Origin of the sequence: Mesorhizobium sp. M1307, assembly GCF_040318155.1 — a bacterium.
Lineage (GTDB): Bacteria > Pseudomonadota > Alphaproteobacteria > Rhizobiales > Rhizobiaceae > Mesorhizobium.
The window spans coordinates 1-48,115 of sequence record NZ_JAMYLR010000044.1 but is presented as its reverse complement, the minus strand read 5'-3'; the positions used below and the strand labels follow the sequence as shown (position 1 = coordinate 48,115).

Below are 48,115 nucleotides of genomic sequence, written 5' to 3'. Positions count from 1 at the left end.
TGGTCGGCGGTGATGATGCTGGAGCATCTCGGCGAGCCGGCTGCCGCGGGGGGGGGGGGGGGCGGCCAAGCGCGCCGGACCGCGCCCCCCGCCCATCCCACCCCCCCCCCCGGCGCGCCCCCCCCCCCCCGCTTCTCTGTCGGCGTGTGCGCAGCTTAGCGCATGATCATGCGCTGTTTCTCGCGATTTTGCGCATAGCTGGCCTTGTCATAGGGGGCCTGCGCCTCAAGCTGCTCCTTGGTGAAGTTCGTGTAGAGATAGCGCTTGCCGTTCTTGTCGGTCATGAATTTCAGGTTGTCCATGCCGACCGCCACCTCCTTCTCGCCGATGCCAAGGAAGCCGCCGACGTCGATGATGACTGCATCGACCTTCTTGTCGCCGCTCAGCACGATATCGCCGATCTCGCCGACATTGGCGTCGTTGGCGCCGTAGACAGTTGTTCCGACCAGATCCTCGGCCCGGATTTCGCCTATCGGCATTTCAGTCAGTGTCGACTTGTCGATCGACCCGGTCTTGGTCTGGTCTGCCGTCGTTGCGGGCGCTGGGGCATTTTGAGCCGTCTTGCCGGCCTGGTCAGTGTTGTTGGTCGTGGCAGTGTTGCTGGCCGTCACGGTAGGCGTGACGACGGCTGGCGCATTAGCCGCGGCATCGTTCGACGCTGTGGTCGCCGGGGCCGGATCATAGGGCTTGCGGTCGAAATCCGGCTGCGCCGTCAGCTCTTCCCTGGTGGTTTGGGCAACCAGCCAGCGATCGCCGTTCCTCTCGGCCCACTGCGCCTTGTCGAAATCATAGGCGACGTTCTTTTCACCTATGCCGAGGAAGCCGCCGACACCGATGACCAGCGATTGCGCCTTGGCTTCCTTGTTGATGACGATGTCGTTTACGTCGCCGATGTTCTGGGCGTCGTCGCCGGTACCGTTGTAGACGGTCTCGCCGATGATATTGGTGGCAAGATTGCCTTCCGCGCGCTTCACGACCGGAGCGGGGTTGTTACCGGTCGGCGCCGCCGGGGCGTTCTGCGCCGTATCGGTGGAGGTCGACGGAGCGGCAGGAGCCGTAGCCGTGGTGTCTGTCGCCGCAGGCGCCGGATCATAGGGCTTGCGGTCGAAATCCGGATGAGCCGTCAGCTCATCCTTCGTCGTTTGCGCTATCAGCCAGCGATCGCCATTTCTTTCGGCCCATTGCATCTTGCTGTAGTCGAAGGCGACGTTCTTGGTCCCAATGCCGAGGAACCCGCCGACGCCGATGACGACGGATTTTACCTGGCCGCGCTCGTCGAAGACGATATCGGTGACCTTGCCGATATTCTCTGCATTGTCGCCGGTGCCGTTATAAACCGACTCGCCGATGATATTGGTGACAAGGCTGCCCTCGGCGCGTTGCACCGGAGCGGCTGGAGCGGAATTCTCTACGGCGGGTGCTTGCGCCGGCGCCGGGGTCGTCGCCGATTGCGCAAATGCACCCGTCGCAATCAATGTTGCGACTGCTGTCGTGGTTAAAAGGGTGCGGATCATCTTAGTGTCTCCTCGTCGGTGATTTCGTGCACGCCGTGCCCGCATAACGTCGCTGCGGGCGCAGCGTCTTCTGCATGTTCACAACGTTGTGACCACACTGTTGTTCCGAAAAAAGCCGTGGCGCACCCGGTGCCATGTCGAAGGTTCTCGGATTCGCCACGCTGGTCGAAAGGAACATTTTCTCGGCCGCCCCGTTCCACTCCCGGCTGGGGCTCCGTCCCGGCCCGATAGGCGCTGGAAAATGGAACGGCCATGCAGTTTGCAGCGGTGCTGAACAAGGACGGGGGCACCCTGCGCACCATCGATCTTGAGGCCTTCGCCAGTCGGATGCGCAGCACGCTTGAGACTGCCGGCCACTCGATCGATATCGAAATCGTCGCCGGCAAGGATATCGTTGCCACGCTGGACGGCGTAGCTTCCAGGCGCGGCATCGACGTCGTGCTGGCTGGCGGCGGCGACGGAACCATTTCGGCCGCGGCAGCCCGTTTGATGAATGGGGAGAAGGCGCTGGCAATTCTGCCGGCTGGCACAATGAACCTTTTTGCGCGCGGCCTCGGTATTCCGCAGACCCTCGATGCGGCACTGAAATCGTTTGCCGACGGCGAGGTGATGGCGATTGACATTGCAACAGCCAACGGCCGGCCTTTCGTGCATCAATTCTCGATCGGCATGCACGCCAGGATGGTGCAACTGCGCCAGAAGATGGAATTCGGCTCGCGGTTCGGGAAGATGCGCGCCTCGGTGCGAGCCGCTTGGGCGACGATCAACAATCCACCGGCGATGAACGTAACGCTGACGATCGGCGAGGCCGAGATCAGAACGCGGATCACCGGTATCGGCATCACCAACAATCTGTTTGGCGAGGGCCACCTGCCCTATGCCGATAATCCGGCAGGCGGCGTGCTGGGCATCTATGTCACCGTGGCGCGGCGGCGCGGCGAATTGATCAGGTTCCTCTTTGACGTCGCCCGTGGGAAATGGCGCGGCAACGAGCATGTCGAAATCCATCAGGCAAACCGCGCCGTTTTGAAAATCCATTCGACGAACAGGAAAGTTCAGGCCGTCATGGACGGCGAACTGGTAAAGCTCGATCGCGAGATGACCGTCGAAATCCATCCGCGCGCGTTGAATGTTCTCGTCCCGGCGCGCGCCGCCGAGGCAAAGGTTGCCTGACGTGGGATGCGTGATGTGGGGTTGCGTGATGCAAACTGGCGCGAGCGATGGAGAGAACCTAGCCGCTGGGCGTGTTGCCCTGTTCGGTCTTCGGCGTCTCGATCATCCAGCCGTAGATTTCGGCGACGCCCCAGGCGATAAAAGCCAGCAACAGCGCGGCGATCAGGATACGAAGGACATGCCGACCCCGCCGCCCTTGACGGGCTTTGTTTTCAGGAATGGTTTTTGGCATTGTCTGGCTCCATATTTGGCGCCGGCAGGCGTAACTGGCGGGGCGTTGGCTGGTAACGGTCCCCCGCCGCGAAAGTTCCGGCTCTGCAAGGCGGCAGACGGGCCGGTTGGCCTGACCAATCAGCGGAGCCGGCCACCGGGGGCATAGTGGACGACAATAGCCAGAACACGCCGGGCCTGCCGGCCGATATTCGCCGTGTGGTGGGCGCCGCGGACCGTCTTGCCGTGCTGCACGGCCTCGACACGCTGGACGGGGCTGCCGACCCTGATTTCGATCGTATCGGCGGTCTTGCCGCTTCGGCGATGCAAACGCCTGTCGCACTGATCACGCTGGTCGATGCCGAGCGGCAGTGGTTCAAGTCCTGTATCGGCCTCGGCGAGACCGAAACCGCAACCGAGACATCGTTCTGCGCCTATACCATCGCAGCCGGCAACGTGCCGATGGTGGTGGCCGACGCGGCGGCGGATCCGCGGTTCAAAGCCAATCCGCTGGTCACCGGCGAGCATCATATCCGCTTTTACGCAGGCGTGCCCATCGTAATCGACGGCGCGCTGATCGGCACGCTGTGCGTGCTCGACCGGAAGCCGCACGCACGTCCCTCCTCTGTCCAGCTCGACCAGCTGTCGGCGCTGGCCGGCCTTGCCGCCAGCCTGTTCACGCTGAAGGATGCAACCCGCAGTGCGGCGATTGCCAAGGCAGCACTGGTTCGAGAGGAAAAGCGGCGCGCTATCGCGCTCGACGCGGCCTCGCTTGCCAGCTGGGCATGGGATATCCGCAGCGATATGATCGACTGCGATGTCCTGCTGCCCGAATTGTTCAACCTGCCGAAGTCGAACAGGCTGAGGGCGCGCGACATCCTGACCGCCATCGACCCGCGCGACGTTCACCAGACCGAAACACGCTTTCGCGACGCGCTGACTGGCAGCGACGATTATTTTGGCGAATACCGTGTCAAAGGCCTCGATCCGCCGCGATGGATCGCAACGCGCGGCCGCGTCATAGAGCGCGACGGCGAGGGCAAGCCAACGCTGATCTTCGGCGTCAACTACGACATTACCGAACGCAAACTTGGCGACGAACGTCAACGACTGTTGCTGCGCGAGCTCAATCACCGCGTCAAGAACACTTTGGCAACCGTACAGGCGCTGGCTACGCAGACCGTTCGCCATGCCCGCCAGCCAAGCGAATTCCTCGAAGCCTTCAGCGCCAGGCTGCAGGCACTGGGCGTTGCGCACAGCCTGCTGTCGGACCGCGAGTGGCGCGGTATCGGCATCCGCGAGCTGGTGGAGATCGAGCTAAAGCCGTTCCAAGCCGCCGGACAATCGCGCATGGCGATCTCCGGCGCCGATGTCCTGCTCTCACCCGACCAGGCAGTCGGGCTCGGGCTAATCCTGCATGAACTGGCAAGCAACGCACTGCAATACGGGTCGCTCTCGGTTTCCTCCGGAAAGGTCGATCTCGATTGGAGGGTACAAGGCAGGAAGGGCGCACGGCGTCTGTTGCTGGCCTGGCGTGAAAGCGGCGGCCCGCGGGTTGCGCCGCCCGAACGCCATGGCTTCGGCTCGATCCTGATCCGCCGCAGCCTGGCCAAGGTCATTTCCAGCGAGGTGACCCATGAATTCCGGCCGGAAGGCGTGGTCGCCGAAATATCGATTCCGCTCGAAGATTTGTGACGCCAGCATTTTGCGACCGGCGCCAGAATCGTTTGCCCCGAACTATCCCTCCGAACTATTCCCGTTTGCCGGTATCCGGATCATCGGAGCCGCGCTTCACGTTCTCGCGGTAGATAGCGTAGGCGGCGAGTGCTATCGCCGGGCCGAGAATCGCGCCCAGTCCGGCCTTCCCCGCGCCACCTTTGCCCTTGAGCAGCGCCGGCAGCACGGCGAGTACCGCAGTGATGCCGATAGCCTTCATGTCGGCGTTGCGTCGCTTCGCCCGGCGCCTGGCGCGCGAGCCGGCCGACATCCGGTAGACGAGCAGGATGAGACCGGCGATTGCCAGAAAGCCGATCCCGAAGCTCAGGGAAGCTGCCATCGGCCCATAGCGGGCCGCCGTCCAGATATAGGCCGCCGCGACGAGGAAGCCGAGGCCGCACAGCGCCGCGAGCGCTGCGATCGAATAGACAATCGCAGCGACGCGTGCGCGTTGCACCGCCGCAATGGTTTCGCCCGAGGCGAGGCCCGAGATCAGCGATGCAAGCATTCCCATACGTGCAGAACTAACGGCGCGCGAGAAGCGCGAAGAGGAATCCGACGCCTGCGGCGATCGCCAGCGAAGTCACCGGCTTTTCGCGCATATGCGCTATCATCTGCGCCTCGATGTCCCTGGCGTTGCTGCGCAGGCTGTCGAAGGCTGCCTCGCCCTGGGTTCGCAACTGCTCGACGCTTTCGGCCGCGGCTCGCCGTGCTGCCCCGTAGCCATGTTCGCCAGTTTTGGCCAACAGCTTGGTAAGTTGGTCGATGTCGGCCTTCAATTGTGCGATGTCGGCCTCAATATCGGAATTCGTGCGGGCTTCGTTCGCGGCCTTTCCTGCGGCAGTCGCCATTGCTTCACTCTCCATGCTTTTGCTCGGTCGAAACGCCCGACAGACCCCAAGGTTCCGGCACGAACCTCTTCTAACCCTATCTCCGGCAGCGCGCGTTGCAAATGCCTTGCATGGGCTGAGGCCGACGCATCCGCGCCGGCACGTCTTTTTTAAATGACAGCATGCCAAATAACGATCATGACTTCCCCCGTTTCACGATAGAGACGAATTTAAGGAGATATTGCTGCGTGCGCCCATCGCTTGACGGTTTGCGGATTCTTATCCTGGAAGATGAGTTCCTGATTGCCACGGATATCGAGCAGCTTTGCCGCGACTACGGCGCGCTCGATGTGGTCATTGCGCGTGATCTGACTGAGATCGAACAGCAAGACGTTGCCGCGCAATTCGATGTGGCCATCGTCGACCTCATGCTGAGCGGCGTTTCGACGCTCCAATTTGCTTCGTGGCTGCGTGAAGCGGGCATCCCGTTCGTCTTCGCCTCGGGCTATTCGGATACCGACGAGATCAAGAAATCCTTTCCCGGCGTCAGGCTGGTCACCAAGCCCTATTCGGGAGACGATCTCGTCGAGGCAGTGGTAACGGCCTGCAGGCGCACGCCTCTTCGCTGAGGCGCGGAGCGGTTCGAACACGCCGCGCTTCACGCAGCCGTCGACCCGGTTACCTGAGCCGAAATTGCGTCCGGGCCATACTCGTCTTCACCGGAGATCTTCAGGATTTCCTGCAGCCGTGTGCGGGCGCGGCTGACGCGGCTCTTGATCGTTCCGACGGCGCAGCCGCAGATCTCGGCCGCTTCCTCGTAGGAGAAGCCCGACGCGCCGATGAGGATAATGGCTTCGCGCTGGTCTTCTGGCAGCAACTCGAGCGCGCCGCGAAAGTCTTCGAGGTCAAGCTGGCCGTGCTGGGCCGGGTGAACGGCAAGCCTGGCCGTCATGACGCCATCGCTGTCCTGCACCTCGCGGCCGCGCTTGCGCATCTGCGAATAGAATTCGTTGCGCAAGATCGTGAACAGCCATGCCTTCAGATTGGTGCCGGGCTGGAAGCTTTCATGCTTGTCCCAGGCCTTGACCAATGTTTCCTGCACCAGGTCGTCGGCCTTGTCGGCGTTTTGCGTCAGCGACACGGCAAAAGCCCGCAGGCTCGGGATCGAGCCGAGCAAGTCGGTCTTGAAGCCCTGGGAGACGGCCGCCATGCCTCAGTCCTTCTTTTGTACAGGTTCGGCCTTTTCCAACTGGCTGAGCAGTTGGGCGAAGCGATCCGGCACATTGTCGGAGACCAGCTCGTCATAGTATTGTTTGAGTTTGCGGCCGATTTCCGAGTTCGGCCCAAGCGGGTCGCGGGAAGCGGCCCGGCGCCCGTTGCCAACGCCAGCCGTGGTAGCTTTCGTCATGTTCTTCATTTCGCCCTTCGTCCCAGCCTTAAGCCGCCCTTCAACACATAACGCAAGGCAAGCGGCAGCCTCGTCTGGTTGCCCAACCCGCCTTTAAACGCCAGCCTCACATATTAGTTCCGCACGATTGGAACCTTTTTCAAGGAGCCAGCGTTTCAATTGCTGGGCTTGCAAACCGTTTTTAGCTGTAACATGCAATCACGTCATATGAGGGAGACGTCCACTATGAGCCTATCAGCAACCATCGCTCCGCACCTGCCGTTCCTGCGCCGCTTCTCGCGCGCCGTATCCGGATCGCAAGAGAGCGGCGACGCGCTGGTCGCCGCAATGCTCGAGGCCATCATTGCCGATGTCGACATCTTTCCGGACGCATCGAACGACCGCATCGCGCTCTACAAGGTCTTTGCCAAGCTCTTCACCTCGGTGGCCATTCGCGTTCCGCAGGAGCATGCCCAGTCGGCATGGGAACAGCGCGCCGCGGCCAATCTGAATGCAATTGCGCCTCGTCCCCGCCAAGCCTTTCTGCTGGTTGCGGTCGAAGGCTTCAGCGAAGACGAGGCGGCGGAGATTCTCGACGTCGACGAACAGCAATTCTCCGAACTTCTCGCGCAGGCGAGCAACGAGATCTCCCGTCAGGTGGCAACCGACGTGCTGATCATCGAGGATGAGCCGCTGATCGCCATGGATATCGAGGAAATGGTCGAAAGCCTCGGCCACCGGGTCGTCGGAACGGCGCGCACCCACGCCGAGGCGGTGGCGATGTTCGGCAAGGCGCGGCCAAAGATGGTGCTTGCCGATATTCAGCTTGCCGACGGCAGTTCGGGCATTGCGGCCGTCAATGAGATCCTGTCGTCCACCTCGGTGCCGGTGATCTTCATCACCGCCTTTCCCGAGCGCCTGCTCACCGGCGAGCGGCCGGAACCGGCTTTCCTGGTTACCAAGCCGTTCAATCCGGACATGGTCAAGGCTCTTATCAGCCAGGCCCTGTTCTTTGACCGGCACGCGAAAGCCGCGGCATGAAACAGCGGACGGCCGAACTGCGGCCGCCGAGACAGCCGCTCCCTCGGATCAGATGGGCGTGACGCCGGCTCAATTCACTGGCAACCAACTGGGGCAACCAACTGGATCTTTCCACACACCGCGGCAATTCGGGCCCTGAAGATTTTCAGCATCGTCTTTTTCGGAAAATGGTGGAACAAACGGAGGCGAATCACGTTTTCACCGCAGCATTGGAAGGAGATCGATCATGCTTTACTGGGCGCTCGTATTTCTCGTCGTGGCGATAATCGCCGGTGCGCTTGGTTTCGGCGGCATCGCTGGCACCTCGGCCGGCATAGCGCAGATATTGTTCTTCATCTTTCTCGCCTTCCTGATCATATCGCTTATTGCCGGCCTGATCAGACGAGCGTGAATGCCAAGCGGCCATTCAAGCGAACACTGGAAGCCGCACCCCCCAAACGGTTTCCAGCCACCGCCGGGCAGTGTCCTCCAACGGGATGCCGCTCGGCGGACCGCTTTTTAAGGCTTGATACGAACCTCCTCCTTTTGGAACCCATTTTTCCGCGAACCGTTCAGCCCGACATGGGTTGAGCAAATTGACCGATGCGTTCCAGAGTCGGAAAAATGAAAGACCGCGGCCAGAGTGATGAGATCATCGCTTTGCATCCCGCCGAAAGCGGGATGCAGCTTGGCCGGGCCCTTCTCCATGCACTGCACAATGCCGGGATTTCCGTCCTGTACCAGGATCGCGAGATGAAGACGGTGTGGGCGCGCAACATGCGCGCGCCCTGGACTTCCGATGCCTCCGACAACAACGGCATCTTGCCGCCGGCGCAGGCAGAGCGTATCGGCGCCGCCAAGCACGACGTCATCGTATCCGGCAATCCTCAACATCTTGAACTCAGCGTGCCGGCCGATGACGGCGCCCGCTGGTTTCAGGTGTGGATAGACGCCGACCGCAGCGAGACCGGCGCGGTGCAGGGCGTCGTGACCACCATGGTCGAAACAACCGAGCAGAAACGCCGGGAGCAGACGTTGAAGGCGCTGCTGCGCGAAGTCAGTCATCGCTCCAAGAACCTCTTGGCCATCATCCAGAGCATCGCCACCCAGACGGGCCGTTATTCCGGCAGCATTGACGATTTCCTGACGCGCTTCCGGGGCCGATTGCAGTCGTTGGCCTCCTCGCAGGATTTGGTTACGTCATCCAACTGGCGGGGAGCGGCGCTGCGCGAGCTGGTTTCCGGTCAGGTCGGCAGGTACGGCGCGGACCCCTTGCACAGCCTGCGTTTCCGCGGCGCAAATCCATATCTCAACCCCAATGCCGCCTTGCACATCGGCTTGGCCATGCATGAGCTTGCCGTCAATTCGGTCAGCTATGGCGCACTGTCGCGCAGCGACGGTTTCGTCGAGGTGACGGCCGATCTGACGGCAGCTTCCGCTGGCGAGCCTGCGCTGTCGCTGACATGGGCCGAAGTGATCGGAGCCAACGACAATCAGCGCAGTGAGAAGCGTTTTGGCAGCGTCGCGCTCGAACGCGTCGTGCCCACTTCATTGAATGGAACGGCGACACTTGAGATCACCGGGAACCGCCTCGAATACCGCCTTGTCGTTCCTCACGGCAATTTCGAGACGGATTAACGAGCGGCGGTCGCCGCGCGAGGGCTTGCTGCGCATCGCCATCTTTAACCGACTGTTCACCATAAAGTCCGAACGTGCCGATCCACCGAATTGAGTTTGGCACAAAATGAAGGGAATGGGCCTTGACGGCTGCCGACTTGAACAGACTGGAACAGGCCGCTCGCGTCTCGATGGGCGGTTTTCAGGATCCCGACGCGTCCGCAGCGCCCGCGCCTCGTGCTTCGCCCCTCCGCTTCGCCGCCGTCGCGCTTATGGCCGCGATCGTCCTGACCGCCGCGTCCCAACTGATCTGAATGGAACTCGCCTCTGCTTGATCGATTTGAAACCACTGCCCGAGTGCTCGGCCGTGCCCGTTCGCGGTCACCGGCCTGCAGGGCCAGGCCCAACATGTCGTCGCCAGATGCCTTGCCGTCGATCCGGCGCTCGAGAACGACCATGACAGGATCGTCTGGAACGTGCGTCCCAACGGCACGCTCGATGCTTCCTTGGAGATTTCCGGGTTCGTGGTAGCATCGAACGGCGCACGCCCCGAAAAGGACTATCTTAATCAACAATGAAATCGTGCGGGCAAAGGCCGTACTTTCATGCTAAATGGCGGCTGGAGCTTATTAAAGTGAGGACAAAAGTGAGGATGACTCCATGCGGAAGATGATTATTGCCATGGTTGCCGTGGTTGCGGTCAGCGGCTGCACCACCACGGAAGAGAACGTGGGTATCGGCACTGTGGGCGGCGCGCTCATTGGTGGCGCTGTCGGCGGCGGCAAGGGCGCTTTGATCGGCGCCGGCGCTGGTGCGATTGGCGGTCTGCTCGTTCGCCGTCTGCAAAATGGCTACTGCCAATACAGAGATCGTCACGGCCGGATTTACACAGCTCGCTGCAACTAGTTTCGAACTCCAGGCGAACAGCAAACGCGGAGGCAGGCCACCTGTCTCCGCGTTTGCCCTTTCAGAGCGCTGTTGCGACGCGGCCCACGAGACGGCGTTTCAGGCCGGCAGCGGAACCTTGATTTCCACGTTCAAGCCACCTTCGCGAAAATCGCGCCTGATTGTGCCACGCAATTCGCGCGTGACGTTGAGATCGATCAGTCTGGTGCCAAAACCGCTCTTTGCCGGTGTCTCGAGCTTCTTCTGACCGGCCTCGCGCCAGTTGAGAGCCAATGTCCGGGTGCCGCTACGGGCTTCGAGCGACCAGTCGACCTTCAGCGCACCGACTGAATTGCCGGCTTCGCCATGCTTCAGCGCATTCGTCGCCAGTTCGTGAAAGACTAGGCCGAGTGCCTGCGTCGTCTTTTCATCGAGAAGAACCTGCGGTCCCGACAGCAGCCCTTCAGGAAGCTCACTGCCGAACACCTGGCCTAGCTCGATGCGCAGCAGGTCGCCGAGATCGGCTTTCTGCCAGCGTGAGCGCGTCAGCATGTCCTGAGAAGCCGCCATCGCCTGCAGCCGGGCCGAGAAGGAAGCCGAGAATTCCTGGACGTCGGTGGTGTGCGATGCTGTCTGGCGCGCGATTGCCAGCACCCGCGTGATCGAGTTCTTGATGCGATGCTTCATCTCCTGCAGCATCAGGTCTTTTTCCAGCAGGCTCTTTTCGGTCGTTTCGTGAAGCAGCGAAACCGCCTCATAGGCCCGCTCCTGATAGCGGGCCACCAGCGCGATGGCGCCCGCAAGCAGCAGTCCGAACAATCCGAGCATCACCGGGATGGCGCGCGAGGAAGGTTGCGAGAAAGCACTTGTCGGCCTGAACAGGACGACCCACGGCCGGCCGGCGACGGTGATCTTGCGGGTGACCAGCAGCCTGTCGCCGAGGCTCGAAACAGGCGGCGTTTCCGATTGGAACAGCAGGTTGTCGCTGTCCACCGTGCCGTCATAGATCTCGGTGTTGACCGGCAGCAATGGTGCCCGGCTGAGCGCAGCCTGGAACAGATCACGGGCGCGGAAGGCCGCATAAAGGAAGCCGGCAGTCGAGGATCTCGTCGCGTTCACGGCGTCCGGCGCGGTTTCGACATTGAGCCGGACGAAGACGAGGAACCCGGTAAAGGTCTGCGCGGCACCCGTATCCTTGCCGAACTGCACGAGCCCGCTGGCGTGCTGCTGGTCGTCGGCCATCGCCTTTTCGATCGCCTCGCGCCGCGCCGGCCCGGTGAACATGTCGTAGCCGATGCTGGATTTGTTGGACGGATCCAGCGGTTCGAACAGCACGATGGGCGTACGCCACGGTAAGTTCGTGTCGGGATAGATCGGATGGCTTGCGCCGTGATCGTGCAGGATGTCGCGCTCGACCGCCGCCTCGTTGCCAGTTTTCGCCAGGCGGAGGAAACCGATGCCGCGCAGGCCGGCGAAATTATTGTCGATGTCGAGCGCGTTGAAGAAAGCCTTGAACTCGCCCTGCGAGATACCGCCATTGCGTGCGTCGAACAGCGCCCGGGTCGAACGCAGCAGCGACAGGTCCAGGTCGATGCGGCTTTCGATCCGGTTAAGCGCGTCGTCTGCCGTCGCCTCGAATTTAATGCGGGCCGCCTCCTGGGTGGCAAAATAGGCAAAACCCGCCATCGTCAGGCTGATCAGCGCGACGGCGATAAAAGCGACGGTCGGAAAAAGCTTCTTCAAGTGCTGATACGTCCCGTGGACGGTTCGGCATCTTTATGGGCAAGTCCCGACGCCAACACAATGGCGAGGCCAAAGCATGGTGACGGCTGGCACATTTTGGCGGCTTGTGATTAGCCGGCTAATTCTCGTTCATGCGGCGATCTTCAGCGCGCCCGGCCCCGGAATGGCGCCGGGTGGGCACTTGCCGAGGATGATCATGCCGAGCACCTCGTCCTGGGTGACATCGGTTGTGCGCGCCGTTCCGACAACCCGACCGTTCTTCATGACGCAGACACGGTCGGCAAGCTCGAACACGTCGTGAATATCATGGCTGATCAGGAAGATGCCGATGCCGTCGGCCTTGAGCTGCCTGACCAGTTCGCCGACCTGCGCCGTCTCTTGCGGCCCGAGTGCCGCCGTCGGCTCGTCCATGATCAGGATGCGAGCATTGAACAGGATGGCGCGGGCGATCGCCACCGACTGCCGCTGGCCGCCCGAAAGCTTTACCACCGGCTCCTTGAAGCGTTGGAAACGCGGATTGAGCCTGCCCATCACCTTGCGCGCCTCGGCCTCCATGGCGACGTCGTCGAGCGTACCCCAGCCGGTCATCAGCTCGCGGCCGAGAAACAGGTTGGCGGCCGCATCGACATTGTCGGCCAGCGCCAGCGTCTGGTAGATCGTCTCGATGCCGTACTTCTTGGCGTCGCGGGGATTGGAGATCGAAGCCTCCTCGCCGTTGACGAAAATCTGGCCCGCATCGCGCTTGTAGGCGCCGGACAGGATTTTTATCAACGTCGATTTGCCGGCACCGTTGTGACCGAGCAAAGCCATCACCTCGCCCGGGAAAAGGTCGACAGAGGCATCGTCGACGGCGCGAATGCCGCCGAAAGCGATGGAGATGTTGCGCATGTCGATCAGCGGCGTGCCCGTGGGAGCGGTTTTGTCTGCCATGCTCGTCCTTCCTCCCTAGAGGTCCTGCTTGAGCACCAAGTTGTACGAAAACCGGTTTCCACCTTGCGGGATCATGCTCAGACCCGTTTGCGATAGACGGTATCGAGCCACACCGCGACCACCAGCACGGCTCCGACAACGATGCTCTGCAGCGGCGAATCGATGCCGAGCAGCACCATGCCGGACTGCAGCGACTGCATCAAAAGCGCGCCGAGCATGGCGCCGAGCACTGTGCCGGAGCCGCCGGCGAGCGACGTGCCGCCGATCACCGCCGCCGCGATGACCAGGAGCTCGTCCAGCGTGCCCAGCGCATTGGTCGACGAGTTCTGCCTGGCTGACGAGATCGCTGCGGCGATCGTCGCCAGCACGCCCATGATCATGAACACCTTCATGGTCACCCAGCGCGTGTTGATACCGGCAAGGTTGGCTGCTTCCGGATTGCCGCCGATGGCGAAGACATAGCGGCCGAAACGGGTACGCTTGGCGATGAAGGTCATGATCAGCCCTACGGCTACAGCCATCAGCACGGGTATGGCGATGCCATGGGCGATGAACAGCCCGCCTTCGGGAACGGTTATATTGTTGGCCGCCGCATATCTGTTCACGATGCCGACCGGCCAAGGATAGGAATTGGCAAGCCATATGGCGCCCATGATGACAAGGCAAGTGACGGCCCCGAGGAACGTCTCGGCCCAGATCGGGCGTAACGGGAAGCGGAACCGCTTGCGCTGCACCCGCCCGTTGAGCAGCATGAACACAACCGCCAGGCACGCGACAATTCCGACGATCCAGCTCCATCGCGCGCCGATCGAACCCGTCGGTCCGCCGCCCATCAGCTGGAAAGTGGCATCCAGCGGCGCAATCGTCTGCCCACTGACGACCCACCATGCGGCACCCCGCCAGACCAGAAGGCCGCCCAGCGTCACGATGAAGGCCGGCACCTCGAGATAAGCGATGATGTATCCCTGGAACGCTCCGATCAGAAGGCCAAGCGCCAGGCCGATGGCCAGTGCCAGGATCCAGATCCAGGGGTTGCCTAATTGCAGACCGACCATTCGCACCAGGAAATGCACCTGCGCAAAACCCATGACCACGCCGATCAGGCCTTCGGCGGAGCCGACCGACAGGTCGATATTGCGCATGACGATAACCAGCACCATTCCGGCGGCCATTATGGCCACGGCCGAAGTCTGCACCGACAGGTTCCAGAGATTGCGTGGCGTCAGGAAGGTCCGGCTGTCGAAGTCGAACGGATTGACGCCGAGCCGTACGCTAGAAATGACATGCAGGCCGACCCAGATGACCAGCAGCGCGCCGACCATGCCGAGCATGCGCGTGTCGAGTTCGGTTGCCTTGAGAAATCGGGCAACGATGCCGAGCTCGGATTCCCGTGCCCGGTCTGCCGTGTTGTCGACCGGCGTGTTGGACGTCGTGTCGGTCATGATGTTTCTCCCGCCGGGTTGCCGTCTGCCGCGGATGCCGGAAGCAGCCTAGAAGTTATCCGCCGGAAGCGGAAAAACAACTCTTGTTGAAAAAACGCCGCGGCGAGCGGCCGCGGCGTTCGGACTTCTCGGAAACGTCGGCTCAGTTGCAGACTGCAACAGTGCCAGCCGTCACGCCGGCGCAGACCTCTTCTTTCTTGATCCAGCCGGCGTCGATGACGACGTTGAGGTTGTCCTTGGTGATGGCGACCGGGGTCAGGAACAGCGACTTGACGGTATTGCCGCCGGGCGTGGTGAAATCCTTCACGCCGGCAATGTCGGTCATCTGCTTGCCGTCGGCCAGTTGCGAGGCGATCTCGGCGGCATTCTTGCCGAGCTCGCGCGCATCCTTCCACACCGACACGGTCTGTGTGCCGAGCGCGATGCGGTTCAGCGCGGCGTGGTCGCCGTCCTGGCCCGAAACCGGAACCGATCCGGCCAGCCCTTGCGCCGTCAGCGCGGCGACGACGCCGCCGGCAGTGCCGTCATTAGCGGCGACCACGGCATCGACCTTGTTGTCGTTGGCGGTCAGGAACTGTTCCATGTTCTTCTGAGCGTTGGCCGGCAGCCAGCCGTCGGTATAGGCCTCGCCGACATTCTTGATCTTGCCGCCGTCGATGGCCTCCTTCAGCACCTCCATCGAACCGGCAAACAGGAAATCGGCATTCGGATCGGAACCCGAACCCTTGATGAAGACGTAGTTGCCTTCCGGCTTCACCTTGAAGACTTCGCGGGCCTGCATGCGGCCGACTTCCTTGTTGTCGAAGGTCAGGTAAAAGACGTCCTTGTTCTCGATCAGCCGGTCGTAGCCGACAACCGGAATACCTTCGTCCAGCGCCTTTTGCACGGCCGGCCCGATGGCCGAGGCATCCTGCGCCAGGATGATCAGTGCGTTGGCGCCCTGCGAGATCAGGCTCTCGACGTCGGTGAGCTGCTTGCCGGGGTTGGACTGTGCGTCGGCGGAAATATACTTGTCGCCTGCGGCCTCGATGGCCGCCTTCATTGCGGCCTCGTCGGTCTTCCAGCGCTCTTCCTGGAAGTTCGACCAGGAAACGCCGATGACCTTGTCTTTAGCCTGCGCCACCGACGCCAGCGCCAGCGTCATGGCGACACCCGCCAGAATGGCGGTCGTGAATTTCTTCATCATATCCTCCCTGCGCCGCGTACGGCGTGATCAATTGGCTCAAAGACCAGCTTAGAAGCTCTAATTTTTTCGAGCCTCGAAAAAATACTGGCCCGATCTCCTGCTGCTGTCAACATCGATTCTGATGGATTTTGATGACTCTGCGAGTTTTTTCGAGCGTCGGAATAAACGATGACAGCGCCACCTGCATCTGACACTATTTGCCTGCATCCGACACTATTTGTCGGACATTACCGACGGCTTCCGGTTCATGAGCGGCCGCGGGCAACCGGGAGGAAAGCAAACCAATGTCGGTCGGAATCCGCCATGACGATTTGCGCCGGCGCAACCGGGCGATGGTGATCTCGGCGGTGCGCCGGGCCGGCCAGCCATCGCGTACTGAGATCGCAGCTACCACCGGCCTCAGTCATTCGACCATATCGGCGATCTCTTCCGACCTGATACGGGAAGGCATCCTCGCCGAGAGCAAGGCAAGTGAGCCCGTTTCGTTGAAACGCGGTCGTCCGCAGGTCGGCCTCGCCCTCAATCCGGAAGCGGCGGCGGTGCTGACCGTGGTGTTGTCGCTGAATTTCCTGTCGGCCGCCATTATCGACTATACGGGACAGGTGATCGCCGAGGAACAGCGCCGGCTGGACACGCTGACCATGCCGCGCGACGAGTTGATCCGTGAATGCATGGCCATCGTCCGGCGCCGGCTGCAGGATCCAGACCTTGACGTCCGCAGTGTCGCCCGCATCGCCCTGGCGATTCAGGGCATTACCGACTCCCCTGCACGCGCCATGCTGTGGTCGCCGATCACGCCGCAGACCGACATCGCCTTTGCCGACATGCTGGAGGACGAATTCGGCACCCCGGCAACGGTGGAGAACGACTGCAACATGATGGCGGTGGCTTTGCGCTGGCGCAATCTGGATCGCTATCGCGACGACTTCATCGCCATCCTGCTTTCGCATGGCATCGGCATGGGGCTGGTGCTGAAGGGCGAACTGTTCACCGGGACGCATTCCTCGGGCGGCGAATTTGGCCACATGATCCATCGTCCGGGCGGCGCGCTCTGCCGTTGCGGGCGGCGCGGCTGCATCGAGGCCTATGCCGGCAACTACGCCATCTGGCGCAACGCCAGGCAGATGAGCGAAGACAGCGAACCGGTCGCCGACGTCAGCGACGCCGACATGCGAGCACTGGCGGCCCGGGCGCGCGAGAAAGATGGGCCGGAACGCGAGGCCTACCGCAAGGCCGGCGAAGCGCTGGGTTTCGGTCTCGGCTCGCTGTTCGCGCTGATCGATCCGGCACCGGTCGCGATGGTCGGCGCCAGTGCCGCCGCCTTCGATCTGATCGAGCCGGCCTTGCGGAAGGCAATCGCCCAGACCGCCGGCGGCCAGCATTCAGGCTCGATCTCCTTCGATACAGAGCCGAACGAATTGCCGCTGATCCGCGAAGGCTGCGCGATGCGGGCGTTAAGCTTCGTCGACCAGGAGATTTTCGCGCCGGGCGCGCAAATGAGGCCCAGCGTCAGAAAGAACGTAGCCTGACCAGGCGGGTCAATCTTCCCTGATCGCATAGCCGGCACCGCGGATGGTGCGGATGACATCCGGCATCCGGCCGTTGTTGACGGCTTTGCGCAGCCGCCCGACATGCACGTCGACGGTGCGTTCGTCGATGTAGATTGTCTCGCCCCAGACATTATCGAGTAACTGGCTGCGCGAGAAGACACGGCCCGGATGCCGCATCATGAACTCGAGCAGCCGGAATTCGGTCGGCCCGAGCCTGATTTCGCTCTTCTTGCGATAGACCCTGTGCGATTCGCGATCGAGAACGATGTCGCCGACCTTCAGCACGCTGGACAGCACTTCCGGCTTGGCGCGCCGCAGCAGCGCCTTGACCCTGGCCATGAATTCCGGTGTCGAAAACGGTTTGACCAGATAGTCGTCGGCGCCGGTCGAAAGACCGCGCACCCGGTCGCTCTCCTCGCCGCGCGCGGTCAGCATGATGATCGGTAGCCGCTCGGTTTCGGGGCGCACCCGCAGCCGACGACAGAGCTCGATGCCGGAAACCGCTGGTATCATCCAGTCGAGCACCAAAAGGTCGGGCACATTCTCCTGCAAACGGATCTCGGCTTCGTCGCCGCGTGTCACCACCTCGACCTGGTAGCCTTCGGATTCGAGATTGTAGCGGAGCAGCACACCCAACGGCTCCTCGTCCTCCACCACCATTATGCGTGGTGCGATCATCGGCTGGGCACCCCCATCATGTCACCGGTGCGGACATTGTCGTTTCGTCCTGCTTCGGACGATTGACCGGCAATTGCTCGCCGGTCAGCACATAATACGCATTTTCGGCGATGTTGGTGACATGGTCGCCGATCCGCTCCAGATTCTTGGCGCAGAACAGCAGGTGCGTGCAAGCGGTGATGTTGCGCGGATCTTCCATCATGTAGGTCAACAGCTCGCGGAACACGGAGGTGTATTTGACGTCGATGCGCTCGTCGGCGGCACGCAGCTTGGCCAACGCGGCCGCATCGCCTGCAGCATATTCCTCGATGACACCCTGCACCTGGATGAGAACCAGCTGCGCCATCGCGTCGATGGAATGCGACAGGTCCCGCGGCGTGGCGCTGAGGCTGACCGCACTCACGCGCTTGGCGATATTCTTGGCAAGGTCGCCGATGCGTTCGAGGTCGCCCGCCATGCGGATCGCTCCGACCACATGGCGAAGATCGTGGGCCATCGGCTGGCGTTTGGCGATCAGGGTGATGGCGCGGTCGTCCAGTTCGCGTTGACGCGCATCCATGATGGCGTCGTCGGAAACGACGCGTTGCGCCAGCACGTTGTCGGAATTCAACAGGGCCTTGGTCGCCCCGCCGACCATCGAACCGGCGAGGTCGGCCATGTCGCGGATCAGCTTGCTGATCTGCTCGAGATCCTCGTCGAAAGAAGCGACTGTGTGTTCGCCCATGGTCCTGTCCTCATATGCATGATCGGAACGGCTCAGCCGAAGCGGCCAGTGATGTAGTCCTGCGTGCGCTTCTCGCGGGGTGACGTGAAGATCTTCTCGGTCCGGTCGAACTCGACCAGCTCACCCAGATACATGAAGGCGGTCTGGCGCGACACGCGCGCCGCTTGCTGCATGTTGTGGGTTACGATGACGATCGTGTAGTCGGCTTGCAACTCGTCGATCAGTTCCTCGATCTTGGCGGTCGACAACGGGTCGAGGGCCGAAGCCGGTTCGTCGAGCAGAATGACTTCCGGCTTCACGGCCACCGTGCGGGCGATACAGAGCCGCTGCTGCTGGCCGCCGGACAGGCTCAAGCCGCTGGCGTTGAGCTTGTCCTTGACCTCGCTCCACAGCGCGGCGCGCTTCAACGCCTGTTCGACGCGGCCGTCCATCTCGGACTTGCCGAGGTTCTCGTAGAGCCTGACGCCGAAGGCGATGTTCTCGTAGATCGACATCGGGAACGGCGTCGGCTTCTGGAACACCATGCCGATCTTGGTCCTGAGGAGGTTGAGATCCTGCGACCGGTCGAGAATGTTCTTGCCGTCGAGCAGCACCTGGCCCTCGGCCGTCTGTTTTGGGTAGAGCTCATAGATGCGGTTGAACACACGCAGCAGCGTCGATTTCCCGCAGCCGGAAGGGCCGATGAAGGCCGTGACACTGCGCTCAGGCAGCGACAGGCTGATGTCCTTCAGCGCCTTGCTCTGGCCGTAGTAGAAGTTGAGATTCTTGACCTCGATCTTCGTCTTCTCGGCGACCGTTTCGGCCATCGTCATGTCTGGGGACAACATCTGTGTCATCTGTCCTCTCTGCGTCCGGTAAGGCTGCGGGCGAGGATGCTCAAGCCCAGAACCGTCAGGGTGATTATGAGTGCGCCGGTCCACGCCAGTTGCTGCCATTCCTCGTAAGGGCTGAGAGCGAACTGGAAGATGGTCACCGGCAGGCTGGCCATCGGCGCGTTGATATTGCTGCTCCAGAACTGGTTGTTGAGCGCGGTGAAGAGCAGCGGCGCCGTCTCGCCGGAAATGCGTGCTATCGCCAGCAATATGCCGGTGACGATGCCGGACAATGCGGCGCGGTAGGCGACCGAACGGATCACCACCCAGCGTGGCGCGCCGATCGCGGCACCGGCTTCACGCAACGCGTTCGGCACCAGGTTGAGCATGTCTTCAGTGGTGCGCACGACCACCGGAATGACCAGGATGGCAAGCGCAACGGCGCCGGCAATGGCCGAGAAATGTCCCATTGGCCGCACCATCAGCTCATAGACAAACAAGCCGATGATGATCGACGGCGCCGACAACAGGATGTCGTTGATGAAGCGGACGACGGTGGTGATGCGCGAAAAGCGTCCATACTCGGCCATGTAGGTCCCCGCCAGCACGCCGATCGGCGTGCCGACGACAACGGCGATGATCGTCATCAGCAGGCTGCCCGCGATGGCATTGAGCAGGCCGCCGGCCTCGCCCGGTGGTGGCGTCATCTCGGTGAAGACCGCGAACGAAAGCCCGGCTGTGCCCTTATAGACCAGTGCGCCGAGGATGAGCGCCAGCCAGGCAAGCCCGATGCCGGCGGCGACGACGCAAAGCGCCATCATCACCGAATTCCTGGCTTTGCGGCGGCTGTGGAGCGATGAGGATGGCGACATCGGTCAGGCTCCCGTACGGGCGTCGATCCGCATCAGCATATAGCGGGCGGCGGCAAGGATCAGGAAGGTGATGACGAAGAGGATCAGGCCGAGCGAAACCAGCGAGGAGGTGTAGAGGTCGCCGTCGGCCTCGGTGAATTCATTGGCGATGGTCGCCGAGATCGTCGTGCCCGGCGCGAACAGGGAGGCACTGATGCGGTGGGCGTTGCCGATGACGAAGGTCACCGCCATGGTCTCGCCGAGCGCCCGGCCGAGGCCAAGCATGACGCCGCCCATGATGCCGATGCGGGTATAGGGAATGACCACGCGCCGGGTCACTTCCCAGGTCGTGCAACCGATGCCATAGGCCGATTCCTTCAGCACCGCCGGCACCGTATCGAAGACATCCTTGGTGATCGAGGTGATGAAGGGCAACACCATGATGGCGAGGATCAGCGCCGAGGTCAGAAGGCCGATGCCGTAAGGAGGGCCGGCGAAAAGGCTGGATAGTCCCGGCACGCCATGGAAGATGTTGATGATGAAGGGCTGTATCGTCGTCTGCAGGAATGGCGCGAACACGAACAGGCCCCAGATGCCGTAGATGATCGAAGGAATGCCGGCCAACAGCTCGACCGCTATGCCGATCGGGCGCCTGAGCGGGCGCGGGCAGAGCTCGGTGAGAAAGACTGCAATGCCGATGCCGATCGGAACCGCGATCAGGATGGCGATGGCCGCCGTGACCAGGGTGCCGTAGATCGGCGCCAGTGCGCCAAATTTTTCCGTGACCGGATTCCAGCTTTCAGTCGTCAGGAAGGAGAAACCGAAGGACGACAGCGCCTGCCACGAGCCGGCAAACAGCGAGATCGCGACACCGCCGAGGATGACCAGCACAAGAATTGCGGAAGCGCGGGTGAGTCCGCGGAATATGGCATCTGTGAGCGCGAAGCGCCGCACCGTAGCTTCCCTGGCCCGGGCTGCTGCAGATGATGGCATGGCATCGGAAGCGATGGTCATTGGGTCCTCGCGATTGAAGGCAACAGGGAGGGCGCCATCGACGCCCTCCCTGGAGGAGATTACATAGCCGAGTAGAGCGGCTTGCCGTCGTCGCCGACGACTTCCTTGGCCCACATGGCCTTGACGCTCTCAACCACCTTGTCGGGCATCGGAACGTAGTCCAGCTCGCCGGCCATCTCGTCGCCCTTGTCGTATGCCCAGGCGAAGAATTTGAGCGCTTCGCCGGTGGTCGCGGCATCATCCGGCTTCTTGTAGAGCAGGATCCACGTTGCCGCCGTCATCGGCCAGGACTCGGCGCCCGGCTCGTTGGCGAGGATGACGCCATAGCCCGGCTGCGAGCTCCAGTCGGCATTGGCCGCTGCCGCCGAGAACGCCGCCGCGGCGGGCTCGACCTTCTTGCCGTCCTTGTTGATCATATCGGTGTGGGTGAGCTTGTTCTGCTTGGCGTAGGCATATTCGACATAACCGATCGCGCCGCCGGTCTGGGAGACGTTGTTGGCAACGCCCTCGTTGCCCTTGGCGCCGATGCCGACCGGCCATTCCACGGCCTTGTCGACGCCGACCTTTTCTTTCCAGTCCGCGCTGACGTCGCCGAGGTAATAGGTGAAGTTGAACGTCGTGCCCGAACCATCGGAACGGTGAACGACCGCGATCGCCTGCGAAGGCAGCTTGACGTCCGGATTAAGCTTCTTGATCGCTTCGTCATCCCAGCTCGTGATCTTGCCGAGGAAGATGTCGGCCAGCGTCGGGCCGTCGAGAACCAACTCGCCGGGCTTGATGCCTTCGAGATTGACGACGGGAACGATGCCGCCCATCACCATCGGGAACTGAGCCAGTCCGGTCGCTTCAAGCTCGTCGCCCTTGAGCGGCGCATCCGAAGCGCCGAAGGTAACGGTCTTGGCTTTGATCTGCTTGATGCCGCCGCCGGAACCGATCGACTGGTAGTTAAGGCCAACGCCGGTGTCTTTCTTGTAGGTGTCGGCCCACTTCGCATAGATCGGGTAGGGGAAGGTGGCGCCGGCGCCGGAGATGTCCGCGGCGAGCGCGGCGGACAGGGTGAGGGTGGTCGTCGCCGCAGCCATTGCAATCGCAACGGCCGCCGAGCGGATGAAATGTCTCATGTGGCCTGCTCCTGTTCGGAATATGGTCTCTCGGCGCCATTCCTCCGGCGCCCGCTGAGGCCAATAGCCCCCGATTATTACAGTCGCATGACAGTTTCATGTCGCTCCGGTAACGGCGCCCAGCCGGGTTAAGAAGGAGCGGCCGCGGGCTTTGTCGGCATGGGCCGCGGTTTGCCGCTGGAATCAGCAGCTTGCGTGAATTCCGGCCGGCATCGTCTGCTCGGCGATCGTAGCCACCGGCTTTAAAAGAAAAAAGCCGGACGGGAGCGCGTTGCATGCAGCCAGAACGTGTCATGGCCGCGCCATCGCCGAAACAGGTCCGTTGGGGTAAATCTGACCCTGTTTCTTGCCGGCGGTCGCTGCTCCCGCCCGTAACTGGAGGAGCGGAACTTCGAATATCCCATTGTCGCCACTGAGCGCAGCTTTGGTATGGTGCGATCGCACCATGGCCTTACGCTGGAAGCGTTGACGAATCGCAAGGTTCTAACTCGCGCTGGACCTCCATCCGCGCCCGACCCGGCGCTCGATCTTCGAGCAACGCCTTCGACTGGAAGTGCGACGACTCTACTTCACGGTATCTACTCCCTTCGCCCTATTCCGCCGGTTGTCGGTTAGGCCGAAGCAGCGTTATAAGCTTGCAGGGGTATTGCTGATGTCTCGACGGATTCTGCCTGTCTTCCTGTGCCTGGCGCTGCCTCTGGGAAGCGGCTGCGCGCGCAGCTATGACGGCACCGTCATCATTCCCAAGCCGCTCGATGTTCGCCGTTTCTGGGACAGGCCTTCGCCGCAGGCGCAAGCCGAACAGTCGCAACTGGAGACCGACGTCTTTCCAGTGGCGCCGCAAACGCCGAAAAGGCCGGCGGTGCGCAGGAGCGCGGCTTCCGTTGCAACGCCTCGGAGGAGGATCACCAACAACCCGCCCATGCTGTCGCCGGAGCCGACGAAGCCGCTAACTTGCAAGAATGTCAGCGAGCCCGGCAAACGGGCCCGCATGGTCTGCGAATAACCAGCCGACGTCCGTCGATGCGTACGGCTCCAGGCCTTGAAGCGGCTATCCGGCCAGCCGTCTCGGAACATCGCCCGCCCTGGTCAGTCCGCCGGGAAAAAGGCCGGCCCGACCACTCTCACCGGCCGCGCGCCGATCGCTTTCTCGATCGACTGATGCTGGGCAATCCCTGGCACCTCGAAAACCGGCGTTTTTGCCCCTGCGAGAGCGGCACCGGCAGTTTCGATCCCGGATTCAGGAATTTCCGCGACGACGCCAAGATCCGGCTTTGCCGTCGGCAACGGAATGATGGCGTTGCTCATGTTGGCCGGTGTCACGGTTCGTGCCCTGAGCTCGGCGACGCGCCGGTAATAGCGCTTGACGTCGCAGGCCTTGAAGTTCGCGTCGTCGCGGTACCGGAACGCGGCAGGTAGCTCCACATAGGGTTTTCCCGACTCGAGCGCGACCATCTCCTCGGTCTCGCGAGTGGCGTCGCTCAGCGTATAGAGGTCGACGCCGGCATCGTCGCAGATGTAGCGACACTGATCGACCGTTTCCTTCAGATCGTCGCCCTTGGCGAACTGCGATTTTGGCGCGGGGAAGAAATATCCGTCCGACAAGCGAACGCAAAACAGCATCCGATTGCCGCCAATTGTTGTGCCTGCGGACTGGGCCTTGGGTGCCGTGCGTTGCTGCGCCGGCTGTTTCTTGGCAGCGGGGGCGGCGCAGCCCAGCGCGACAAACCTGGCCTTCAATCTGGACGTGTCCCTGCTCGAATTCGACAGTCTGGCGATCTGCCGTTGCACCTCCGCCTTGCTGCTGACCAGGTCGGCGCAGGGATTGAAGAAGAAGCCGGCCGTTTTCGCCGTGCATCTGCGTTGTCTCTCAAGCTTTTGAATCGCGGCGAGTTGCCGGCGCAGTTGGGCAAGCTCGGGGCTGGTCCCGCCGCTGCGCCCCGCCGAAAGCAATTGGCTCCTGATGGCACCGCAGCTATCCGCGTAGGAGAAGGATGTGCCGAGCGCAACGGCTATTGCCGACACCAGCATCAGAATCGTGAGGGGCCAGAAGCGTGTCACTGGAACGACCATTATCCTTGTTGCACCGAGAACAGGATTTCTTTGTCGACTACGGATAAGTACTATCTAAATCAGTTTTTCCTAATTGAAGTAGATCAAACCGCCACCAGAGACTTTAGCTCTAGTGTATTAGATCCACTCGTGTAAATTCAATATTACATTTTTATTTCAAGATTGAGACGAACCGGCAGCAACGCCGGCGGACGCCCGCCACGGCGAAGTTTGATACGCGCGGCGGGTTCGGCATCGCGATCAATCCGGCGTTACCGGCCGGCCGTTGCTGAAACCTTAGCCCTGGGATCGGCGTTGAGCGGCCAAAGGAGGAGACCGCAAATGTCGATCCACTTCACTGTCGCGGACCTGACCAGGAATCTGTTCCATTCACTTGGGTTGGACCATGAACGCGCACCGAGGCCACTCGACCACGAGCAGGGGCTTTTGCTGGAGTGCTATCTTGCCGGCCAGATACCGGAATCGGCCTGGAGCGACTATGTCTTCGAGATGCCGGAACTGGCGCGACATGTCGAGGCGAGACGAAGGCGCCACTAAAGCGCATCGCGGTCGACCGGGCCTCATGCGACGCGCTTAGGTTCTTGTCTAATGCATGTCGTTGTCGCAAAACCGCTGCACACTTTTGCGCGACATGCATTAGGTCCCGAAAAGTGGAATCCGGTTGTCGGAAAAGATCAAGGCGAAGCCTTCACTCGCGGTGCAACCTGTTCTTGTTTGGGCGAGTTGAATTGCAGAGTGAACACCTTGCCCGGGATGCCTTGAGCCAGCGCCGGTGAAAAGCTCAACGGCAGGCAATGGTCCACGGCCGCGACCGCCGCGTCGACAAAAGCTTGGCGCGTCTTCTCCTCGCCGGCGACGCGGATGGCGGTCGGCTTGGGCCGGCCGATCAGCGTGCCATCGCGCCTGAAGCTGAAGCTCAGGGTGACGGTGGAATTCCCGGCATTCGCCGGAGGGGTCCAGCACGCCTGGATGGCAGCCCCGACCTCGGGCATGGTGTTGAGCGTCGCTGCATTCGATTGACCGGTTGCGCCCACCAGCATGGCGCCTGCAATCACCATCATTCCAGCAATGCTTTTCATGGCAGGGCCTCTGTCCTTGAACCGCCCTCGAGGACGGGACGAACTTCGATGGTAGGGCCGACAGCGGCGATGACAAGATGGCGGCGACGCGTTTCATCAGCCATGCAGGCGTCGTGAAACGCCGTCTGGCGCAACTTCGACAGGGGCTGAAATAAGCAAAAGGCCGGCGCGCAGCCGACCTTTGCTTTCCATCCGCGCCAGTACATCCGTGGTCGCGGGCTGGAGGTGGATTCAGTAGAAAGGGTTTAGGTTAACGAAACCTTAAGCTCCCCACATCGTGCAAACAGGGGAGATTAAGAAAATCCCCAGTTCATTACCGGCTCCTGCAGACGTGCGGACGACCGCTATTGGCTTGTGCCTCAGGCGTTGGCCTGCGACCGCACATAGGCGATATAGCCGCGCACGTCGGCGGCCGGGTCGGCATAGGCCTTGCCGAGCTTCTTCTCGATCGCCGCCATATAGTCTTTTGCCCATTGGGGCAGCGCGTAGTCGATGACGGCGAGGAACTCGAGCGTCGCCGCCAAACGGATGTCGGCGATCGACGGGTTCTTGCCGCCGATGAACGGCTTGCCGTTCCTGAAGAAGCTGTGAAACACCTCCAGCGGCTCGGCTATCGCTTCTATAGCGGCCTTCTGGGCTTCCGACTTCTTGTCGGGATGAGCGTCGCTGTGGCCGACCTCGCCGGCATATTGCGGGAAATTCAGTACAGGATATGTGGCGCGCGCCACATAGGGGTAGAGCGTGCCGATCAGGTAGAACATGGCGCTGTCGATCATTGCCCGCTTGGCCGGCGCCTTGGGATATAATTTCTCCAGCCCGTGCTTGTTGGCGAGATACTGCATGATGGCGCAGCTTTCCCACAAGACACCTCTCGGCAGGCCCTTGTCCTCGATCATCGGCGTAAGATGGGCCGGGTTTCGCGCCATATATTCGGGCGAGCGCGTGAGGCCCCAAACGTCGGTTTCGGAATGATCGAGCCCGGCGGCGCGTGCAAACACCCGAACGCTCATATTGTTGACGCTGGGCTTCAGCATGCTGAGCGTGAGCGCCGGCTTTTTCGCAGGCTTCGCCTTGGCCTTCGCGGGCTTTTTGCCGGAGACCTTCGTCGCCGGCTTTGCCACTTTCGCCGCTGACTTGGCGGCGGCTTTGGCCGCCGGCTTCGCTCCTGGTTTGGCTGCCTTGGCGGCGGGCTTTTTCGCACTCTTCGTTGCTGTCTTTGCCATTATGTCCTCCCTTTGTTTGGCGTGTCGTCAGTATGGATTTTTCGGTGCGCGATCCTCCGACAAGGTTGCGCGCAAGTGCTCGACAAGCGCCTGGATCGCATCGGCAAGGTGCACTTCGGCGATGTTGTAATCGCCGCGCGCGACGCGGATCTTGTGCGCCTGCATCAGCACGTCGGCATGGGTGAAGCCCGCCGGCGGCTCGAAACGGTAGGAGGCGAGCTCGATTAGCAGGCCGAGCGGATCCTCGAAGTAGATCGAATCCATGAAACCGCGATCCTTGACGCCGCTGTGCTTGATTTCACGCTCGTTGAGCCGGGCGACCGCCTGCAAGAAGGTGACGCGCGACACCGCGAAAGCGATGTGATGGACGCAGCCCGTATCGGTCGGCGTGCGCCGCTTGACCGGCGTGCGGCTCTCGTCGGTGAAGACGGTGATCAGCCGGCCGTCGCCCGGATCGAAATAGAGATGGCTTTCGCTTGGCTTGTCGAGGTTGGGCTGCTCGAAGATGAAAGGCATGCCGAGCACGCCCTCCCAGAAATCGATCGAGGTCTGACGTCCGGCGCCGACCAGCGTGATGTGATGGACGCCTTGCGATTGTAGTTTTTGCATCTGACTCCTCCCGGCCACGCCGTCTTGCCGCCGAACGGAAGTTCGGATGCCCAGTCGCGCTTGGATCGGCGCCCGGCATGTGACCGCGCCCGGCCTCGCTCGCCTGCGCTCCGCATTCCGCATCCTGCAGGAGTGCGGCCGGAGCTTTGATGAACGGATGCTAATTCAATCCGAGACGTTGCGCCAGAAGCGCTGAGTTTCAAGAACTCCACGCAGGCGCCAAGAGCGGCACCGGGATCGCGGACGCCTTCGCCGAGCTCGCTGAAACGATCCGTCGCCGGCAGCTGTAATGGTGCGGCGGCCCGCAGGTCGCTGGGTTTCCCGAGCGGCCGGTTTGGCGACGGCAGGTCAAAGGGGCCTCGTTGACGCATGCCGCGCCTGGTTCGGATTACGGGCATCCGTGGCCCTTAGATGAAAATCACATATTCTTCATCGGCACATCGGGATCGACATGTCCCCCATCGGCAGTGATCTTCAGCCTTGAGAGGTAGTGCTCCCATCCCCTTCGGTGGCTGTCACGCTCCTTTGCGTTCGGCAGTCCGCTGTGCGTGAAGCGGATCAGTGTCCCCGCATCCCTCGCGATCAGGTCGATCTCGACATGGCTGGAGCCGGGCGGCACTGTCTCGTTGTCTTCCCAGCCAAAACTGTAGGCAAGACGGTGGACCGGGATCACCTCGGTGAACTCACCGCGCGCCATATGGCGACCACCGACATTGACGAGGAACAGACCGCCCGGCGATGCATCCAAATTCGCTTCGGTCCCGATCCATCGCACGATCTGGTCCGGATCCGTCAAAAGCGCGAACACGGTCGCTTGTGGCGCGGCGACCTCAATTTCTGTGTAAACCGATTCCGCCATCGCTCACTCCAGGTCACATCCGCATCGAATGCCGTGCATGATTGAAGCGAATATGGGGAGTTGCAAGAAGATGTTCGAGGCGTAAGCATAAGCCGGAGCCGAGTGACCTTCTACCGATGCTTCTCGCAAAGTCGCTTTCATTCCTTCTGGACGACGCCGCGCATATTGGCGACGGTGGGCGACTTCTATTGCAGCTCTCAACGCATTTGCTGGAAGACGGCTTGCCGATCATCGCCGGCGCGCTGGCGCAGGATGCTCCCGACCCAATCATTTCACGCCGTATCTGGCTCTGGCGAGCGTCTGGGGGTGAAGTGGTCGAGGGTTTGGGGATAGGCGCCGACCGCCAGAATGCCGATCCCCGGCTCGTGCTGCGGGAGTGGCTTGGCACAACGCGGGCGATCGTGTTCGACGAGCGAGCGGGCGGTGTCGCACCGACTTTGGTGTGGGCGTTCGATCATACTCCGGATGAGGCGCAGTCAGAGCTGCTGCGGCAAATCTCCCGGTTTGCTGCGGCTCCGATGACCGCACTCGCAGAACGGTCCGCGAAACGCGCATTGCTCGAAGCATATTTGGGAAAGCGCAGTGCAGCACATGTGCTCAACGGTCATTCTCGTCGATTAAAGGGAGAGACGATACGGGCTGCGCTTCTGTGCGCGGACCTTCGAGGTTTCACCGATCTATCCGAGGTTCATGATGCAGACGAGATCGTATTGGTACTTGATGCCTGGTTCGATTGCGTCGCCGGCGCGGTGCACGCATTTGGTGGTGAGGTTCTCAAGTTTATAGGTGATGGCGTCCTCGCGATTTTCCCGATTGGCGAGCGCGATGCAAATGCCGCATGTGACGCTGCGGTACGCGCCGTGAAGGCCACGCGCGCCGGGATAGATCATCTCAACCAAACTCGGCGCCGCAATGGCGGCCCTGAGCTCGGATATGGCATTGGCCTGCATGTCGGCGAGATACTCTGGGGGAATATCGGCACTGCCGGCAGGTTGGACTTCACCGCGATCGGCAAGGCTGTAAATCTTGTCAGCCGCATCGAAGGGCTGTGCAAGCCGTTGGGACGGACGGTGCTCGCGTCGACAGTGTTCGAGGCAGAAACTACCGAGCGGATGATCGCCATGGGCAGTCATCCGCTCGGAGGAATAGCAGGCGCGCAAACACTTTTCGGCTTGCCGGAATAGATCGAATGGTTGAGCCCCGCCGTGGATGTGTCGTTCGCAGCATATCTTGGTATCGTGCGAAGCCATGACCGAGAGAAATTCGAACGGCAAAGAAGCTACGATACTGCAACTAAAGTATGGCGCGTTTAGAGCCCAGCCATGCGCGTCGCGCGCAGCTTCGCTGGCCGGTGCTAAGGGCCTTCCCGGCATCCACCCTTCGAGGGAGAGGCGCCTTCGCCGAGCTCGCCAAAACGATCCGCCGCCGGCAGCTGTAGCTCAGGTCGGCTCCAGGCAGTGCCGACCAGCGTGATGGACGCCTTGCGATTGTAGTTTCTGTATCTGGCTCCTCCCCGCGTGGCATCGACTGCCCTGTTCAGCGCGACGTTCTGCGCGCCGCTAACGCTGTGCCTCAAGACCCACGATGCAATGCTAATGCAATCGGCTCCGCTGCGCCAGAAGCGGCAATGAGCCAAACCCGCCGCGACTCAAGGCGATGGATCGGATTGATGGTTTGCCGAGAGCTTGGAGAGACTTGGTACGCCCAAGGGGAATCGAACCCCTGTTCCCGCCGTGAGAGGGCGGTGTCCTGACCGCTAGACGATGGGCGCGTTCAAGAACCGGCGATATAGGCTGACGGCTGGGAAAAAGCAACTAGGCTTACGGCTGCCGATCGCGCCGGTGAAATATCCGCTGCAAGCCTAGCGTTTTGGCTCGATCAGGTCCCAGAGATTTCCATAGAGATCGGCGAAAACCGCCACAGTGCCATAGGTCTCGTGCCGGGGCGCCTCGCGGAATTCGACGCCCTTTTCGAGCATCAACGCATGGTCACGGGCAAAATCGTCGGTTTCGAGGAACAAAAAGACCCGCCCGCCGGTCTGGTTGCCGACGGCGTGCTTTTGCGCATCGCCGGATGCCTCGGCGAGAAGCAGCCGCGCGCCCTGCCCGTTGCCCGGCGTGATCGTGACCCAGCGTTTGCCGCCGCCGAGATCGACATCTTCGGTGAGGACAAAACCCAGCCGGTCGACATACCACGAGATCGCCTCGTCATAATTTGCGACGACAAGCGCGACCGTGGCAATGCTGCGGTGTTCGGCAAAACCGGTCATTTGTTCCTGATCGAAAAACGCCCGACGATGCGGCGCTCGGTGATGTCATAAACGAAGATGGCGCGGCTGCCGTCGGGCAGCTCGGCGTCGATCGACAGGTGATTGCCGGACAGCGATTGGCTGATCACCCTGGCGCCGACCGGCAGCACGATGTCGCCGTTGACCGTTTCGCCGATCGGCACCTGGATGTCGCTGCTTAGCGGAGGGGCGGCAGGCGGCGCGTTGCGCGCTTTGTAGACAAGTGCTGCTATCACCACCATAAGGGCGAGGAACAGCAGGCCGAGATTGATGGCGACGAAGCGGACGAGCTTCCTCCGCACCTTTTCGACCTCGGGGTCGAGCGGCTTTTCCTCGTCTTCGTCGGCAAGCGGCCGGGCCATGGCAGCAGATTCCGGAACTGTTTTCGATGAGCGCTCATAACGAAGAGGTCAGACAATTAATAGGGGCCGGACCGATCGTGCTGGAGGCGGGCGCCGATGCGGCCGGCCAGCGGCTCGACCAATGGCTGGCGGCTAGGCTCGGCCCCGACATGTCGCGCAGCCGGGTACAGATGCTGATAAAGCAGGGCGCGGTCAGGATCGGCGGCAGGCAGGTCGACGAAACGAAGCGCAAGATGGCACAAGGTGACAGCGTGTCGGTCGACGTGCCGGAGCCGGAACCGGCGGCGCCGCAAGGCGAAGATATTGCGCTGGACGTCCTCTACGAGGACAGCGAGTTGATCGTCATCAACAAGCCGGCCGGGCTGGTCGTGCATCCCGGCGCCGGCAACTGGACCGGCACGCTGGTCAACGCGCTGATCCATCATTGCGGCGACAGCCTGTCGGGCATCGGCGGGGTGAGACGGCCGGGCATCGTCCACCGCCTCGACAAGGAGACCAGTGGCGTCATGGTCGTCGCCAAGACCGATCGCGCCCACAAGGCGTTGTCGGAGGCCTTTGCCGACCACGGCCTGACCGGCGATCTCGAGCGCGCGTATCTGGCGTTGGTCTGGGGCATACCGGCAAGGCCGACCGGGACGGTCGACGCGCCGCTCGGCCGCGCCGCCGACCGGGTACGCCGCGCCGTGGTGCCGCAAGGCCGCGACGATGCGCGCCACGCCGTCACGCATTTCACCGTCGTTGAGCGCTTTGGCGAGCAGCAGCAGGAATTCGCCACGGCGAGCCTAGTCGAATGCCGGCTGGAAACCGGTCGCACTCACCAGATACGCGTCCACATGGCCCATATCGGCCATCCGGTGATTGGCGACCCCGAATACGGCCAGGCTTTCCGCACCAAGGCCAATCGGTTGCCCGAGCCGCTAAGAAGCAAGGTAAAAACGTTTCCGCGACAAGCTTTGCACGCCCGCCTCCTTGCATTTCGGCATCCGGATACCCATCTAACGATGAGGTTCGAAGCACCGATACCGTGGGACATGGAGGAACTCGTCGACGGCTTCCGCAAGCTCTGAACCAACCACCTGAAAACCTGACCGGCGCTGTTCACTTCAACGTGACACACTGTTTCGTGTTGAACAAATGCCTGTCTTTCTGGTTTTGTTCCTATATATGTCGGTTGGTGCGAATGTGCCTTTGGCATTCGCGCCACATGCCCGCCGCGTTTCGGGGGCATCACTCCAATAGAGAGGGGGCGCTATCATGGCCCAGTCATTACCCAGTATCGTTTCCGGCGAAGGCGGTCTCAGCCGCTACCTGGAAGAAATCCGCCGCTTTCCGATGCTTCAGCCGCAGGAAGAGTACATGCTCGCCAAGCGCTATGCCGAGCATGAGGACACCACGGCTGCGCACAAGCTCGTCACCAGCCACCTTCGGCTCGTCGCCAAGATCGCCATGGGCTATCGCGGCTATGGCCTGCCGATCGGTGAGGTGATCTCGGAAGGCAATGTCGGCCTGATGCAGGCCGTCAAGAAATTCGAACCGGAGCGCGGTTTCCGTCTCGCCACCTATGCGATGTGGTGGATCAAGGCCTCGATCCAGGAATACATCCTGCGCTCGTGGAGCCTGGTCAAGATGGGCACCACCGCCAACCAGAAGCGCCTGTTCTTCAACCTGCGCAAGGTGAAGGGCAAGATCCAGGCGCTCGACGAAGGCGATTTGAAGCCCGATCAGATCACCGAGATTGCCACCCGGCTGAACGTCTCGGAAGCGGAAGTCGTGTCGATGAACCGTCGTCTGTCGGGCGACGCCTCGCTCAATGCGCCCATCCGGGCCAGTGAAGGCGAGTCCGGCGAATGGCAGGACTGGCTGGTCGACGACCACGAAAGCCAGGAAGAGATGCTGATCGAGCAGGACGAGTTGGAAAACCGGCGCGGCATGCTGTCGGGCGCTCTTGCCGTGCTCAACGACCGCGAACGCCGCATCTTCGAGGCGCGCCGCCTCGCCGATGAGCCGTTGACGCTTGAAGAGCTGTCGGCCGAGTTCGATATCAGCCGCGAGCGCGTGCGCCAGATCGAGGTGCGCGCCTTCGAGAAGGTGCAGGACGCGGTCAAGGCCGCAGCCAAGCGCCAGACGCAGGCGCTGCGCACCATCGAGGCGCAGCCGGCGGCGTAAGGCCTTCCGGTAGAAACAAATAACGGCGGCGTCAGGTAACTGGCGCCGCCGTTTTTTTCTAAAGCGCGTCGCGTTCGGCCGGCCTTGTGCGACGCGCTTTAGAGTCTTGTTTTTATGCATGTCGTTATCGCAAAACCGCTGCACACTTTTGCGCGACATGCATTAGCGGGTTGCCGGTTCCGCGGCGCCTTCGCGGATGTCCGATCCGCCGCTATAACTGCTCAGTAGCCCCCAGACGATCGCATCGATAGCGGCATTACCGCAATTTTCCCCAAGCCCTGAAAACCGCAAGACTGCAAGCTGTGGCGGCAATGTTGCGGCGCCGACCGCGGCATTCCACAACCCGGCGCTCGCGGCAGGCGGCGCGACAACGAGCCGCCGGGGCTGCGCCGGGCAGTTGAGCTCGTTTATTGAAAACGAAAGGCAGTGTGACGATGACCATTTCTCCGTTTCTGGCCGCTCTCGGATCCGAAGGTCCGCCAGCCGACCGAGCGAAAGACATGGCCCTGTATGGATGGCTAATTGGAAGCTGGGAAATGGACTCGGTCCACTACCTCGACGACGGCACAATCCAGAAATGGGATGGCGAATGCCATTTTGGCTGGGTGCTCGAAGGCCGCGCGATTCAGGACGTTTGGATCAGGCCCAAGCGCCCTGCGCCGTCGACGATGTATGGTACGACCTTGCGCATCTTCGACCCTGGGATCGATGGCTGGCATATCATATGGAACGACCCGCTCAACCGGGATCACTCGCGCCAGATCGGGCGGGCCGAGGGTAAGGACATTGTCCAGCTCGGCAATGACTCGCGCGGTCTGCAAACTCGATGGCGTTTCACTGAGATCACTGCCACCAGCTTCCATTGGATCGGCGAGGAAAGATCTTCCGAGAGCGATCCTTGGCAAATCACGTATGAACATTTAGCCCGCCGAACAAAACCCTGACGCTGGACTGGCTGGCGTCTGCGCTGCTCCTCATCCGGCTGCCGCCACCGTCTTCCCGCATGGACCTCTCGGATTCAAACATCGCAAAAATCGAATCAGGATCAATAGCTTGGATGACCCTCGCGGAACGATGAGGGGGGCGCCGAGTCTGAATGGCATTGTAGTGCCAGCGACCCATCTCCTCACAGGCAATCGAGCGGAAATTTCAGATAGCGCCGCCCGTTGGATTCCGGTTCCGGCAGGCGTCCGCCATTCATGTTCACCTGCAGCGCGTGCAGGATCAGCCGCGGCATCGGCAACGTCCTGTCGCGGGCCTGGCGGAGCGCGACGAAGTCGGCTTCCGCCTTGCAGCCGGCAACATGGATGTTGCCGGCTTTCTGCTCCGCGACCGTGCTTTCCCACCGCGCTTCGCGACCGCCCGGCTGGTAGTCGTGACCGACGAACAGACGTGTCTCGTCCGGCAGCGCCAGGATGTCCTCGATCGAGTGCCAGAGCCGCTCGGCACTGCCGCCGGGAAAGTCCGTCCTGGCGGTGCCGCTGTCCGGTATGAACAGCGTGTCGTGGATGAAGGCGGCGTCGCCGATGACGTAAGTGATCGAAGCCAGCGTATGGCCCGGCGAGAACAGCACTCTTGCCGGAAGGCCGCCGACCGAAAAAGTTGCGCCGTCGGCGAACAGCCTGTCCCATTGCGAACCGTCGGCGGGGAATTCCGGCCAGTTGTAGATCACCTTCCACAATTTCTGGACGTCGATGACCTTTTCGCCGATTGCCGTCGGCGCTCCGGTTCTCCCCCTCAGATAATGGGCGGCGGAGAAATGATCGGCATGCGGATGCGTGTCGAGGATCCACTCGACCTCCAGCCCGCTTTCCCTGACGAAGTCGAGCAGGGCGTCGGCGTTTTTCGTTGCCGTTGTACCGGACCTTTCGTCGAAGTCGAGCACCGGATCGATGATGGCGCATTTGCGGGTCGCCATGTCGGCGACCACATACTGGACGGACCCGCTCGGCTTGTCATAGAAGCCGGTGACCTGCGACCTGGCCGATAATGCGTCCAATCCAGCCTCCTTCGCCCCTCACCACGGCAGGAAGGATTTTCTCTGCCACGGCAAATTAAAGGCATGGTTGTCCGTCAACCAGGCATCCTCAAGCACCCCATGCTCACACGGCCAGGAAAACCAAAACTCTCTGTGCCGCCTCTGCCTGCTCAGGCAGAAGGCTGCTTGGTTTTCCTGAGATATGGCAGGATCGTCTCAAAGGCGCCGAAGCGCTTGATGGCATCCTCATTCGAGACGGCAGCGGTGATGATGACGTCCTCGCCCTGCTTCCAGTTCGCCGGCGTCGCCACCTGGTGCTTGGCGGTCAGCTGCATGGAATCGATGGCGCGCAGGATTTCGTCGAAGTTGCGGCCGGTCGTCATCGGATAGGTGAGAACCAGCTTGATCTTCTTGTCGGGCCCGATGACGTAAACCGAACGCACCGTGGCATTGTCGGCGGGCGTGCGGCCTTCCGAGCTCTCGCCGGCACCCGCCGGCAGCATCTCGTAAAGCTTGGCGACCTTGAGATCCTTGTCGCCGATCAGCGGGTAGTTCACCGAATGGCCGGTCGCGGTCTTGATGTCGTTCTGCCACTTTCCATGGCTTTCGACAGGATCGACCGAGATGCCGATGATCTTGACGTTGCGCTTCCTGAACTCGCCTTCGAGCCCGGCCATCGTGCCGAGTTCGGTCGTGCAAACCGGCGTAAAGTTCTTCGGATGGCTGAACAATACTGCCCAGCCGTCGCCGATCCATTCATGGAAGCTGATCGGTCCTTGCGTGGTCTCAGCGGTGAAGTCCGGTGCGATATCGTTGATGCGAAGGCTCATGACGTGTCCCTTACCCTGTGCGTGCAGATCGCAGCCGGCGTTGCCCGGCGCTGCTTTTGCCTTTCTATCACTCCGGCGTCATCCTTCAAACGCCTGTTGCGCCGGCATCAAGGCCGGCGGCGAAATATTTTCATTGCTTCTCGGCAAATGCAGCAGGATTTTTCGCTGCGCTGGTTCAGGCCTTGTTCACTGCCAGCGTCGCCGCCAGGTCTTCCATGCGCTGGGCCAGTGCGCCGAGCGCCCCGGTCAGCACGGAATCGTTCTTGTCGGCCTTGGTCAGTGCGTCGTCGCGCGTCTTGCGCAGCGTCAGCACTTCGCTTTCCATGCCCTTGACCCGCTTTTGCAGTTCCGAAAGCTCGTCCATGACCATGATGCCGGCCATCACGGTCAGCCGCTGGTCGCCGATCTCGCCAAAGGAATCCTTCAGATGCGAGACATAGCGGTCGAAGCGCTCGGCAAGATCGATCAGATGCTCTTCCTGGCCCTCGTCGCAGGCCATCCGATACTGCTTGCCGTCGATGGAAACCGTGACTTGTGCCATTGGCCTACCTGTCCAGTACCGCGCGGATGGTTTCCATGGCTGTCACCAGCCTTCGCGACACTTCCTTGTTGGCATCTTCCAGCCGTTCGGCGCGGGCCTCGGAATTGTCGAGCTCCTGCGCCAGCCGCGAGCGGTCGGCGTTCATCCGCTGCACTTCGGCCTCGGCTTCCGAATAGTCCCGCTCGTGCTCGAGCTTGGCCGCGACGGCGTTTTCCAGCCCTTCGATGGCCTTACCCAGCCTGGCAATGACTTCTTTGAGGGTCGTTTCCCCGGTCATGGCTTTCGTCCTGCGCCCTGCCCATCACCGAATCATCCACGTTCAGAACGCGTTATCCCTGAAACATTACGCGTCGTGTGAACCGCACGTCAATAAAGCTGTCGCGACTGTCCCCTGCTAACGCTAATGTAAGTCGCGCATGGCCATCACAAGACCGGCAAAAGCACACCGATTTGTTGACTAAAAGGCCGCGCCTGCTATGTGTCGCGCACCCTTTTCAAGGGCTTTCCCAAGGCCCAAACCCCCATTTTGGAGGAAGCATGACCTCGCGCGAACAACATGACCGGATGGCCAATGCGATCCGTTTTCTCGCCATGGACGCTGTGGAGAAGGCAAACTCCGGCCATCCCGGATTGCCCATGGGCTGCGCCGACATCGCCACGGTGCTGTTCACCCGCTTTCTCAAATACGATCCGAAGAACCCGCATTGGCCGGACCGCGACCGCTTTATCCTGTCGGCCGGCCACGGCTCGATGCTGCTTTACTCGCTGCTCTATCTGACCGGCTACGAAGACATCACCATCGACCAGATCAAGCAGTTCCGCCAATTGGGGTCGAGGACCGCGGGCCACCCGGAATACGGCCATGCCGCCGGCATCGAGACGACGACCGGCCCACTCGGCCAGGGCCTCGCCAATTCGGTCGGCTTCGCGCTCGGCGAGCGCATCATGAATGCCGCTTTCGGCAACGACCTCGTCGACCACTACACCTATGTGCTGGCCGGTGACGGCTGCCTGATGGAAGGCGTGTCCCAGGAAGCCATCGCGCTTGCCGGACATCTGAAGCTGAACAAGCTGATCGTCTTCTGGGATAACAACAACATCTCGATCGATGGCCCGGTGTCGCTGGCCGACAACACCGACCAGGTCGCCCGCTTCCAGGCGTCCGGCTGGAACGCCAGCCATATCGACGGCCGGGATCCCGAAGCGATCGCCTATGCCATCGAAGCCGCCCGCCACTCCGACAAGCCGACGATGATCGCCTGTAAGACGACGATCGGCTTCGGCGCGCCGACCAAGGCCGGCACCAACAAGGCGCACGGCTCGCCGCTCGGCGCCGAGGAAATCGCCGGCGCCAGAAAATTCTTCGGCTGGGATTATCCTCCCTTCGAGCTTCCGGCCGATATCCTCGATGCATGGTGTACCGCCGGCCGGACCGGCGTAAAGGCGCGCACCGACTGGGAAGGCCGGCTTGCCAAGGCCGATGCTAACTTGCGCGCAGAGTTCGAACGCCGCATCGCTGGCACGCTGCCGGCCAACTTCGACGCTGTCATTGGCGATTACAAGAAGAAGCTCGCCGCCGACAAGCCGAAGGTCGCCACCCGCAAATCGTCGGAAATGGCGCTGGAGGTCATCAACGGCGCCTTGCCCGAAACCATCGGCGGCTCGGCCGATTTGACTGGCTCCAACAACACCAAGACCAGCCAGACCAAGAACATCACTGCCGACGATTACGGCCAGCGCTATGTCCACTACGGCGTTCGCGAGCACGGCATGGCGGCCGCGCTCAACGGGCTGACGCTGCATGGCGGCATTATCGCCTATGGCGGCACTTTCATGTGCTTTTCCGATTATGCCCGTCCGGCGATGCGGCTTGCTTCGCTGATGGGCATCCGCTCGATCTTCGTCATGACCCATGATTCCATCGGCCTTGGCGAAGACGGCCCGACCCATCAGCCGGTCGAGCATCTGGCAGCACTTCGCGCCATTCCGAACCACAATGTCTTCCGCCCGGCCGACGCGGTGGAAACCGCGGAATGCTGGCAGTTGGCCATTGAGTCGGAAAAGACGCCTTCGACATTGGCGCTGACCCGGCAGAACCTGCCGACGGTACGCAACGACTTCGTTGCGGAAAACCTCTCCAGCCGCGGCGCCTATGAACTTGCCGCCGCCAGTGGCGAGGCGGCGGTGACGATCTTCGCTTCGGGCTCCGAGGTCGAGATCGCGCTGGCTGCCCGCGAGGCCTTGGAAAAGCACGGCCACGCGACCCGCGTCGTCTCGGTGCCGTGTTTCGAATTGTTCGACAAGCAGAGCGCCGACTACCGCAGCAGGACGATCGGCAATGCGCCGCTCAAGATTGCCATCGAAGCCGGCATCCGTCAGGGCTGGGATCACTTCATCGGCACCGACGGCATCTTTGTCGGCATGACCGGCTTCGGCGCCTCCGGCACCATCGAACAGCTCTACCCGCATTTCGGCATCACAGCCGAGGCAACGGTGAAGGCGGCGGAAGCCCGTCTACATGGCAAATGAAAGTGAGCCCCGCCCGGCAAAGACTGGCATAGCGGTTTTGCCGGGCGGTGGAGCACTAATCGATTTAAATCCACGCCTCGGCGGCTGGATTCTTTGCCCGTCCGCCGTTATGAAGCTGCGGACTTGATCTTCGGCCTCCAACTCCCAGGGAGAGAACAATGACCGTCAGAGTTGCCATCAACGGATTCGGCCGCATCGGCCGCAACATCCTGCGCGCCATCCATGAATCCGGCCGCAAGGATATCGACGTCGTCGCGGTCAACGATCTCGGCCCGGTCGAGACCAACGCGCATCTGCTGCGCTTCGACAGCGTGCATGGCCGCTTTCCGCATGAGGTGACGGTTGACGGCGACCAGATCATCGTCGGCAAGGAAAAATTCAAGGTCACCGCGATCAAGGATCCGACGCAACTGCCCTGGAAGGAGCTTGGCATCGACATCGCGCTCGAATGCACCGGCATCTTCACCGCCCGCGACAAGGCCGTCGCCCATCTGACCGCCGGTGCCAAGCGCGTTCTCGTCTCCGCTCCGGCAGAGGGCGCCGATCTCACCGTCGTCTATGGCATCAATCACGACAAGCTGACCAAGGACCACATCGTCATCTCGAACGCCTCCTGCACCACCAACTGCCTGGCGCCGCTGGCGGCCGTGCTGAATGAGGCGGTCGGCATCGAGAAGGGCATGATGACGACGATCCATTCCTACACCGGCGACCAGCCGACGCTGGACACCATGCACAAGGACCTCTACCGCGCCCGCGCCGCCGCGCTGTCGCAGATTCCGACCTCGACCGGTGCTGCCAAGGCCATCGGCCTGGTACTGCCCGAACTCAAGGGCAAGCTCGACGGCATCTCCATCCGCGTGCCGACCCCGAACGTCTCGCTCGTCGATTTCAAGTTCATCGCCAAGCGGCCGACCACCGTCCAGGAGATCAATGACGCGGTGATCGCCGCCTCGAACGGCAAGCTGAAGGGCATCCTCGCCGTTACCCGTCACCCCAATGTTTCGATCGACTTCAACCATGATCCGCATTCCTCGATCGTGGCGCTCGACCAGACCAAGGTCATGGACGGCAACTTCGTTTCGGTGCTGTCGTGGTACGACAATGAGTGGGGCTTTTCCAACCGCATGGGCGATACCGCCGTCGCCTTCGGCAAGACCATCGCCTGATCGCAGAGCCAGCTTCTCGACCTGGAGACGCCCGGCTCAGTCCGGGCGTTTTCATTGCAGCACGAACCGCCGAGGCACGCTCCGCTGCTCGGGGGTGCCAAAACTTTCGACGATCGGCAGCGTGGGGCAAAAAGCCACGCTGCTGCCTTGCAGCGGCCATGTCTTCGCCCCACTCTCCCGTGATGCCGGAGCATATCGACTAGGGGCGACCAACGAATGGAGCATGGTATCTATCTTGTGACGCTCGTTGGCGCAGCACTTGTCGTTGCCGCCGCGTTTTCAAGCCTGATCGCCTTCCGTTTCGGCGCCCCTCTCCTGCTGCTGTTTCTCTGCATCGGCCTCGCCACCGGAACCGACGGTCTCGGCATCCATTTCGACAATGCCCGAGTTGCTTATTTTGCCGGCTCATTGGCGCTGGCGGTCATCCTTTTCGATTCCGGCTTCGGCACGCCGCTCAACGCCTTGCGGCAGGCGGCCGGGCCGGCGCTGTCGCTGGCCACATTCGGCGTCCTTTTGACCACCGGGCTCTTCGGCGCCGCCGCCTATTATCTGCTCGACCTGACCTGGCTGGAATCCTTCCTGCTCGGTGCCGCCGTCGCCTCGACCGACGCCGCGGCGGTGTTCTTCCTGCTGCGCGCCGGCGAGATTAATTTGCGCGAGCGCGTGCGGTCCACGCTCGAGGTGGAATCCGGCACAAATGACCCGATCGCCATCTTCCTGACCATCACGCTGGTCGAGGTCATCGCCGCCAATACCCACCCCGAGGCCAAGGTGCTGGTCACCGATCTTGCCGTCGGCTTCCTTGTCAATATGGGGCTCGGCGCGGTCATCGGCATTCTCGGCGGCATGGCCATCGTGCGCCTTGTCGATCGCCTCAATCTCGATCACGGCCTGCTGCCGATCTTCGTGCTGACGCTGTCGCTTATGGTGTTTGCTGCCGCCGGTGCCGTCGGCGGCTCCGGCTTCCTGGCGGTCTATCTCGCAGGCCTGATTGCCGGCAATTCCGATATCCGGGCCGTCACCATCCTCAAGCGCTTCCAGGACGGCATGTCGTGGCTGGCGCAGATCATCATGTTCCTGATCCTCGGCCTGTTCGCGACGCCTTCGCAATTTCCGGCGATCCTAGTGCCGGCAGTGCTGCTCGGCCTGTTCCTGGTATTTGTGGCACGGCCAATCGCCGTCTGGCTCTGCCTGGTGCCGTTCCGTCTGCCACGCCCGGAAGTCGCCTTCGTCTCGTGGGTTGGCCTGCGTGGTGCCGTGTCGATCCTGCTTGCCATCACGCCGCTGCTCGGCGGTCTTGAGAACGGCCGCCTCATCTTCAACACCGCCTTCATCATCGTGCTGGTCTCGCTGATCATCCAGGGATGGACCGTCGGGCCGCTGGCGCGCCGTCTCGGCCTTATCGTGCCGGCCCGCCTGGGACCGCTCGACAAGGTCGAATTGGAACTGCCGGGCTCCGCCCATCATGAGCTTCTCGCCTACCGCGTGGCACCTGGCAGCCCGGTGGCGCGCGGCGAACGCATTCCGCGCTGGGCGCGGCCGTCGCTGGTGCTGCGCGACGGACGCTCGATGCGCTTCCAGGATATGGGCCGGCTCGCGACCGGCGACCATGTCTACATCTTCGTGCCGGACCGCTATCCGCGCCTGCTCGACAAGCTGTTCGCCAGCCGTGCCGTGGTCGATCCCGAGGACGCGGATTTCTTCGGGGCCTTCGCCGTCGATCCGTCACGCCCCGCCGAGGAACTGGAGACCGCCTACGCGCCGGGCCTGACCGAAGCGGAACGCAAGCTCAGCATTGGCGACCTGGTCACTACCCGGCTCGGCGGCCACGCCGAATACGCCGACCGCGTGCTGCTCGGTCCGATCGAGCTGATCGTCCGCGACGTCGACGACAAGGGCAGGATCACCGGCCTTGGCCTGTCCTTTGAGCCGACCGCGCCGGTGGCGCGCGTTCCGGTGTTCCTCAGCGCCGGCGAAATCCGCGACCGCATCGCCGCCTTCATCCGCAACCGGCGCAAGCCGGCCGAGGCGCAGGCGGTCGAGGCGGCGGCCGAGATGGAACCGGTTCCGCAGCCCGTGGTGGAAAAGACAACTGGCGAAGGCTGACCGCTGTCCACCCGAGCCGCGGAACCCTGCCGCGAGGCTGAAGAATGGCTCGGCAACTGGTGTGGCGGGTCCATGTGGTCCGACATCGCCGGAAATGATCCCGATCGGCCGGTTGCGAGGGCGTCCGGCCGATCAGTCGCCAATTCTTCGGCGCGCCATAGGGGCGCGCTTAATTGTTGCGGGCCGCTACGAACTGCGCCGCTTGTTTCAGAAGCGCAGCTTGCTCGCCAAAAGGTTCGAGCAACGCATGAGCCTGGTCAACGAGGCCATGGAGCTGGCCCCGCGCCCAGTCCGGTCCGTGCAGCGCGACCAGCGTCGCCTTGCCGGCCGCGGCATCCTTGCCGGTCGCCTTGCCCATCTGATGCGCGTCGGCGGTCAGGTCGAGCAGATCGTCGGCAAGCTGAAAGGCAAGCCCGATCGCCGAGCCGAACTCGGCCAGCCGTTCGCGGTCGCCCGACGGCGCGCCGGCAAGGATAGCGCCCGCTTCGCAGGCAAAGCGGATCAGCGCACCGGTTTTCATCGCCTGAAGCCGGATGATGCCGGCCTCGTCCGGCCGGCTTTGTTCGGCTTCGAGATCGAGCATCTGGCCGCCGACCATGCTTCCCGCCCCGGCGGCGCGGGCCAGTGCCAGCACCAGCGTTGCCCTGCGCTCGGCCGGCAGCATTGTCGCCTCGTCGGCAAGGATGTCGAAGGCAAGTGTCAGCAAGGCGTCGCCCGCAAGAATGGCGGTTGCCTCATCGAAAGCCCTGTGCACGGTCGGCTGGCCGCGGCGCAAATCATCGTCGTCCATGGCCGGCAGATCGTCATGGATGAGCGAATAGCAGTGCACGCATTCGAGCGCCGCCGCGACGCGCAGCGCCGCCTCGCCGTCGGCTGAAAACAGTGCAGCACTTTCCATGACCAGGAAGGGACGCAGTCGTTTGCCGCCGTTCAGCACGCCATGTCGCATTGCCGCCATCAGGCGTTCGGGCCGCGCGACCTCGCCCGAAAGCGTCCGTCCGTCGAGCAACCGCCTCAGCAGCGCCTCGAGCGGAACTGCCCGGGCAATAAGTGCAGCTTCGAACGCCATTTGGTCGTCTTTCGTCATGGTCGGGAGCGGTAGCCGACACTCAGACGTTGCGCAAGAAGCCAAGCGCCATTATGCCGGGGGCAGGGAGTAGCGCGGACTGGGTGGCTTGGCGGAACCGATCGTCGATCACGAAACCGAAGGGTTGGACATGGCGAGACCGAGACGCGGCAGCCGCATCGGTCTTCAACGCTGGGTCCGGCGCGGCATCGCCGTCGCCGTCGTGCTGGCGCTGGTGCCGGTGGTGCTCACCTTCCTGTACCTGCCGACATTCGTGCATCCGGTGTCGACATTGATGCTGAAGGACCTGGCGACGTTTTCTGGCTACGATCGGCGCTGGGTTTCCATCGACGATGTGGCGCCGGTGCTGGCATATTCGGTCATCATGTCGGAGGACGGGCAGTTCTGTTTCCATCGCGGCGTCGATCTGGGCGAGTTGCGCGGCGTCGTCGACGATGCGCTCGCCGGCGAGATGACACGTGGCGCCTCGACCATCACCATGCAGACGGTAAAGAATCTTTATCTATGGTCGCGGCCGTTGGGCTCGGTCCGTAAGGTCGTGGAACTGCCGCTGGCCGTCTATTTCGATGCGGTGCTGTCGAAACGGCGGATCATGGAGATCTACCTCAACATCGCCGAATGGGGACCGGGCATCTACGGTATCGAGGCCGCCGCCCAGCATCATTTCGGCGTCTCGGCAAAACAGCTGTCGCGCCGGCAGGCAGCGCTGCTTGCCGTCACCTTGCCGAATCCGATCGTGCGCAATCCGGCGAAGCCCGGGCCGGGACTGAGGCGGCTTGCCGCGTTGATCGAACGGCGCGCCGGCCGCGCCGGCGCCTATGTCGGTTGCCTGCGATAGTGTCAAAAAAAAACACGGCGACGCTGGCCAAAACGCCGTCGGGCGTGTATAGGCACCCGACTTTCTCAGATTCCGGCCCCTGATGTGGCCCTTTCACGAGGGCCGCCGGGGCGTTTTGACCATGTAGTGGAGCATATCCATGGCCGTTCCGAAACGAAAAACCTCTCCGTCGAAGCGCGGCATGCGCCGTTCTGCCGACGCACTGAAGGCCCCGACCTATGTCGAGGACAAGAACTCCGGCGAGATGCGCCGTCCGCACCATATCGACCTGAAGACCGGCATGTATCGCGGTCGCCAGGTTCTGGAGCCGAAGGAAAGCTGAGAGAGCTTTCGACGGTTTATGGGTTGCGAAACGACCGGCCATTGGCCGGTCTTTTTGCGTTTGCGACAACTGATCGTATCAGCCGGGCCTGACATTGTTGTTTCACGCCGTCTTTGTCCTTGTTTATCGGCCGCACGAAAATTCTTGACGGCGAACGCCGGGCGCACTCTACAAAGATCAGTCCAACCGGAGCCGCCACATGTTCGGTGCCATCCCGCTGCTGATCGTGCCTTTCATCCTCTACAATCTCGGGCTTCTGGGAATATTCGGCAGCGGCGACGATCCGTGGGCCACCGAAGTGTTTTCGGTCCGGATGATGTCGGGTGGCGTGTTCTCGATGACCCTCGGCGACCTCATCGTGCTGATCGCACTGATCTTCTTGTTCGTCGAAGTGGTGAAGTCGACGCGCACGACAAATGCCTCGATCATGGACCATCTTTTGTCGACCTTCGTCTTTGTGGCCTATCTGGTCGAGTTCCTGCTGGTGAAGGGCGCCGCCCATTCCGTTTTCTTCACACTGATGGTCATAGCGCTGATCGACGTGCTGGCCGGCTTTTCGGTGTCGATGCGGTCGGCCACCCGCGACATCAATATGAGTTAAGGATCCCGACTCAGCCCGGGTCAGCGGAGAAGCCAGCCGCCTCGACACCGGCGATGGCTGCCGTTTCATCATTGTCGGACGTGTCGCCGGAAATACCGATGGCGCCGATGATCGTGCCGGCGTTGTCACGGATCAGCACGCCGCCGACGACCGGCAGGACGCGCCCGCCCGACACGTCGGAGACGCCGGCGATCAGATGCGGGCGCTCCTTGGCGAAAGCTTCCACCCGGCGCGAGCCCATTCCGATAGCGAGCGCGCCATAGGCCTTGCCGGCCGACATTTGCGGACGCAGGAACGAGGCGCCGTCCTGACGCTGGAACGCGACCAGATGGGCGCCGGCGTCGAGCACCGAGACGCCAAGCGGCCTGAGCTTGAGCTCGGCACCCTTGGCAAAGGCGGCGGCGATGATTTCAAGGGCTTTGTCGAGCGTCAGTGCGGTCATGGCCGTCTCCTAAACGCGCCAGTTATCAACCGGCAGAACAGACTCCGAGTGAACTGTTTCGCGTGCGAAAGGAAGCATGCATTCTGGAAGCGCCGGCCTATTTCTTCTTGGCGCGAGGCTTCTTCACCGGGGCCGGAGGCGCATTGGCCAGGTCTTCCGCTTCCTTGGCGAGGCGCAGCGCCCGCAGCTTGTTGGTCTTGGCTTGGCGAGCGTCGCTCTCGGCGACATATTCCGCCATCGCCTTCTGGCGAACCGTGGCTGCCTCTTCCTGTTTCTTGAAACGCAAATCGGCCCGCGCACGGGCAGTGTCCTTAGAGTTCTCGACCAAGAGCGTTATCCAATCCGTAAATTATCTTCAGTCCCTTGATAGCAGAGCCAGCCCGCAATTGGGAAAATAAGTTGGTCATGGCGCCGGATCGCAGCCAACTCGCTCCGCCTTGCGGGCGACTACCGCATCGTATCCGGCCTGCAAAGTCGCGCGGACGGTGGGTCCAGATGGGGCGGGAGACGCACCCAGATGCTCGTGGCGCAACTCGTTCATGAACTTATCCCACATCGGCGGGCCGCCTTTTTCCAGAAGCTCGGCACGGATAGAGAGCTCTTCGCTGACCGGCAGCCAGACGCGGCCCCAGGCGCCGAGATGCGCCAGGATCGGCACCAGCGTAATCGCCATTTCGGTCAGGCTGTAGATCGCCTTTTGTTTGTGGGAGGGATCGTCCGCCTTGGTCAGCATGCCGAGCTCCATCAGCCGCTTCAGCCGGTCGGCGAGGATGTTGGAGGCGATGCCCTCCATCGAGCCGTTGAGCAGTTCGCGAAAGTGGCGTCTGCCGCCGAAGATGATGTCGCGAAGGATGATCAGGCTCCACCGGTCACCGAACACTTCGAGCGACAGGTTGATGGGGCATCCGGACCGACGATCGATGTTCATGCGAATCTCCAAAAACCGGTTGCATTATCGTATCGGTTTTAATATCGTGCAACTGATTGCAAAATGCAATCGGATTGGAAGCCCAAGGAGGAAAGCCATGAAAAACGCCGAACACCCCGAAATCGCATCCCAGACGTTCGGCGATCCGGCCCATCCGGCGGTGTTGTTGATCATGGGCGCGATGGCTTCCATGCTTTGGTGGCCCGAAGCGTTTTGCCGGAAGCTGGCCGGCGAGGGTCGCTTCGTGATCCGCTATGACAATCGCGATACCGGCCGTTCGACCAAATACGCGCCGGGCGAGCCGCCTTATACATTCGACGACATGGTGGACGATGCCGTCCGCGTCCTTGACGACCAGGGAATCCGAAAGGCGCACGTGGTCGGCATGTCGATGGGCGGCATGATCGCGCAGCTCGTTGCGTTGAAATACCCGTCGCGTGTCACTTCGCTGACGGTGATCAGCAGCTCGCCCTTGGGCATCGATACGTCGCATTTTTCGTGGAACAGGACTACGACCGGTCCGGCGGCTTTCTCAGCGCGACCAATCACTTCATGCTCAAGGGCGGCGAAGATCGGAGCGGCGAGGACTGGACGGGGCGGCTGCACGAGATGAAGATTCCGCTCCTCGTTGTCCACGGCACCGACGATCCGATCTTTCCAGCCGAGCATGGCGCCGCTCTTGCCGACGCGGTCGCCGGTGCAAGACTGGTCCGGATCGAGGGCGGCGGCCACGAGCTGCATCCCGACGATTGGGCCGCGATCATCGATGCGATCGTCGCCCACAGCCGGGCCACGTAGCAGCGGGCCGAACCTTGACACCGGATGCCCGCGAGACGAAGCACCAAAGATAGGAGCAAAAATGTCCCTGACGATGCATCTTCATCCGCTGGCCTCCTTCTGCTGGAAACCGCTGATCGCGCTCTATGAGAACGGCACGCCATTCACATCGGTCGTTGTCGATCTCGGCAATGAACAGTCGCGCGCGGCGTTTCTGAAATTGTGGCCGCTCGGCAAGATGCCGGTGCTGCGCGATGAAGCGCTGGACCGGACCGTGCCGGAATCGACGATCGTCATCGAATATCTCAACGCGTATTATCCTGGGCCGGTCGAACTGATCCCCGCCGATCTCGATCTCGCTCGCCAGACCCGGCTTGCCGACCGCTTCTATGACTTCTATGTCCAGGAACCGATGCAGAAGATCGTTGGTGACCGGCTGCGGCCGGAGGGCAAGACCGATCCGTTCGGCGTCGAGCAGGCCCGCGCCCAGCTGCGCAGCTCCTACGCCATCATTGAACAGGACATGCAGTCGACGACATGGGCGGTGGGTGCGAGCTTCACCATGGCCGACTGCGCTGCCGCCCCCGCGCTGTTCTACGCCAACAAGGTCGAGCCGTTCGGAGACGAATATCCTGCGGTCAGGCGCTATCACGACCGGTTGCTGCAACGCCCCTCGGTTGCCCGTGTGATCGAGGAAGCGCAGCCGTATTTCAAGCTCTTCCCCTACAACAATGGCTAGAGTGGTTCATCGTTCACGGAAACGCCGAACCGCTCTATCTCTTTGTTTTTGCGCAATTCCGGACGGAAAACCGCTTCACACTTTTCCTGGAATTGCTTGTCTTATGACTTTCGCTGCCGAATGGGTCAGAAAGGAACGCTGAGAGAGGGTAGCCGCCCTCCCTCAGC

At 62.0% G+C, this 48,115-nt stretch carries 53 protein-coding genes, 1 tRNA gene and 1 pseudogene; 23 read left to right on the top strand and 32 right to left on the bottom strand.

The features are described from left to right. Positions 1-155 precede the first annotated feature (155 nt). Positions 156-1,514 carry a PRC-barrel domain-containing protein gene (locus tag NKH16_RS29355; protein WP_352747459.1) on the bottom strand — a complete coding sequence of 453 codons (1,359 nt, stop codon included), beginning with the start codon at positions 1,512-1,514 and terminating at the stop codon, positions 156-158. Between the two features lie 252 nt (positions 1,515-1,766). Here NKH16_RS29355 and NKH16_RS29350 point away from each other — a divergent pair, with 252 nt between their 5' ends. Further along, the gene (locus NKH16_RS29350; protein ID WP_352745287.1) at positions 1,767-2,687 is read left to right on the top strand and encodes a diacylglycerol/lipid kinase family protein; all 921 of its coding nucleotides are present in this window, start codon (positions 1,767-1,769) and stop codon (positions 2,685-2,687) included. A gap of 58 nt (positions 2,688-2,745) precedes the next feature. Here NKH16_RS29350 and NKH16_RS29345 read toward each other — a convergent pair whose 3' ends face one another. Continuing rightward, positions 2,746-2,919: a hypothetical protein gene (locus NKH16_RS29345; RefSeq protein ID WP_292659198.1), complete on the bottom strand. Its 174-nt coding sequence runs from the start codon at positions 2,917-2,919 to the stop codon at positions 2,746-2,748. A 146-nt stretch (positions 2,920-3,065) separates the two neighbouring features. Between NKH16_RS29345 and NKH16_RS29340 the strand changes: the two genes are divergently transcribed. Continuing rightward, positions 3,066-4,592 carry a sensor histidine kinase gene (locus tag NKH16_RS29340; RefSeq protein WP_352451154.1) on the top strand — a complete coding sequence of 509 codons (1,527 nt, stop codon included), beginning with the start codon at positions 3,066-3,068 and terminating at the stop codon, positions 4,590-4,592. 55 nt (positions 4,593-4,647) lie between these two features. Here the strand turns inward: NKH16_RS29340 and NKH16_RS29335 are convergent, their stop codons facing one another. Both NKH16_RS29335 and NKH16_RS29330 read right to left on the bottom strand, forming a co-directional pair. Continuing rightward, complete coding sequence (locus NKH16_RS29335; RefSeq protein WP_352451153.1) at positions 4,648-5,127, bottom strand: hypothetical protein; 480 nt, start codon at positions 5,125-5,127, stop codon at positions 4,648-4,650. 10 nt (positions 5,128-5,137) lie between these two features. Further along, on the bottom strand, positions 5,138-5,464 hold the full coding sequence (locus tag NKH16_RS29330; RefSeq protein WP_023678546.1) for an ElaB/YgaM/YqjD family protein: 327 nt from the start codon (positions 5,462-5,464) through the stop codon (positions 5,138-5,140). Positions 5,465-5,691: 227 nt separating this feature from the next. Between NKH16_RS29330 and NKH16_RS29325 the strand changes: the two genes are divergently transcribed. Next, positions 5,692-6,072, top strand: coding sequence for a response regulator (locus NKH16_RS29325; protein WP_352747462.1), 381 nt, complete (start codon positions 5,692-5,694; stop codon positions 6,070-6,072). 29 nt (positions 6,073-6,101) lie between these two features. On the opposite strand, the gene NKH16_RS29320 is transcribed toward NKH16_RS29325, so the two are convergent. Both NKH16_RS29320 and NKH16_RS29315 read right to left on the bottom strand, forming a co-directional pair. Then, positions 6,102-6,653: a sigma-70 family RNA polymerase sigma factor gene (locus NKH16_RS29320; protein ID WP_023678544.1), complete on the bottom strand. Its 552-nt coding sequence runs from the start codon at positions 6,651-6,653 to the stop codon at positions 6,102-6,104. Between the two features lie 3 nt (positions 6,654-6,656). Continuing rightward, positions 6,657-6,860: a NepR family anti-sigma factor gene (locus NKH16_RS29315; protein ID WP_023720919.1), complete on the bottom strand. Its 204-nt coding sequence runs from the start codon at positions 6,858-6,860 to the stop codon at positions 6,657-6,659. 216 nt (positions 6,861-7,076) lie between these two features. Between NKH16_RS29315 and NKH16_RS29310 the strand changes: the two genes are divergently transcribed. The 5 genes from NKH16_RS29310 (at position 7,077) to NKH16_RS29290 (ending at position 10,373) form a co-directional block, all read left to right on the top strand. Continuing rightward, entirely contained in the window at positions 7,077-7,871 is a 795-nt protein-coding gene (locus tag NKH16_RS29310) for a response regulator (protein ID WP_352451151.1), read from the top strand. Between the two features lie 226 nt (positions 7,872-8,097). Next, a complete protein-coding gene (locus tag NKH16_RS29305) occupies positions 8,098-8,262 on the top strand; it encodes a DUF1328 domain-containing protein (protein ID WP_023678541.1) in 165 nt (54 codons plus the stop codon). Positions 8,263-8,453: 191 nt separating this feature from the next. Then, positions 8,454-9,488 (top strand): sensor histidine kinase, encoded by a 1,035-nt coding sequence (locus NKH16_RS29300; RefSeq protein ID WP_352451150.1) that lies wholly within the window; start codon positions 8,454-8,456, stop codon positions 9,486-9,488. A 122-nt stretch (positions 9,489-9,610) separates the two neighbouring features. Beyond that, the gene (locus NKH16_RS29295) at positions 9,611-9,781 is read left to right on the top strand and encodes a hypothetical protein (protein ID WP_023678539.1); all 171 of its coding nucleotides are present in this window, start codon (positions 9,611-9,613) and stop codon (positions 9,779-9,781) included. Between the two features lie 346 nt (positions 9,782-10,127). Continuing rightward, positions 10,128-10,373: a YMGG-like glycine zipper-containing protein gene (locus tag NKH16_RS29290; RefSeq protein ID WP_006328050.1), complete on the top strand. Its 246-nt coding sequence runs from the start codon at positions 10,128-10,130 to the stop codon at positions 10,371-10,373. 99 nt (positions 10,374-10,472) lie between these two features. Here NKH16_RS29290 and NKH16_RS29285 read toward each other — a convergent pair whose 3' ends face one another. The 4 genes from NKH16_RS29285 to xylF form a co-directional block, all read right to left on the bottom strand. Further along, a complete protein-coding gene (locus NKH16_RS29285; protein ID WP_352747465.1) occupies positions 10,473-12,095 on the bottom strand; it encodes a CHASE domain-containing protein in 1,623 nt (540 codons plus the stop codon). Positions 12,096-12,224: 129 nt separating this feature from the next. After that, complete coding sequence (locus NKH16_RS29280; RefSeq protein ID WP_352471126.1) at positions 12,225-13,025, bottom strand: ATP-binding cassette domain-containing protein; 801 nt, start codon at positions 13,023-13,025, stop codon at positions 12,225-12,227. 77 nt (positions 13,026-13,102) lie between these two features. Beyond that, the gene (locus tag NKH16_RS29275) at positions 13,103-14,467 is read right to left on the bottom strand and encodes a sugar ABC transporter permease (protein ID WP_352745272.1); all 1,365 of its coding nucleotides are present in this window, start codon (positions 14,465-14,467) and stop codon (positions 13,103-13,105) included. Between the two features lie 142 nt (positions 14,468-14,609). Next, positions 14,610-15,650: a D-xylose ABC transporter substrate-binding protein gene (xylF, locus tag NKH16_RS29270; RefSeq protein WP_352747469.1), complete on the bottom strand. Its 1,041-nt coding sequence runs from the start codon at positions 15,648-15,650 to the stop codon at positions 14,610-14,612. 287 nt (positions 15,651-15,937) lie between these two features. On the opposite strand from xylF, the gene NKH16_RS29265 reads away from it, so the two are divergent. Continuing rightward, on the top strand, positions 15,938-17,182 hold the full coding sequence (locus NKH16_RS29265; protein ID WP_352903149.1) for an ROK family protein: 1,245 nt from the start codon (positions 15,938-15,940) through the stop codon (positions 17,180-17,182). Between the two features lie 9 nt (positions 17,183-17,191). Here NKH16_RS29265 and phoB read toward each other — a convergent pair whose 3' ends face one another. Genes phoB through pstS form a run of 6 tightly spaced genes read right to left on the bottom strand, consistent with a single transcriptional unit; the run spans position 17,192 to position 22,403 of the window. Next, a complete protein-coding gene (gene phoB, locus NKH16_RS29260; RefSeq protein ID WP_031212149.1) occupies positions 17,192-17,881 on the bottom strand; it encodes a phosphate regulon transcriptional regulator PhoB in 690 nt (229 codons plus the stop codon). A 16-nt stretch (positions 17,882-17,897) separates the two neighbouring features. Then, positions 17,898-18,605, bottom strand: a complete 708-nt coding sequence (gene phoU, locus NKH16_RS29255; protein ID WP_352451145.1) for a phosphate signaling complex protein PhoU — start codon at positions 18,603-18,605, stop codon at positions 17,898-17,900. Positions 18,606-18,637: 32 nt separating this feature from the next. Continuing rightward, positions 18,638-19,441 (bottom strand): phosphate ABC transporter ATP-binding protein PstB, encoded by an 804-nt coding sequence (pstB, locus tag NKH16_RS29250; RefSeq protein ID WP_352451144.1) that lies wholly within the window; start codon positions 19,439-19,441, stop codon positions 18,638-18,640. Further along, entirely contained in the window at positions 19,438-20,289 is an 852-nt protein-coding gene (gene pstA, locus NKH16_RS29245) for a phosphate ABC transporter permease PstA (protein ID WP_352451143.1), read from the bottom strand. Before pstA ends, pstB begins: the two co-directional genes overlap by 4 nt. Positions 20,290-20,292: 3 nt before the next feature. Then, positions 20,293-21,282, bottom strand: a complete 990-nt coding sequence (pstC, locus tag NKH16_RS29240; protein WP_352451142.1) for a phosphate ABC transporter permease subunit PstC — start codon at positions 21,280-21,282, stop codon at positions 20,293-20,295. Positions 21,283-21,341: 59 nt separating this feature from the next. Further along, positions 21,342-22,403: a phosphate ABC transporter substrate-binding protein PstS gene (pstS, locus tag NKH16_RS29235; protein ID WP_352451140.1), complete on the bottom strand. Its 1,062-nt coding sequence runs from the start codon at positions 22,401-22,403 to the stop codon at positions 21,342-21,344. 652 nt (positions 22,404-23,055) lie between these two features. Between pstS and NKH16_RS29230 the strand changes: the two genes are divergently transcribed. Beyond that, entirely contained in the window at positions 23,056-23,409 is a 354-nt protein-coding gene (locus NKH16_RS29230; RefSeq protein ID WP_023678529.1) for a hypothetical protein, read from the top strand. 83 nt (positions 23,410-23,492) lie between these two features. Here the strand turns inward: NKH16_RS29230 and NKH16_RS29225 are convergent, their stop codons facing one another. Beyond that, positions 23,493-24,464: a DUF2865 domain-containing protein gene (locus NKH16_RS29225; protein ID WP_352747475.1), complete on the bottom strand. Its 972-nt coding sequence runs from the start codon at positions 24,462-24,464 to the stop codon at positions 23,493-23,495. 333 nt (positions 24,465-24,797) lie between these two features. On the opposite strand from NKH16_RS29225, the gene NKH16_RS29220 reads away from it, so the two are divergent. Continuing rightward, on the top strand, positions 24,798-25,013 hold the full coding sequence (locus tag NKH16_RS29220) for a hypothetical protein (RefSeq protein WP_352451137.1): 216 nt from the start codon (positions 24,798-24,800) through the stop codon (positions 25,011-25,013). A 137-nt stretch (positions 25,014-25,150) separates the two neighbouring features. On the opposite strand, the gene tolA is transcribed toward NKH16_RS29220, so the two are convergent. The 4 genes from tolA to NKH16_RS29200 form a co-directional block, all read right to left on the bottom strand. After that, entirely contained in the window at positions 25,151-25,534 is a 384-nt protein-coding gene (gene tolA, locus NKH16_RS29215) for a cell envelope integrity protein TolA (RefSeq protein ID WP_352641851.1), read from the bottom strand. A 380-nt stretch (positions 25,535-25,914) separates the two neighbouring features. Further along, positions 25,915-26,778 carry a glutathione S-transferase family protein gene (locus NKH16_RS29210; protein WP_352451135.1) on the bottom strand — a complete coding sequence of 288 codons (864 nt, stop codon included), beginning with the start codon at positions 26,776-26,778 and terminating at the stop codon, positions 25,915-25,917. A gap of 27 nt (positions 26,779-26,805) precedes the next feature. Then, a complete protein-coding gene (locus tag NKH16_RS29205) occupies positions 26,806-27,387 on the bottom strand; it encodes a VOC family protein (protein ID WP_352619700.1) in 582 nt (193 codons plus the stop codon). Positions 27,388-27,805: 418 nt separating this feature from the next. Then, entirely contained in the window at positions 27,806-28,246 is a 441-nt protein-coding gene (locus NKH16_RS29200) for an SRPBCC family protein (RefSeq protein WP_023678521.1), read from the bottom strand. 116 nt (positions 28,247-28,362) lie between these two features. Here NKH16_RS29200 and NKH16_RS29195 point away from each other — a divergent pair, with 116 nt between their 5' ends. After that, positions 28,363-29,430, top strand: coding sequence for an adenylate/guanylate cyclase domain-containing protein (locus NKH16_RS29195; RefSeq protein WP_031212146.1), 1,068 nt, complete (start codon positions 28,363-28,365; stop codon positions 29,428-29,430). Positions 29,431-29,942: 512 nt separating this feature from the next. Here NKH16_RS29195 and NKH16_RS29190 read toward each other — a convergent pair. The 3 genes from NKH16_RS29190 to NKH16_RS29180 form a co-directional block, all read right to left on the bottom strand. Further along, positions 29,943-30,017 (bottom strand) — tRNA-Glu (locus NKH16_RS29190). Between the two features lie 90 nt (positions 30,018-30,107). Further along, entirely contained in the window at positions 30,108-30,515 is a 408-nt protein-coding gene (locus NKH16_RS29185) for a VOC family protein (RefSeq protein WP_023678517.1), read from the bottom strand. Further along, positions 30,512-30,895, bottom strand: a complete 384-nt coding sequence (locus NKH16_RS29180) for a hypothetical protein (protein ID WP_023678516.1) — start codon at positions 30,893-30,895, stop codon at positions 30,512-30,514. The genes NKH16_RS29185 and NKH16_RS29180 overlap by 4 nt, the downstream gene beginning before the upstream one ends. Before the next feature lie 26 nt (positions 30,896-30,921). Here NKH16_RS29180 and NKH16_RS29175 point away from each other — a divergent pair, with 26 nt between their 5' ends. From NKH16_RS29175 to NKH16_RS29165, 3 genes are all read left to right on the top strand, one after another. Next, positions 30,922-31,962, top strand: a complete 1,041-nt coding sequence (locus tag NKH16_RS29175) for an RluA family pseudouridine synthase (protein WP_352451133.1) — start codon at positions 30,922-30,924, stop codon at positions 31,960-31,962. A 187-nt stretch (positions 31,963-32,149) separates the two neighbouring features. Then, entirely contained in the window at positions 32,150-33,061 is a 912-nt protein-coding gene (rpoH, locus tag NKH16_RS29170; RefSeq protein WP_023678514.1) for an RNA polymerase sigma factor RpoH, read from the top strand. Positions 33,062-33,495: 434 nt separating this feature from the next. Beyond that, positions 33,496-34,005: a hypothetical protein gene (locus tag NKH16_RS29165; protein WP_031212145.1), complete on the top strand. Its 510-nt coding sequence runs from the start codon at positions 33,496-33,498 to the stop codon at positions 34,003-34,005. A gap of 182 nt (positions 34,006-34,187) precedes the next feature. Here the strand turns inward: NKH16_RS29165 and NKH16_RS29160 are convergent, their stop codons facing one another. From NKH16_RS29160 to NKH16_RS29145, 4 genes are all read right to left on the bottom strand, one after another. Beyond that, on the bottom strand, positions 34,188-35,060 hold the full coding sequence (locus tag NKH16_RS29160) for an MBL fold metallo-hydrolase (protein ID WP_352749307.1): 873 nt from the start codon (positions 35,058-35,060) through the stop codon (positions 34,188-34,190). Between the two features lie 149 nt (positions 35,061-35,209). Continuing rightward, the gene (locus NKH16_RS29155; RefSeq protein ID WP_352714312.1) at positions 35,210-35,869 is read right to left on the bottom strand and encodes a peroxiredoxin; all 660 of its coding nucleotides are present in this window, start codon (positions 35,867-35,869) and stop codon (positions 35,210-35,212) included. 175 nt (positions 35,870-36,044) lie between these two features. Next, on the bottom strand, positions 36,045-36,410 hold the full coding sequence (locus NKH16_RS29150; RefSeq protein ID WP_352749309.1) for a cell division protein ZapA: 366 nt from the start codon (positions 36,408-36,410) through the stop codon (positions 36,045-36,047). Positions 36,411-36,414: 4 nt separating this feature from the next. After that, on the bottom strand, positions 36,415-36,687 hold the full coding sequence (locus NKH16_RS29145; RefSeq protein ID WP_006200774.1) for a DUF4164 domain-containing protein: 273 nt from the start codon (positions 36,685-36,687) through the stop codon (positions 36,415-36,417). Between the two features lie 260 nt (positions 36,688-36,947). Here NKH16_RS29145 and tkt point away from each other — a divergent pair, with 260 nt between their 5' ends. From tkt to NKH16_RS29130, 3 genes are all read left to right on the top strand, one after another. After that, positions 36,948-38,939, top strand: coding sequence for a transketolase (tkt, locus tag NKH16_RS29140; protein WP_352749311.1), 1,992 nt, complete (start codon positions 36,948-36,950; stop codon positions 38,937-38,939). 158 nt (positions 38,940-39,097) lie between these two features. Next, positions 39,098-40,108: a type I glyceraldehyde-3-phosphate dehydrogenase gene (gene gap, locus NKH16_RS29135; protein ID WP_023678507.1), complete on the top strand. Its 1,011-nt coding sequence runs from the start codon at positions 39,098-39,100 to the stop codon at positions 40,106-40,108. A 216-nt stretch (positions 40,109-40,324) separates the two neighbouring features. Continuing rightward, on the top strand, positions 40,325-42,214 hold the full coding sequence (locus NKH16_RS29130; RefSeq protein WP_352613491.1) for a potassium/proton antiporter: 1,890 nt from the start codon (positions 40,325-40,327) through the stop codon (positions 42,212-42,214). Between the two features lie 169 nt (positions 42,215-42,383). Here the strand turns inward: NKH16_RS29130 and NKH16_RS29125 are convergent, their stop codons facing one another. After that, positions 42,384-43,301: a polyprenyl synthetase family protein gene (locus NKH16_RS29125; protein WP_352457948.1), complete on the bottom strand. Its 918-nt coding sequence runs from the start codon at positions 43,299-43,301 to the stop codon at positions 42,384-42,386. 79 nt (positions 43,302-43,380) lie between these two features. Here NKH16_RS29125 and NKH16_RS29120 point away from each other — a divergent pair, with 79 nt between their 5' ends. The 3 genes from NKH16_RS29120 (at position 43,381) to NKH16_RS29110 (ending at position 45,062) form a co-directional block, all read left to right on the top strand. After that, positions 43,381-44,139 carry a biosynthetic peptidoglycan transglycosylase gene (locus tag NKH16_RS29120; RefSeq protein WP_031212144.1) on the top strand — a complete coding sequence of 253 codons (759 nt, stop codon included), beginning with the start codon at positions 43,381-43,383 and terminating at the stop codon, positions 44,137-44,139. Positions 44,140-44,278: 139 nt separating this feature from the next. Then, entirely contained in the window at positions 44,279-44,461 is a 183-nt protein-coding gene (rpmF, locus tag NKH16_RS29115; protein ID WP_006203806.1) for a 50S ribosomal protein L32, read from the top strand. 199 nt (positions 44,462-44,660) lie between these two features. Next, on the top strand, positions 44,661-45,062 hold the full coding sequence (locus NKH16_RS29110; RefSeq protein ID WP_352749314.1) for a hypothetical protein: 402 nt from the start codon (positions 44,661-44,663) through the stop codon (positions 45,060-45,062). 10 nt (positions 45,063-45,072) lie between these two features. On the opposite strand, the gene NKH16_RS29105 is transcribed toward NKH16_RS29110, so the two are convergent. From NKH16_RS29105 to NKH16_RS29095, 3 genes are all read right to left on the bottom strand, one after another. Then, positions 45,073-45,504: a GlcG/HbpS family heme-binding protein gene (locus tag NKH16_RS29105; RefSeq protein WP_352451128.1), complete on the bottom strand. Its 432-nt coding sequence runs from the start codon at positions 45,502-45,504 to the stop codon at positions 45,073-45,075. Positions 45,505-45,601: 97 nt separating this feature from the next. Beyond that, positions 45,602-45,832, bottom strand: coding sequence for a hypothetical protein (locus NKH16_RS29100; RefSeq protein ID WP_023678501.1), 231 nt, complete (start codon positions 45,830-45,832; stop codon positions 45,602-45,604). A gap of 75 nt (positions 45,833-45,907) precedes the next feature. Continuing rightward, a complete protein-coding gene (locus NKH16_RS29095; protein ID WP_352451127.1) occupies positions 45,908-46,432 on the bottom strand; it encodes a winged helix-turn-helix transcriptional regulator in 525 nt (174 codons plus the stop codon). Positions 46,433-46,529: 97 nt separating this feature from the next. Between NKH16_RS29095 and NKH16_RS29090 the strand changes: the two are divergent. Further along, positions 46,530-47,230, top strand: a pseudogene (locus NKH16_RS29090) (alpha/beta fold hydrolase). Between the two features lie 61 nt (positions 47,231-47,291). Further along, positions 47,292-47,948 carry a glutathione S-transferase family protein gene (locus NKH16_RS29085; RefSeq protein WP_352613487.1) on the top strand — a complete coding sequence of 219 codons (657 nt, stop codon included), beginning with the start codon at positions 47,292-47,294 and terminating at the stop codon, positions 47,946-47,948. Positions 47,949-48,115 lie beyond the last annotated feature (167 nt).

What these genes read in the sequence shown, in the direction of transcription:
- NKH16_RS29275 (WP_352745272.1), bottom strand. Translation starts at nt 14,467, where the DNA reads ATGACCGACACGACGTCCAACACGCCGGTCGACAACACGGCAGACCGG.
- gap (WP_023678507.1), top strand. Translation starts at nt 39,098, where the DNA reads ATGACCGTCAGAGTTGCCATCAACGGATTCGGCCGCATCGGCCGCAAC.
- NKH16_RS29355 (WP_352747459.1), bottom strand. Translation starts at nt 1,514, where the DNA reads ATGATCCGCACCCTTTTAACCACGACAGCAGTCGCAACATTGATTGCG.
- NKH16_RS29230 (WP_023678529.1), top strand. Translation starts at nt 23,056, where the DNA reads ATGTCTCGACGGATTCTGCCTGTCTTCCTGTGCCTGGCGCTGCCTCTG.
- tolA (WP_352641851.1), bottom strand. Translation starts at nt 25,534, where the DNA reads ATGGTGATTGCAGGCGCCATGCTGGTGGGCGCAACCGGTCAATCGAAT.
- rpmF (WP_006203806.1), top strand. Translation starts at nt 44,279, where the DNA reads ATGGCCGTTCCGAAACGAAAAACCTCTCCGTCGAAGCGCGGCATGCGC.
- NKH16_RS29180 (WP_023678516.1), bottom strand. Translation starts at nt 30,895, where the DNA reads ATGGCCCGGCCGCTTGCCGACGAAGACGAGGAAAAGCCGCTCGACCCC.
- NKH16_RS29185 (WP_023678517.1), bottom strand. Translation starts at nt 30,515, where the DNA reads ATGACCGGTTTTGCCGAACACCGCAGCATTGCCACGGTCGCGCTTGTC.
- tkt (WP_352749311.1), top strand. Translation starts at nt 36,948, where the DNA reads ATGACCTCGCGCGAACAACATGACCGGATGGCCAATGCGATCCGTTTT.
- NKH16_RS29330 (WP_023678546.1), bottom strand. Translation starts at nt 5,464, where the DNA reads ATGGCGACTGCCGCAGGAAAGGCCGCGAACGAAGCCCGCACGAATTCC.
- NKH16_RS29130 (WP_352613491.1), top strand. Translation starts at nt 40,325, where the DNA reads ATGGAGCATGGTATCTATCTTGTGACGCTCGTTGGCGCAGCACTTGTC.
- NKH16_RS29220 (WP_352451137.1), top strand. Translation starts at nt 24,798, where the DNA reads ATGTCGATCCACTTCACTGTCGCGGACCTGACCAGGAATCTGTTCCAT.
- NKH16_RS29155 (WP_352714312.1), bottom strand. Translation starts at nt 35,869, where the DNA reads ATGAGCCTTCGCATCAACGATATCGCACCGGACTTCACCGCTGAGACC.
- NKH16_RS29210 (WP_352451135.1), bottom strand. Translation starts at nt 26,778, where the DNA reads ATGGCAAAGACAGCAACGAAGAGTGCGAAAAAGCCCGCCGCCAAGGCA.
- NKH16_RS29105 (WP_352451128.1), bottom strand. Translation starts at nt 45,504, where the DNA reads ATGACCGCACTGACGCTCGACAAAGCCCTTGAAATCATCGCCGCCGCC.
- NKH16_RS29350 (WP_352745287.1), top strand. Translation starts at nt 1,767, where the DNA reads ATGCAGTTTGCAGCGGTGCTGAACAAGGACGGGGGCACCCTGCGCACC.
- xylF (WP_352747469.1), bottom strand. Translation starts at nt 15,650, where the DNA reads ATGAAGAAATTCACGACCGCCATTCTGGCGGGTGTCGCCATGACGCTG.
- rpoH (WP_023678514.1), top strand. Translation starts at nt 32,150, where the DNA reads ATGGCCCAGTCATTACCCAGTATCGTTTCCGGCGAAGGCGGTCTCAGC.
- NKH16_RS29280 (WP_352471126.1), bottom strand. Translation starts at nt 13,025, where the DNA reads ATGGCAGACAAAACCGCTCCCACGGGCACGCCGCTGATCGACATGCGC.
- NKH16_RS29200 (WP_023678521.1), bottom strand. Translation starts at nt 28,246, where the DNA reads ATGGCGGAATCGGTTTACACAGAAATTGAGGTCGCCGCGCCACAAGCG.
- NKH16_RS29265 (WP_352903149.1), top strand. Translation starts at nt 15,938, where the DNA reads ATGTCGGTCGGAATCCGCCATGACGATTTGCGCCGGCGCAACCGGGCG.
- pstS (WP_352451140.1), bottom strand. Translation starts at nt 22,403, where the DNA reads ATGAGACATTTCATCCGCTCGGCGGCCGTTGCGATTGCAATGGCTGCG.
- NKH16_RS29345 (WP_292659198.1), bottom strand. Translation starts at nt 2,919, where the DNA reads ATGCCAAAAACCATTCCTGAAAACAAAGCCCGTCAAGGGCGGCGGGGT.
- NKH16_RS29095 (WP_352451127.1), bottom strand. Translation starts at nt 46,432, where the DNA reads ATGAACATCGATCGTCGGTCCGGATGCCCCATCAACCTGTCGCTCGAA.
- NKH16_RS29310 (WP_352451151.1), top strand. Translation starts at nt 7,077, where the DNA reads ATGAGCCTATCAGCAACCATCGCTCCGCACCTGCCGTTCCTGCGCCGC.
- NKH16_RS29150 (WP_352749309.1), bottom strand. Translation starts at nt 36,410, where the DNA reads ATGGCACAAGTCACGGTTTCCATCGACGGCAAGCAGTATCGGATGGCC.
- NKH16_RS29290 (WP_006328050.1), top strand. Translation starts at nt 10,128, where the DNA reads ATGCGGAAGATGATTATTGCCATGGTTGCCGTGGTTGCGGTCAGCGGC.
- NKH16_RS29175 (WP_352451133.1), top strand. Translation starts at nt 30,922, where the DNA reads ATGAGCGCTCATAACGAAGAGGTCAGACAATTAATAGGGGCCGGACCG.
- pstA (WP_352451143.1), bottom strand. Translation starts at nt 20,289, where the DNA reads ATGTCGCCATCCTCATCGCTCCACAGCCGCCGCAAAGCCAGGAATTCG.
- phoB (WP_031212149.1), bottom strand. Translation starts at nt 17,881, where the DNA reads ATGATCGCACCACGCATAATGGTGGTGGAGGACGAGGAGCCGTTGGGT.
- NKH16_RS29300 (WP_352451150.1), top strand. Translation starts at nt 8,454, where the DNA reads ATGCGTTCCAGAGTCGGAAAAATGAAAGACCGCGGCCAGAGTGATGAG.
- NKH16_RS29145 (WP_006200774.1), bottom strand. Translation starts at nt 36,687, where the DNA reads ATGACCGGGGAAACGACCCTCAAAGAAGTCATTGCCAGGCTGGGTAAG.
- NKH16_RS29315 (WP_023720919.1), bottom strand. Translation starts at nt 6,860, where the DNA reads ATGAAGAACATGACGAAAGCTACCACGGCTGGCGTTGGCAACGGGCGC.
- NKH16_RS29305 (WP_023678541.1), top strand. Translation starts at nt 8,098, where the DNA reads ATGCTTTACTGGGCGCTCGTATTTCTCGTCGTGGCGATAATCGCCGGT.
- NKH16_RS29335 (WP_352451153.1), bottom strand. Translation starts at nt 5,127, where the DNA reads ATGGGAATGCTTGCATCGCTGATCTCGGGCCTCGCCTCGGGCGAAACC.
- NKH16_RS29195 (WP_031212146.1), top strand. Translation starts at nt 28,363, where the DNA reads ATGCTTCTCGCAAAGTCGCTTTCATTCCTTCTGGACGACGCCGCGCAT.
- NKH16_RS29320 (WP_023678544.1), bottom strand. Translation starts at nt 6,653, where the DNA reads ATGGCGGCCGTCTCCCAGGGCTTCAAGACCGACTTGCTCGGCTCGATC.
- pstC (WP_352451142.1), bottom strand. Translation starts at nt 21,282, where the DNA reads ATGACCATCGCTTCCGATGCCATGCCATCATCTGCAGCAGCCCGGGCC.
- NKH16_RS29125 (WP_352457948.1), bottom strand. Translation starts at nt 43,301, where the DNA reads ATGACGAAAGACGACCAAATGGCGTTCGAAGCTGCACTTATTGCCCGG.
- pstB (WP_352451144.1), bottom strand. Translation starts at nt 19,441, where the DNA reads ATGACACAGATGTTGTCCCCAGACATGACGATGGCCGAAACGGTCGCC.
- NKH16_RS29085 (WP_352613487.1), top strand. Translation starts at nt 47,292, where the DNA reads ATGTCCCTGACGATGCATCTTCATCCGCTGGCCTCCTTCTGCTGGAAA.
- NKH16_RS29205 (WP_352619700.1), bottom strand. Translation starts at nt 27,387, where the DNA reads ATGCAAAAACTACAATCGCAAGGCGTCCATCACATCACGCTGGTCGGC.
- NKH16_RS29165 (WP_031212145.1), top strand. Translation starts at nt 33,496, where the DNA reads ATGACCATTTCTCCGTTTCTGGCCGCTCTCGGATCCGAAGGTCCGCCA.
- NKH16_RS29110 (WP_352749314.1), top strand. Translation starts at nt 44,661, where the DNA reads ATGTTCGGTGCCATCCCGCTGCTGATCGTGCCTTTCATCCTCTACAAT.
- phoU (WP_352451145.1), bottom strand. Translation starts at nt 18,605, where the DNA reads ATGGGCGAACACACAGTCGCTTCTTTCGACGAGGATCTCGAGCAGATC.